Source organism: Flavobacterium ponti (assembly GCF_042652765.1).
GTDB classification, from domain to species: Bacteria; Bacteroidota; Bacteroidia; order Flavobacteriales; family Flavobacteriaceae; genus Flavobacterium; species Flavobacterium ponti.
Genome location: NZ_JBHSGW010000002.1, coordinates 315,395 through 373,065, shown reverse-complemented (window position 1 = coordinate 373,065; position 57,671 = coordinate 315,395). Strand labels below are relative to the sequence as shown.

Here is a 57,671-nt window from a genome sequence, read left to right as displayed (position 1 = left end):
TGAACAACAAAGCATTCGTAATAATATGCGAAAAATTACGAGCAAAAATATTCTCATTAGTTTGAATTCTTGTTGCGATACATTCTTCCAAATTAGGTTTGGATTTTAAAAACAACAAATTTCCTTTTTGGTGGAGAAATGTATAAAAATCAATCGCTTTTTCCACAAAATCTTTTTCATCATCAGACTTTGTAATAATCTTAAAAATAGAAAAAAGCGAATTCAATAAGGCTAATTTCGTAATCTCATCACTTGATAGATCTTTTGTATCTATTGGGTTGATAAGATTAATTCTAATAACGTGACCATAAATAAAACCAGAAGTTCTTACATCATGATAAAAAGCCAGCAAATCGTTATTATAATTGTTATAATTCGATTTGTTTTCTGAGAAAAACTTATTTATCCAACCGTTTGCTGATGGGTTAATCATGGTGTTTTTGTAAAATGCAAAGGTATGAAAAGTAGTTGTTACATATTAATTAAAGTTTGGACTATATTTTTCATATTTAAACTTTAAATTTTCTTTAATAAAGTTTATTGCTAATTCATTAAATTCTTCACTTTGTAATACGATTATTTTCTTTTTGTATGTGTGATTTTCATTTAATAAATTAATTTCAAAAGACTTATAAGAGTATCGCATTGATTGATCAATATTTCTTGTAGGAATAGGGTATATTCCAATGAAATATGCATAATTAGGACTTTTATTAAATTTTAAAGTTGAAAAAATAGTCAAGTTTTCTAAATTTATTTTCTTTTGAAAAACTTTAAATTTAAATAAGAAATAGCAATAAAATAAATCAGTATTTTTAACAGACAATCCTTTTCTTAAAAACAACAGTGAAAATAAAAATATTAAAATAAAACCAAATATTGATTGAAATAATATAAATATTGGACTAATTTCAAGATTAAAAAATCCGAAAAAAATAAGTAATAAGGAAATATTTAATATTAATAAATTTTTTCTTTGCCTGAATTCAAGTTGACTATCTAGAATTATTTCCATTTACAATTTTACTTTAATCCAAATATAATATTTTTTCAATATAGTTGAAGAAAACTTCGAGTAACAATATAGTACAAAAACGATAAATTTCCCTTATACCAAAATCGCAACAATCCATTTTATCGTATATGATTTTATGAAATGAATTTGTAAATTTGAATTCAATAAAATAAATCTATGAAAATCGTTATATCTCCAGCTAAGTCATTAAATTTTGAAAGAGAATTGCCAACTAAAAAGCATACTGAAGCACAGTTTCTAAAACAAGCCAATACCATTCAAAAAACCTTAAAAAAGAAGAAGCCAAAACAGTTAATGGATTTAATGTCTATTTCTGAAAAGTTGGCCGATTTAAATTGGGAACGCAACCAAGTTTGGGAAACTCCTTTTACTCCAGAAAATGCTCGACCAGCTATTTTTGCTTTTGATGGTGATGTTTATACTGGATTGGATGCTTATACAATTCCAACAGAAAAATTGGATGATTTACAAGATAAATTGCGAATTCTTTCAGGTTTGTATGGTTTGTTGAAACCTTTGGATTTGATGCAAGCTTATCGTTTGGAAATGGGAACTTCGATAAAAATAGGGACCAAAAAAAACTTATACGAATTTTGGAAAAAAACAATCACAAAAACCTTAAACGACGAACTAAAAAAAGATGAATTATTCCTGAATTTAGCGAGTAACGAATATTTTAGTGCTGTGGATACCAAAACCTTAAAAGTCCCTGTAATCACTCCAGAATTCAAAGATTACAAAGACGGAAAACTAAAAATGATTAGTTTCTTTGCCAAAAAAGCAAGAGGTTTAATGGTTCGTTACATCATTGACAACAATGCAGAAACCATTGAAGATTTAAAAGGGTTCAATTATGAAGGTTACGCTTTTGATGCAAATTTGAGTAAAGGAAATACTTTGGTTTTTACTAGGTAATTATTTTTTAATAGTATCAATAGTTATATTAATAAAAATTTAATAGATTTTCAAACTACTTCTCACCATTAAAAATCTCTTTCACAGCTTCTTGGTAGGCTTTAGGGCTTTGGGCTTTTTTAATCTTTTTAAACGTCTTTTGTGGGTTGGAAAACGAAGTTGAAAAGTACTCCCAAAAACCTAACATTTTCATTTTTATAGGAGTTGGTCCAGAAAGAGCAGCATCGTATTCTTGGTAAATGGTGTCGTGGAATTCGTTGAAAATTTTCCATCTGTCTTTTGGGTATTCTGTGGTGTTGCTTTTAATCATGCTTGGTAAAAAAGGATCAGCAATTAAACCACGACCAATCATAAAATGATCAATGCTAGGAAAACGTTCTTGCATTTCTTTGTACTTGGCTACAGAAGTAATATCACCGTTGTAATATAATTTATGCTTGGTGTTTTCGGTACAACGTTGAAAAGCTTCTAAATTGACACCACCTTTATACAATTGCTTGCCAATTCGAGCATGAATAGCAATATTCTTCAAAGGATAGTTGTCCAAAATCGGAAAAACATCTAAAATTTCTTCTGGATGTTCGTAACCCATTCGCATTTTCATGGAAACAATTACATCCGTTTCATTGTGTACACGATTTAAAATATGGTCAATTTTTGTAGGTTCACAAATTAAACCAGAACCCATTCCTTTTTTGGTCACCATAGGATATGGACAACCTAAATTCCAATTCAGTTCATTGTAACCCAATTCTTGAATGTATTTCACCACAAACAAAAATTCTTCAGCATCATTGGTCATCACTTGTGGAATCAACTCTAAAGTGTTGTTGTTTTCCAATTGCAAATCGCGTTGGTACGAATTTTTAATCACCAACTTTCCATCCAAACGAATATAAGGAGCATAAAAAGTATCAATACCACCAAAATACTTGTGAAATGCATTTCTAAATCGGAAATCGGTAAAACCTTGCAAAGGTGATGAAAGTAGGGTAGGACTCATGTTCAAAATTGAAAGGCAAAGATAAGGGAAAAGTCAATGACAATATCAAGTTCAAAAATCAATTTTAATCTTCTAAAATTTCTTCTTCATCGGTACAATAATCATTATAAAAATAGACGATATCTACTAAATGAATTTCTCTTAATTCATTATTTTTTATTTTTTTTATGAGATTAGGACAATCTTTAAAAAAGACTAAAGTTTTCTTTTTCCAACTTTCTAAAGGATAACAATTAATGCAAGTTGGGAATTCATCAGTTTTACGTTTTACATAGTTGTATATTTTATCTACGATTTGTGAACTTCCAGGATTGTTTGGTGAAGTAGTAACAAAATGTGAGAAACCTTCAAGATATAATGATACTTCACCATCAACTAAAAGTTCAAACAGACGCATTTTTTCATATTTGTTAGGTTTCATATAAACATACGTTTTTATGATATTGAAACCATAAAACTCAACTTTGGAAACACTTTCTTCGTCCCAAGTATCTGGTTTATCTTCTAATGAAAGTCTAAATTTTATTTTTTCATTTTTAATCATAGCAAAACCTTGAAGGGAATCACCATCTTTAAAAAAGATTGTTGCTTCTTGATCCTGCGAAAAACCTAAATAGAATAAAACCAGAAAGAAGATTGTAAATTTTGTTTTTATCATAAAAATTAAATAATCAATCTCACACCACCAAGTTCTTCTATTTTATAAGGAAATTTTTCAGTTGGAGAACCAATAAACATAAAGTTAATTGGAATTTCCCATTTTTGAGAAAGTTCTTGAATTAATTTTGGAGTAAATTTTCCTTCCAAGATTACTAATTCAATATCAATAGCTGGATATTCTCTATCTAAGAAGTCAATTTCTTGTTTCAAATTGGGTGGTCCAGGATTTCCTTTTTCTAAAACGGTAACAATTTTTATTTTCTTAGTATGCTCATTTCTTTCAATGTAAAGCATTACTTTGTTTAGGGTTGCAATGTTATCTCCTTTGGTGAAAAACACAAATTCTTGTTGGTTGATTTTTTGTAAAACACGATTGATTTTTCGGTCACTAACTACAGAAAATTTTCTAAGTGGATCAAAAACAGCATCTAATATTTTTAAAACAGCTTTCAAGAGAATAGTTCGGTTTAACATAACTGCAATAAATAATATTGTTGGAATAAAATAAATAGAAAAGACCAATAAATTACTTGGTAAACCTTCTTTTGGAGGCATAACAATGTTTCCCCAAAGCGCAATTAAAACAGCGAGAATAGCTATTATAACTGAAAGCCAACCTGCTTTTTCAGGTCTTGGTAAAGAATCTCTTTTAATTTTTAAAAGGATGTTACCTATGCCAAAAAGTGCCATAACGGATAAAAACGAAATCGTGTAAACTCCTGCTAACAGTTTTACATTTCCATTTGTTATCAAAAGCACTGAAATACACAATAATAAAAACATGATGACAATTCTATAAGAACTTCCTCTTTTGTTTTTCTTCAAGAAAAAAGGTGGTAAAATTCGGTCTAAAGTCATTCGTTCCAATAAACCAGTAACACCAACAAAACTTGTTAAAACTGCACCACTCAACACCAAAAAAGCATCAATTGCAATAAGAAAAGCGAGCCAGTCTCCACCAACATATTCACCCATTTGAATCAATAAAGTATTTTGATAAGCATCACTTTGTAACAAAGGAATCGCAAAAATAGCTAGTGCAAAAATAGCCATCAGAGGATTTATTATACTAACTATTGACCACATGTTTCGTAATGTTTTTGGAAAAACTCCTTTTTCTTGTTCTTCCACAAAATTGGCTGAACTTTCAAAACCAGAAACACCCAACATAGAAGCAGCAAATCCTAGAAAAATTGCATTAGTAATACTTCCACCAGTTATAGGGAAATGCCAGTTTTCAAATAGTGTTGTAATTCCGTTTTGCATTAAGAAATAAATAATAGATCCACTTAAAATAGCTAAAGACGATAAATGAAAAATAAAAATTCCAATAGCAACTTTTGCAGATTCGGTTATTCCGATAATGGCTAGTAAAGCAAAAATGGACAAAAGAACGATTGTTACAGGAATAATTGGCATCATTGGAATTAAATGATGTAAATAGTGAATTCCTTCATTGGCTGAAATCACAGCTGTTGCCATGTAAGACAATAAAGTTAAAGTAGCTGCTAAGGAAGCAGTTCCTTTGCTTGTTGTGTTCAAAAGAGCATTGTAAGCACCACCATTTAAAGGAAGAGCTCCAACCACTTCACCATAAATTTTTCGGAAAAGAAATAATACAAAAGATACAATTAATAAAGTTATCCAAGCATATTGTCCTGCAAAAGAAATGGCTAAAGCCGAAACATATAATACAGAAGAACTAATGTCATTACCACAAATAGCAGTTGAAGCTAATTGGTTTAATTTTTTGTGTGATTTACTCATTTATTTTTTTCTTTTTTCAATGCTTATCAAATTTACTGATTTTAAATTCAATATACCAAAAGGATTGAATATTTAGAATAAAAAAAATAAATAATTAATTAATATATAACTGATGAACTTTTTAATTATCCTTTAATTTTTTTTATAAAATCATTGATTTTATTTGTTTTATTTGTTTTCAAAAATTTAATAAAAGCACTTCCAATAATGGCTCCTTTTTGATGTTTTGTAGCTTGAGTGAAAGTCTCATGTTCTTTGATTCCAAAACCAACAATTTGAGGATTTTTTAGGTTTAAGTCTGAAATTCGTTTGAAATAATTCATCTGTTCGTCACCAAAACCAGATTGACTTCCAGTTACAGCAGCTGAACTAACCATATAAATAAAACTATCAGAAATAGCATCTATTTGTGCAATTCGTTCATTTGACGTTTGAGGTGTAATAAGAAATATGTTTTTCAAATGATATTTTTCAAAAGTTGCTTTGTATTCATTTTCATAAACGTATAAAGGTAAATCAGGAATTATCAAACCATCAACCCCAACTTCAGCACATTTTTGACAAAATTTTTCTATTCCAAATTGCATCATCGGATTGAAATAACCCATTATGATTAAAGGAATTTGAACGGTTTTGCGAATGTCTTTCAATTGTTCAAATAGAAGAGAAGTCGTCATTCCGTTTTCAATAGCAATAGTCGAACTTTCCTGAATGGTTGGTCCATCAGCCAAAGGATCAGAAAAAGGCAATCCAATTTCAATCATATCAACCCCATTTTTTTCTAATTCTTCAATTATGGAAACTGTATCGTTTATTTTGGGATAACCTGCTGTAAAATAGATTGAAAGCAGTTTTTTATCTTCTTGAAGTTTTTTATTTATTCTGTTCATTGTTTTTTGTTTTAAAATTTAAGTTATTTTTCACTAATCACTAATCACTAATCACTCAAATTAAAATATTCAATATACGTATTCAAATCTTTATCACCTCTTCCTGATAAATTGATTACCACAATATCTGTTGCTTTAAATTGTTTTTTATCCAAAACTGAAAAAGCATGAGCTGTTTCAATGGCAGGAATTATGCCTTCCATTTTTGAAATTTCTAAACCTGATTGCATGGCTTCTTTGTCTGTAATAGCGATAAATTCAGCACGTTTGGAATCATGTAAATGTGCGTGTAATGGTCCAACACCAGGATAGTCTAAACCCGCTGAAATAGAATAAGGTTCGATTATTTGTCCGTCTTCTGTTTGCATTAATAAGGTTTTACTTCCGTGAATAATTCCGATTTTTCCTAAAACAGATGTTGCAGCACTTTCACCAGAATCCACTCCATGACCAGCAGCTTCCACAGCAATTAATTTTACCGATTCATCTTCTAAAAATTCGTAAAAAGCTCCAGCAGCATTGCTTCCACCACCCACACAAGCAATTACATAATCTGGATTTTCTCTACCTTCTTGTTCTTGCAATTGAACTTTAATTTCCTTAGAAATCACACTTTGAAATTTTGCCACCATATCTGGATAAGGATGAGGTCCAACGACAGAACCAATGATGTAAAACGTGTCCACAGGATTGTTAATCCAATCACGAATCGCTTCATTAGTAGCATCTTTCAAGGTTTTTGAACCAGAAGTTGCTGGACGGACTGTTGCACCCAACATTTTCATACGAGCTACATTTGGTGCTTGTCGTTTGATATCTACTTCACCCATGTAAACGATGCATTCCAAACCCATTAAAGCACAAACAGTTGCAGTAGCTACACCATGTTGTCCAGCACCAGTTTCAGCAATGATTCGGGTTTTTCCTAATCGTTTTGCCATTAAAATTTGTCCAATAGTATTGTTTACTTTATGTGCTCCTGTGTGGCATAAATCTTCTCGTTTTAGATAGATTTTTGTATTGTATTTTTCGGATAAACGTTGGGCAAAATAGAGCGGAGTTGGTCTTCCAACATATTGTTTTAATAAATCATTGAATTCTTCTTGAAAAGAAGGTTCAGCCATTATTTTTAAATAATTTTCTTTTAGTTCTTCAACATTTGGATATAGCATTTCTGGAATGAAAGCACCTCCAAATTTGCCGTAAAAGCCGTTTTCGTCAACGTTATAATTTGTTTTCATCTAACAATTTTTTAAACTTTTCTAATTCATTTTTATTTTTTAATCCTGGTGCTGTTTCAAAACGACTGTTTACATCAATCGCATAACAGTACTTTGATAGATCAGAATCAAGGAATTCTTGTATTTTGTCTATTTCGGTTAAACCAATTCCTCCACTTAAAAAGAATGGTTTTTGTAAGTTGTAATTTTCTAAAACATGCCAATCAAAAGTAGTTCCGTTTCCACCAGGTAATTTTCCTTTGGTATCAAAAAGAAAGTGATCCACAACATTTTCGTAAGTTTTTAATCGACTGAAATCAAAATCATTATTTATTGAAAATGCTTTTATAATTTCGACATTTTCATTCTTTAAATTGGCACAATAATCAACCGATTCTTTTCCGTGTAATTGAATCAAATCTAATTGAAAGGTTTTGATTTTATTTTGAATTTCCTCTATACTTGCATCTACAAAAACACCTACTTTTTTGATATTTGAATCTAATTTTGGAAGTTCTTTTAAATCAAACTTTCGACTTGATTTTTCCCAAAAAATAAGTCCCAAATAATCAGGTTTTAATGCAGCAATCTCCTGAATGTTATCAGAATATTTCATGCCACATATTTTTAGTTTTATCTTATTCATTTCGAAGATACTTTTCGGATGAATTCTCTTGCTTCTTTTCCTGGATTTTCAGTTTTCATAAAATGTTCTCCCATTAAAAAACCTTGGTAACCATATTGTTGTAATTCTTTAACCGCTTCAACAGAACTAATACCACTTTCCGAAACTTTCACAAAATCATCTGGAATTTGAGTTGCCAATTCTTTACTATAATTCAAACTCACTTCAAATGTTTTTAGGTTTCTATTGTTCACGCCAATCATATCTAAACTTGGCATAATTGACTTTTCTAACTCTTCTGAATTGTGTACTTCTACTAAAACTTCTAAGGCTAAACTTTGAGCGAATTCAGATAATTTTTTGATTTCTTCACGCGTTAAAACAGCTGCTATTAATAGAATTACGTCAGCACCATTAGCTTTCGCTTCTAGTATTTGATATTCATCAATCACAAATTCTTTTCGTAATAAAGGAATATTAACTGTAGCTTTTGCTAAAAGTAAATCGTCTAAACTTCCCCCAAAATATTTTCCATCTGTTAAAACTGAAATGCCACAAGCACCGGCATTTTGATAGCCTAAAACAACATCTTCAACAGAAAGATTGTTGTTAATTACAGATCTTGAAGGTGAACGACGTTTGTGTTCGGCAATAATTCCAGACAAACTGTTTTTTAGCAATTTTGCCATAGAATTTGTGCTGCAATTAAATAAAACAGAAGTTTCTAATTGCGAAACAAGAATGATGCTTTTCTTTAAAGCAACTTCTCGTTTTTTGTCTGTTATGATTTTATCTAAGATATTCATTTTTTAGTAATTAGTAATTAGTAAAGAGTGATTAGTGATTAGCTGCTTATTTTGATTAAATGATTTAGTTTTTCAAATGCTTTACCAGTTTTCAAACTCTCTTGTGCTTTGGATAAAGCATCTTCATAATTTGATTTTTCAATAGTTTGAATAGCAACAGCAGCATTGGCACAAACCACATTGTTCTGTTCAACTGAACCTTTCCCAGAAATTACATTATAGAAAATTTTGTCTGCTTCATCAATTGTGGTTCCACCTTTAATACTTTCTAATTTGATGCTTGGAAAATTAAAATCAATGGGTTTTAAAATTTGCTCTGAATGATTTGAAATTATCTTTACATCATCAGTCAATGAAACTTCGTCAAAACCACTCAATCCATGTAAAATTGAGTAATTTGTTGTCGTATTTTGGTACAAATAAGCATACATTCGAGCCAATTCTAAACTAAAAACGCCAACCATTTGATTCTTTGGAAAGGACGGATTTACCATTGGACCTAACATATTGAAAAAGGTTTTTACGGCTAATTCTTTTCGAATTGGACCCACATTTTTCATGGCTGGATGAAATAAAGGAGCATGAAGAATAGTAATGTTTGTTTCCTCGATAGATTTGGTTAAAAAATCAATATCATTTGTGAATTTAACACCCATTTTTTCCATCACATTACTTGAACCCGAAATAGAAGAAACTCCGTAATTACCATGTTTTGCCACTTTTATTCCAGCTCCAGCAACAATGAATGAAGCTAAAGTTGAGATATTGAAGGTATCTTTTCCATCACCACCTGTTCCGCACAAATCAATAGTATTATAAGCAGAAAAATCTACAGGAATGCACAATTCCAATAAAGCCTCACGGAAACCTGATAATTCTTCAATGGTGATACTTCGCATCATGTAAACAGTCATGAATGCTGCAATTTGACTTGGATTATAGTTTCCAGAAGAAATATTTACCAAGACATCTTTAGCTTCTTCTTTGTTTAAAACTTCATGTTGGATTAAACGATTTAATATATTTTTCATGTCTTTTAAATTTTAAAATTGGATATAAGTTGAGCCATACTTCAATGATTTTGTATCTATGAAATAGTAAAATAAGTTTGTATGTTGTTGTTAATTAATGGCTAAGCCAATTTTCTAGAATTTTCTTTCCATTAGGAGTTAAAACACTTTCTGGATGATATTGTACACCACGAATATCATATTTTGCATGTTTCATTGACATAATTTGTCCGTTTTCATCAAGGCTAGTTACAATTAAATCTTTTGGAAGGTTTTCTTTAGCAACTACCCAAGAATGGTATCTTCCGACTTCTGTTTCTTTTGGTAAATCATTAAAAATGAAATCGTCTTCAGTTTGCATCACTTTGGTTGCTACACCATGATAGACTTTTTCAAGATTAGTTAGTTTGGCTCCAAAAACTTCTCCAATAGCTTGTAAACCTAAACAAACTCCAAATATACTTTTGGTTGACGCATATTTTTTTATCACATCTTTCAATAAACCAGCTTCATCCGGAATTCCTGGTCCAGGAGAAAGTAAAATTTTATCAAATTGTTCTAGTTCTTCTAATTCAAATTCATCGTTACGAAAAACAGTAACTTCTGCATTCAAATCTTCTAAATAATGAACTAAATTATAAGTAAAACTATCGTAATTATCTATGACTACTATTTTCATATTTTTTAAGTTCAATGTCAATATCAAAAATCAATATCAACTATGTTATTTTTTAATTTCTAATTTACAATCAAGTTCAATTTGATTCTTGTAATTGAACTTGCACTTGTACTTGTACTTGTTAAATTGTTTCAGCTAAATCTAAGGCTTTTTGCAAAGCTCCTAATTTGTTGTACACTTCTTGTGTTTCTTTTTCTTCTGATGAATCAGCTATAATTCCTGCTCCAGCTTGAAAGTGTAAGGTATGATTTATACTTAAAAAACTTCTTATCATAATCGCGTGATTAAAATTACCTTGAAAATCCATAAAACCAATGGCTCCACCATAAAAACTTCGGTTTGTTTTTTCAATAGCTTCAATTAATTCCATGGCTTTGTATTTGGGAGCACCAGCCAAAGTTCCTGCGGGAAAGGTTTTAGCAACCAATTCTATAAAAGGATGGTTAGGTTTTAATTTTCCTGTTACTTTAGAAACCAAATGAATTACGTGAGAAAAGAATTGAACCTCTTTATATTTCTCCACTTTCACTTCGTTACAACTTCTGCTCAAATCGTTTCTAGCCAAATCGACCAACATAACGTGTTCGCTGTTTTCTTTTTTGTCTTGGTTTAATTTTTTGGCTAAAAGAGCATCATCTTCATCATTTCCTGTACGTTTAAAAGTTCCTGCAATGGGATGAATTTCAGCATGATTATCTTTTATAACCAATTGAGCTTCTGGTGAAGATCCAAATATTTTAAAATTTCCATAATCAAAATAGAATAGGTAAGGAGAAGGATTTATACTTCTTAAAGCACGATAAACATTAAACTCATCACCTTTAAAATTTTGTGAAAAACGTCGAGATAAAACTAATTGAAATACATCTCCTCGTTGGAAATGTTTTTTGGCTAAAGCCACATAATTTTTAAATTCAGAATCGGTTAAGTTTGAAACAACTTCACCATTTTTTGCAAAGCTAAAAGAAGCAAAATTTTTTGCTTGTAACAATTGTTGGATTTCAGCAATATTGTTTTCATTTTCATAGGAATGACAAAAAATATATGCTTCATTTTTAAAATGGTTAATGGCAATAATATTTTGGTAAACAGCATAATAAATTTCAGGAATTTTATTTTCGGATGATTTTTGAGCAATTTTTATATTTTCAAAATGTTGAATGGCATCATAAGCAATGTAACCAAATAGTCCTTGTGTGATGAATTTAAATTGGTTTTCATCTGTGGTGAAATGCTTAGAAAATTGTTCGATTTCATTGGCAACATTAACATGATTATCAATTGGAATAATTTCAGAAAATCCATCAGGAAAATTAGTTTCAATTTTTTGATTTTCTACTTTGATAGAAGCAATTGGATTGAAACAGATGTAAGAGAAACTATTGTCATTGCCATGATAATCAGAGCTTTCAAGTAAAATGCTATTCGGAAATTTATCACGAATTTTCAAATAAATACTAACAGGTGTAATAGTATCTGCTAAAATTTGTTTGAAGGTTGTATTTAATTTATAGGTTTTCATTAATTATATTTTAAAATAGGCAATAAAAAAAGGCTTGTCGTGATTGACAAGCCTTTTCTATGTATTTGAATTTAATTTATACTATAGCAGGAATCGCTCACGAAGATTGACGTAAGTTATTCCACCACCAAGTATTATTTAAAAATGTGTTCATTATTCTTTAATTGTTTGACAAAGATATAGAAAGTAAATTGTAAAAAACAAATTTTATTTAATCTTTAATAATTAAATCATATTTTTCAAGCAGACCTTTTAAACCATCCGTTGAAAATTGAGCTTTTTTAAGTTTGTTGATTTCAGGATCCATTGCATAGTTGTAACTTGAATAAAAGTCAGCTTTATTTGCAATTGTATTGATGAAAACAGCTCTTCTTAAATCACAATTATTGAAAACACTTTCGGTTAAATCGGTTTCCATAAAATCTACGGCAACCATACTACAATTGTCAAAACGCATTTTTTTGAGTTTCAATTTGTAAAATTGAGCATAATCTAAAATACAATCTTGAAAATTAAAATGATATAAAACTTGGTCAGTCATGGCAAAATTGACACTGGTGAAATTGCATTTTATGAATAATACATCACGAAGTGAAACATAATTGATTTTAGTATTTTTGAAATTACATTCCGTAAAAGTACAATCTACAAAGGTTTCGTTTTGAAATGTACAACTTGTAAAATCACAATTGATAAATAGACAATCTTCAAATTCTTTGTATTTTATGTCAGTTTCTTCAAAAGTTTTACCTTCAAATTTTTCTCCAATACTATAATCACTCATTTTAATATTTTTGGTAAAAATAAGTAAAATAGAAAGAAGAAGTAACAATAAAGTTATGTTAAAATAGCAAATTTTAGGAATTGATTTGATTAAATTTGAGCATAAATAATTAAGTATGAAGTTTACGTTTTCAGTTGAGTTGTTACTGTTTTTAATGATTTTTGGGTTTAAAACTGTTGCTCAAGAAAATAAAGAAACTGAACCTTTGAAAATAATTAAAAGTGCTAATTATGAAGTAAAATCATTTGATTATGAAGGTTTGGAAACCTACATGAAAGTGGAAGGTGATACTACTTATGTGTACAATTTTTGGGCAACTTGGTGTGCACCTTGTGTGAAAGAATTACCAAGTTTTTTGAAGTTAAATGAAAAGTATAAAGACAAACCTTTTAAACTAGTTTTAGTTAGTTTAGACTTTCCAAAATCTGTAGAAAAAAGTTTGATGCCTTTTTTAGAAAAGAAAAAAATGAATGTTGAAGTGGTTTTGCTAAATGACCCAGATGCAAACAGTTGGATTGAAAAGATAGATAAAGATTGGTCTGGTGCTATTCCAGCAACATTGATTATTAATAAAAATAAACGAAAGTTTTACGAACAATCGTTTGAATATGAACAGTTAGAAAAAGAAGTTAAAACGTTTATAAATTAAATTTAAAAAAATGAAAAAATTTAGAATTGCTCTGTTAGGATTAATTGGTGTATTTATTTTTGCTTTCACCACAAAAGATACAGTTTCAGGTTATGAAATTGATGATATTGCCACAGATTTTTCTTTGAAAAACATCGATAACAAAATGGTTTCTTTAAAAGATTATAAAGATGCCAAAGGTTTTATTGTGATTTTTACTTGTAATCATTGTCCTTATGCAAAAGCTTATGAAGATAGAATTGTTGCTTTGGATAAAAAATATAAGAAATTAGGCTATCCAGTGATTGCTATCAATCCAAATAATCCAGAAAAAAATAAAGAGGATAGTTTTGAAAAAATGATTGTTAGAGCTAGAGAAAAAGGATTTACGTTCCCTTATTTATTTGATGAAGGTCAGAAAATATATCCTCAATATGGAGCTACAAAAACACCTCATGTTTACATTTTAGAGAAAACAGCTAAAGGAAATATTGTAAAATACATTGGATCAATTGATGATAATTACGAAGACGAAAAAGAAGTAAAAGTGAAATATGTAGAAGATGCTGTTAATTCACTTTTAAAAGGAAAAGAAGTAGAAGTTAAAACAACAAAAGCTATTGGTTGTTCCATCAAAGCTTAAATTTAATCAACATAAAAAATTGAATAAAGACCATGCTTTTTGCATGGTTTTTTATTTTAATAGTCAAACTTTTGCTTATTTTAGCACTATTAAAAATACAAGAATGATTTCAGAAACTCAATTTAAAGCCGAATTAGATATAATAATTTCAAATGCCATTAGAGAAGACGTTGGTGATGGTGATCATAGTTCTTTAGCATGTATTCCAAAAGAGGCTCAAGGAAAAGCCAAACTATTAGTAAAAGATGAAGGAATAATTGCTGGTGTTGAATTTGCCAAAATGATTTTCAATTACGTAGATTCAGATATGGAAGTGGAAACCTTTATCCAAGATGGAGAAAAAGTAAAATATGGAGATGTAGTTTTTCATGTTTCTGGTAGATCACAATCGATTTTAAAAGCTGAACGTTTGGTATTAAATTCTATGCAAAGAATGAGTGCAATTGCCACTAAAACTAGAATGTTCGTTGATTTAATTGGAGATGCCAAAGCTAAAATTTTAGACACCAGAAAAACAACTCCTGGAATTCGTGCTATTGAAAAATGGGCTGTAAAAATTGGAGGTGGAGAAAATCATCGTTTTGCTTTGTATGATATGATTATGTTAAAAGACAATCACATTGATTTTGCTGGTGGAATTCCGCAAGCTATTGAAAAAACGAAACAATATCTAAAAGATAACAACAAAGAGTTAAAAATCATCGTTGAAGCAAGAGATATGAATGAAGTCGAACAAATTGTCAATGCTGGTGGAGTTTATCGCATTTTATTAGATAACTTTGATTTTGAAACTACAAGAAAAGCAGTTGAATTTATTGGAGATAAATGTTTAACAGAATCTTCAGGAAACATCAATGAAAAAACCATTCGTAATTACGCTTTGTGTGGTGTGGATTACATTTCATCTGGAGCTTTAACGCATTCGGTTTACAATATGGATTTGAGTTTAAAGGCTTTATAATTTAGTAATAAATTCAGCAAGAATGTCAGAATTAATTGAAAAAAAGCTCGAAAAAATACCTGTAATTAGGCAATTAGCTCGTTTTACAAAAAACATAAAGGTCAAATCCCTAATTGAAGGAATGTCACTTTATGATGTTTTGGAGCTTTATGTTTTAGGTATTTTTAAGGGAGCATTTTCCTATAGAGCTAGTGCAATTGCATTTAGTTTTTTCATGGCATTGTTTCCTTTTGCCTTATTTATTCTGAATTTGATTCCTTATATTCCTATAAAAAATTTTCAGGTGGATTTCATCAATTTTATTGCTCAAAATGTTCCTCCTAATACGTTCGAAGCTATCAATAAAATTATCGTAGATATCTTGAACAACAGTTATCAAGGCTTATTGTCAACAGGTTTTATTTTGTCAATTTTCTTAATGACAAATGGAGTTAACGCTATTTTAGGAGGCTTTGAAATGAGTGAACATATAACTTTAACGCGTGGATATTTTAGGCAATATTTAATTTCTTTGGCCTTATCATTGATACTATCTTTTTTATTATTAATTACGGTTGCAGCAATAATTGTTTTTGAAGTTTTTATCCAAAAAATAAAAATTCAAGGCTTCTTTTCTGATGATATTTCATTGATAGAATGGGGAAGATATGCTTTTGTGATTTTGATGATTTTAATTACAACTTCAATTTTATATAAATATGGAACAAAAGAAACAGCCAAAATTAGGTTTATTAGTACTGGAGCTATTTTTACCACAATTTTAATTATAATTTCTTCTTATGTTTTTGGAATTTATGTAGAAAAATTTGCTCGTTATAATGAACTTTATGGTTCAATTGGTACACTTCTTGTATTAATGTTTTATATATGGATAAATTGCATGGTTCTTTTATTAGGATTCGAATTAAATGCAGCTATCAATAAATTGAAAAGAAAAAATTTATATATTTAACAAAAATTAAAAACAATTATTATGAAATCAAAGATTATAGCGTTATTTTTAGTAGCATTTACAACATTTGCTATGAATGCTCAAAAAACAGTATCAGGAGTAAAAGTTGATGATAAACTTTCTTTAGAAGGAAAGGATTTAACTCTAAATGGAGCAGGTTTAAGAGAAAAAATGTGGATTGATTTATATGTAGGATCATTATATGTAACCAAAAAATCTACAAATGCTCAGGACATTATTGATAGTAAAGATGCTGCAGCTATTAAATTAAACATTGTTTCAGGAATGATTACTTCTGACAAAATGATTAGTGCTGTGAATGAAGGTTTTGAAAATGCTACAAACAAAAATACAGCACCTTTAAAAACAAAAATTGATAAATTCAAAGGATTCTTCAAAGAAAAAATAAACAAAGGAGATTCATTTATTATTATGTATGATGGCAATGAAACTATTGTTTATAAAAACGGAGCTAAAAAAGGTTCTATTGAAGGACATGATTTCAAAAAAGCCTTATTCGGAATTTGGTTAGGAAAAAAACCAGCTGATGACGATTTAAAAGACGGTATGTTAGGAAAATAATTCTTCAACATTTAAATAAATAAAAGCACTTCCAATTTGGAGGTGTTTTTTTTTTAAGAATAATTTAGTCTTTTCTTTTGTTCCTATTTTCTATTCTCTTTTTTCAAACTATCTTTGCTTTATGCAGTTTTTTATTGAAGTCGTTTTACCCTTAGCCGTAAATAAAACCTTTACTTATCAGGTTTCTGAAGCCGAATTTTATTATGTTTCCATTGGAATGCGAGTAGCAGTTCCTTTTGGAAAAAGTAAAGTATATACTTCTTTAGTTATAGGAAAACACAATAATCCACCTCAATTATACACAGCCAAAGAAATTCATCAAATAATTGACGAAAAACCCATTGTAAATGAAATTCAATTGGCACATTGGAATTGGATTGCGAATTATTATATGTGTTCTTTAGGAGAAGTTTTTAAAAGTGCTTTGCCTTCTGGATACATGTTGGAAAGTGAAACCATAATTAGTTCTAAAAAAGATGTTGAAATTGATGAGAATGAATTAAAAGACGATGAATATTTGATTTTTGAAGCTTTAAAGTTACAATCATCCATTACAGTAAATGATGTAGTGAAGATTTTAGGCAAGAAAACTATTTTTCCTGTTCTAAATAAATTACTCGAAAAAGGAGCTTTGCAATTACAAGAAGAGATTTCGGAACAATATAAACCCAAACAAGTTCGCTATGTAAAACTACATGATGAATTTAGTAACCAAAATAATTTATCTTTATTACTAGAAAATTTATCAAGAGCCAAAAAACAACGCGAACTGGTTTTGTCTTTTTTTCAGTTACAAGTCAAAGAAAAGAAACCTATTTCGGTTAAACAATTAGTTGAATTTTCAGGAAGTACTTCAGCAACTATAAAATCATTAATTGATAAGGAAGTTTTTGTAGAATATTTCATCAATCAAGACAGAGTTGTTTTTGAAAAAGAAGATGACAGTCATTTCACGCTAAGTGAACCCCAACAAAAAGCTTTTGACCAAATAGAAGAAAGTTTTATTGAGAATGATATTACATTATTACATGGTGTAACAGCTTCCGGAAAAACAGAAATTTACATCAAACTTATAGAAGAACAAGTTAAAAAAGACAAACAAGTTTTGTTTTTATTACCAGAAATTGCATTAACAACTCAATTAGTACAACGGTTAGTTGCTTATTTTGGGAATCAAGTTGCAGTTTTTCATTCCAAATATTCAAACAACGAACGAATTGAGGTTTGGAATCAAGTTTTAGAAAATTCAGAGAAAGCTAAAGTCGTAATTGGTGTTCGAAGTGCTTTGTTTTTACCTTTTTCAAATTTAGGTTTAATTGTGGTTGATGAAGAACACGAACAAACCTACAAACAAGAAGCTCCAGCTCCAAGATATCATGCTCGTGATTGTGCAGTCGTTTTAGCTAAACAGCATCAAGCCAAAATTTTATTAGGAAGTGCAACACCAAGCTTAGAAACCTATTATAACGTAAAAACTAAAAAATACAATTTAGTCGAATTAACAGAACGCTTTGGAAACGTAGTTTTACCTGAAATAAAACTCATCGATTTAAAAGATAAGTATTTCAGAAAAAGAATGAACGGTCATTTTTCGGATGAATTGATAGAAGGAATTTCAACAGCATTAGAATTGGGAGAACAAGTCATTTTATTTCAAAATAGAAGAGGATTTTCACCTTATGTGGAATGTATTACTTGTGGTCACGTGCCTAATTGTCCAAGTTGCGATGTGAGTCTGACCTATTACAAACACAAAAATCAATTGCGTTGTCATTATTGTGGTTATTCCATTGCAAATCCAACCCATTGTCACGCTTGTCAATCGGTTGAGCTTACGACAAAAGGTTTTGGAACCGAACAAATAGAATTAGAATTAAAAACTATTTTTCCTGATAAAAATATTGGAAGAATGGACCAAGATACCACAAGAGGGAAATTTGGATACGAAAAAATCATCGATTCATTCAAAAATAGGGAAGTAGACATTCTTGTAGGAACACAAATGTTAGCCAAAGGATTACATTTTGACAATGTAACTTTAGTCGGAATTTTAAATGCAGACAATTTATTAAATCAACCTGATTTTAGAGCTTACGAAAGAGCTTTTCAAATGATGACACAAGTAGCAGGAAGGTCTGGTCGTTCAGAAAAGAAAGGTTTGGTTATGATACAGACTTATAATGTGTTTCACAATACTATTCAACAAGTTTTGAGTAATGATTATGCATCCATGTTTAAAGAACAAATTTACGAACGACAAAATTTCAAATATCCACCTTTCTATAAATTAATTAAGTTGACTTTAAAACACAGAGATTACGATAAATTAAAAGAAGGTTCTATGTGGTTATATAACGTTTTATCACAAAGTTTACCAATGCCAATTCTTGGACCAGAAGAACCAGCTATAAGTCGCATTAGAAATGAATATATCAGAACCATATTAATTAAAATTCCGAAAGAGAAGAATTTATCTATAACCAAAAAAACTATCCATAAAATAATGAATAGTTTTGAAGCGGTTGCGTTTTATAGAGCCATAAAAGTCACTATAAATGTGGATAATTATTAAGAAGATTTTTTAAGAGCTTCCATCAAGTCATCTTTTTTATTTCTACTTAAAGGTATTTTAAAAGTGTCAATTTCAGCAAATTTGCTATTGAATGTCTCAACTTTATTTACATTAATTATATAAGATTTGTGTACTCTAATAAATTTGTCACCAGGCAAATCTTTTTCAAAAGCCTTCATTGTAGATAGGACCAAATGATTATCGTCTTCCGTAATTACTTTTACATAATCACCAAAAGCTTCAATCCATCTTATTTTTGAAGTATATATTTTTAATTTTTTCAAATTGCTTTTAATGAATATAAATTCATCATCATCATCATTAGTCTCTTTCTTCAGATTAAATAAGTTATATGCTTTTGTAACAGCAAGATTAAAACGTTCTTTAGTAAGAGGTTTGTGAAGATAATCAGTAGCGTTATAGTCAAACGCTTTTAAAGCATATTCTGTTTTTACAGTAATAAAAATAATTTGAGGTTTAACTTTAAGACCATCTAAAAAGTCAAAACCATTAATTACAGGCATTTCAATGTCTAAAAAAACTAAATCAATATTTTTTGTTGAAATACAGTTTTTGGCATCTGTTGCATTAGAAAACTCACCGACAAGATGTAACAACTGATTCTCATTAATTAGTTTAGTCACAGTTATACGCTGCAAGGCACTATCGTCTACAACAATACAATTTAATTTCATCTATCAAATTCATGTGTTATTATGTTGTAAATATATTGCTAATCATTAGAATAAACAAGTTTATCTAAAAAAATAGGGTTTTATTTCAAAAGAGATATTTTTTTACGGAATGCTTGTTAGTTAAGCATAAAAGACTTACTTTTGCACCCAATTTATAACAAATTAAATTTTATAGTATGAATCATTATGAAACTGTTTTCATCTTGAATCCCGTTTTATCTGAACAACAGATAAAGGAAACAGTTAGTAAGTTTGAAGATTTTCTTACTTCTAAAGGGTCAAAGATGGTAGCCAAAGAAGACTGGGGCTTAAAAAAATTAGCTTACGAAATCCAACACAAAAAAAGTGGTTTTTATCACTTATTTCAATTTGAAGCTAATGCAGATATTATTGCTGCTTATGAAACAGAATTTAAACGTGACGAGAGAGTTATGCGTTTTTTAACTGTATCATTAGACAAACATGCAGTATCTTGGGCAGAAAGAAGAAGAGAAAAATTAAAAGCTAAATCAAACTAATTATGGCATCTTTAGAGCAATCAGCAAAAGGTAAAAAAGAGGGAGATATTAGATATCTTACTCCTTTAAATATAGATACAAACAAGCAAAAGAAATATTGTCGTTTCAAAAAATCTGGAATCAAATATATCGATTATAAAGATGCAGATTTCTTATTGAAATTTGTTAACGAGCAAGGTAAAATTTTACCTCGTAGATTAACAGGTACTTCATTAAAATACCAAAGAAAAGTTTCTGTTGCAGTTAAAAGAGCAAGACATATTGCAATTATGCCATATGTAGCAGATTTATTAAAATAATATTTAAAAATATAGTTGTTGCTCCGATTTTTCGGAGCTAACTTCTACTAATAAAGGACAACAACATGGAACTTATTTTAAAACAAGACGTTCAAAATTTAGGATTTAAAGATGATGTAGTAACGGTTAAAAACGGTTATGGTCGTAATTATTTAATACCTCAAGGATTTGCAGTTTTAGCAACTCCATCTGCTAAAAAAGTTTTAGCTGAAAATTTAAAACAAAAAGCACACAAAGAGCAAAAATTAGTGGATGATGCAAATAAAATTGCTGAAGCATTAAACGCTCTTGAAATTAAGATTTCTGCAAAAGCAGGTGGTGAAAAATTATTTGGATCTATCACAAATGCTAACATTTCAGAAGCATTAGCTTCAAACGGTCATTCAATTGATAAAAAATTCATTACAAGTGGAATTGTTAAACGTATAGGAAAATATAATGCAAGCGTTAGATTACACAGAAATGTAGTGGTAGAATTACCATATGAAATTATTGCTGAGAAAGCTTAATTTTTTAGAATAGATTGGTTACCTTAAAATAGGTTAACTAATTATTACTTCAAAAACAGATAAATCGGAATAGAATTAAATCTATTCCGATTTTTTATTTTTATTGAAGTAGAGTTTTGTTGTTTTGTTCCGTTTGCTTAGAATTTACTTCAGAGCATAAGTCATATGATAATACTCCTTTAATTATCCAAACCTCATTAATTTCAGCTTTTTTTATCTCAATATTACTAAAAAAAGAATTTTCATTATTTAAAATCAATACATCATTATTTATTTTATTCAATAAAATTCGGTTTATAAAAAAGCCTTTTGTTTTACTTGTTATAGCTACAAGAGAATTATTTTTAATTTCATCAATTTTTATAGATTCACAAACTACAAAAGAATTTGATTTAATTAAAGGATGCATATTATTGCTAGATACTTGAAAAAGAATAGTGTTATCACTTTTAATAAATGGAAAATGATAAACTGGCAAGATTTCAATTAGACTTTCTTTGTCTATACAATATTGGAATTGAAGCTCACTTGATACCAATGGTGTTTTAGAAAACAAATAATCTACTGTGTTTTTTGGTTTTTGATTAAAAAAAATGGAATTTAAATCAATTTCATACAATTCACAAATTGAAATTATTGTGTTGTAATCTACTGTATTCCTTTTTTTCCAAGAAGAAATAGTATTTGGTTTAACATTTAAAATTTTAGATAGCTCAATATCTGTAGCTATTTTCAGCGTTTTCTTTAATCTATTTAAAATTAAATTCGCGTTTTGAGAATTATTTTCTTGCATATTCGCAAAATGTGTTGTAGTTTTACTAATATAAAATAATAAAAAACTGTTTGGATAAATTCAATAACTATATATGCTTTATCCTTAAAAGGTTAAAGCATATCAAAAAAAATAATAACAATATAAAATTAATTGTTAAAATTTTAGGTAGCCTATTTTAATGAAAATTAGCCTTACAATAATTTATGTGTCTCTGAGAACCTGTCTAATTAATACTCAGATAATGTAAAGTTAAACTAAATATTGAATATGTAGTGTGAAACATATCATAAAATTTAACTAAAAAAGACAAAAAGCACAAAAAACAGACAAAAAGCGGATTAGCAAAAAATAAAAAACAAAAAACAAAAACAAAAAACAATAACTAAAACCTTACAAAACACTAATTGCGATTATTCGCATTAGTACAATTGATTATTAATTTAAATATAAATTTATGAGATTTACTATTACCCCAAAGCGTGCAAAATTTATTGCTTTTTTGTTTTTTGCCTTTACGCTCTTTGCAAATCAAAGTATTTTTGCACAGTCAATCCCAGTAAATGCTTCTGTTATTTCAAGTTCAAATGAAGTTGATTTTTCATCAAATGCAATTGATGGTAATTTAGCGACTAAGGCTGAAATTAGAGCTAGTACTGGAGTATTACTTGGTGTTGGAGCTTATTCTGGTTTTTTAGAATTAGAATTTCCAACGATTTTACCAGCTAATACGACTTCGTATGTTAAAATCGATACTGACGACAATTTACTTCCTGCTTTACTTGGAGGAAGTTTAGGAGGTTTACTCTCAGATGTCTTAGGTACAGTTTTGATAGGTAATCAAGAATTTACCTTGCAAGCTAAAAATGGTAGTACTGTTGTTCTTGAAGGAAATAGCCAAATAGCTAATGATTTTGCGACAAGTAATTTGAGAATTGTTATTAATTCTCAAAATGAGTATTTTGTCGCAATAACACCAACACAACCTTACAACAGAATCAGGATTCAGAACAGGGTTGGTTCACTATTAGGATTAAATAATACAAAACATTTAGGTGTTTATGGTGCTTTCTACATTCAAACTCAAGATAATTGTGGATCTGCTTCTTATACTTCTTTCAATGGATCAGGAATAAGTTTTGACTTATTAGATGTTGGTGGAGCAGGAGTTATTAATCCAAATCATGTAATAGATTCAGATCCAAATAGTTTCTCAAAATTAAGTTTAGGTATTTTAGGTGTTGCTGCTTCAATAAATCAAACTGTTTACTTTGATGGTTTATCTGATCCAACAGATCAATTTCTAATTAGATTAAAAGTTGATCCTTCTTTATTAGCTGTTGGAGTCGCAAATAATATTCAATTTTTAGGATACAATAATTCAAATTTAGTTCAAACAACTAATTTGAATTCACTTTTAAATCTAGAGTTGTTGACCTTGTTGCAAGGAAATCAAATTGCAACAATTCCTTTCGCTCCAAATGGAGCAGTAAATAGAATTGTTGTTAGGTATAATTCTCTTTTAAATGTTCAACTTACTCAAAGTGTAGATTTATATGATATAAAAAGAGTTACACCACCACCAGTTATCACTGATGCATTTACATTAAACCCTACAGTTTGTTCAGGTTCAACAGCAACATTGATTGCAGAAACTATAGCAGGTACAACTATTAATTGGTATTCACAGCCTACAGGAGGAACTGTTTTAGCCACTACGAACTCCGGAGATCCATTTGTAACAAATGTATTAACACAAAATACATCTTTTTATGTTGCAGCTGTTGATTTAAACTGTCCTGATGAATCAATAAGAGTGAAGATTGATGTTGAAGTAGTTGATATACCAACGGCAGCAGATATTTCAATAGGCTCACCATTAGATGCTTGTAATGGTTCAATAGTACTTACACCTTCTACAACAATTGGAGGAGCAACATTTAAATATTATAAAGATCAATTAAAAACACAAGAAGTTACAACAGGTTATTCTGGTGATGTAGGAGTTACCTATGTTTTAAATAACGCTACTGGTCAATTGAGTATAACAGGTTTAACTGCTGTTAATTCTCCATATACTTATTATGTTTCACTATCAATAAATGGATGTGAAAATGAGGTGAATACATTAAAAGAAGTTGTTGTTAATTATTCTACTGGATTAACCTTAAATCTTGCTTCATCCATAGAAGGTTGTGGAAGTGTAAATTTACTTGATGCGATTTTAAACTTAGATTTATCAGGAGACACTCAATATACTTTTTTTGATGCACTAAATAATGTTATTACTTTAGATGTTGCTACTAATATTGTAACAAGTGGAGTTTATTCAGTTCAAGCTATTAGTTTACTTGGAACTTGTGTTTCTTTAGCACAGCAAGTAAATGTTACCGTAAATGCAGAGCCAACATTAGTAATTCCAAATGATAATATTATAGCAAATATTGGAGATACAGTTACATTAGATGCAACTTCAGATGGGACATTAACATATTATGACTCAAATGGAATGCTTTTAGCATCAAATGTTGTAGGTCCTTTTACAACTGCAGGTGTTTATACGTATACGATTATTGCAAATAATACTTCTTGTTCTATATCAGGTACAATTGCTGTTACTGTTTTAGATAATTCTCCATGTCCAGGATTGGATGAAAGAGTTTATGCTGATTCACAAAGTTGGGGCTCTATTTTAACAGGTTCAGTTTCAAATACAGCTAATGCATTTGATCAAAATCCTCAAACATTTTCAACTATTACAACAGGAATTGGTCTTTTAGGAATAGGTACTACTTGGCAAATTTTAGAATGGGATAATGTGATTCAAGCAGGTACTCCAGTAACAGTGAAATTAGGTTCTGGTAATAGTGCTGTAGTTCTTTTGGGAGGATATTCTATTGTAGGAACTAAAAAGAATTCTTCAGGAGTACCAATAGATATAGGTTCACCTCAAATAGTTTCAAGCTCACTATTAAATTTATTAGCAGGAGAAAATTCTTTTGAGTTTACTTTTACACCAACTGATAATACAGGTCCAAAAGATTATGATGGAGTGAGAATTATTGTCAATTCTTTAGTTAGTGTTGCTCAAAACCTTAAAGTATATGAAGCATATTATCATGTTCCTGTAACACAAATTGATTGTGCTTTAGGAGATGTAGAAGATGTATTTAGTGGTGTTGTAGATTTAGGAGTTGGAGCCTTAACAACAACTGTTGGTGTTGATAATCCTTATAATGCTGTTGACAATAGTTTAACAACCTACGCAACTATGTTTAGTGGAGTTGGAGTTTTGGCTGCAGCTGATTTAACGGTTTCATTCAACACACCAACTTTAGAGAATGAATCAGTTCAAATATTACTATCAAAACCGAGTACTCTTTTAAGTTTAAATTTACTTACAGGCTTTACATTACAAATGTATATAGGAGAAACACCAGTAGGTTCAGTTTTAGATAATAATTCTACTTTGTTAAGTTTGGAATTATTAAGCGGTGGAGCTGAAGCACTAGTTACTATTGCTCCTCAAACAATGCATTTTGATAGAATTAAAATTAGATTTGGTGGGGTTGCAGGTGTTTTAGATGAACTAAGAGTTCATGATGTAAACAGAATATATAACACAAATGTTGTTGGTGCTGATGCAACAAACACAATTCAAGCATGTGCTGGAGATATTTTACAATTAGAGGTAACTCCTCAAAGTTGTGTGACTTTTATTTGGTATGATGCAGAAGTTGGAGGAAATGTTGTTTCAACAGGTACAACTTTTACAGTTCCTTCAGATTTAGTAAGTGGAACTTATGACTATTATATTCAACCAGTTCGATATGGATGTGAAACTTTTGATAGAGGAAAAGTTACGGTAATTATTGATAATGCACCTCAAAATGCAATTGTTCAAGTAGATATTAACGGTTCATCAGAAACAGAATTATGTTCAACAACAGGTATGGTTACTTTGAATGCACAATTGAATTCTAGTACAACAATAACTAATCCTATTTTTTATTGGTATAGTTTTGATGGTACTTCTCAACAACTTATTGCAAACCAAAACCAATCATCTTTAGTTCTTAACAATCTTGCACCTGGAACATATACTTATTATGTAGGAGTTGGTTCAGATGAGTATTGTCAAACTTTAGAAGGAGATAGAACGGAAGTTACTTTTACGATATTACCTTTTTCACAACCTTCAGATATTACAGCAAATGATGTTTTAATTTGTAATTTAGATAATGCAGTTATTGCACCAACAACTACACTTCAAAATCCACAATTTTCATGGTATTTTACAAATGATACTTCTCTGCCAATTGTTGATGGAAGTACAGTAGGTGGAGTTACATTTGCAATTGATGTAAATGGTGTTTTAACTGTTACTGGTTTAACTTTAGCAAATAGTCCATATACTTACTATGTAGGTTTAATTTCAGATGAAACTTGTATTAATGAATCAGGTAATTTCAAGCCAGTCGTAATTACAGTTGGAACAGGTACAACACCAACAACAAATTCAGCTACTCAAACTTTTTGTTTAACAGCAAACCCAACCGTTGGAGATATTCAAGTAAATGAATCTAATGTAAGTTGGTATACAACTCCAACAGGAGGAACTGCATTGGCTTCAACTGATGCATTAATTAATGGAACTATTTATTATGGTTCAATTACAGATGTTTCTGGATGTGAAAGTACAACAAGGTTAGAAATTACAGTAACAATTAGTAGCGGTACTACACCAACAACAAATTCATCAACACAAACATTTTGTTTGACTTCAAATCCAACAGTCGGAGATATTCAAGTAAACGAAACAAATGTAAGTTGGTATACAACTCCAACAGGAGGAACAGCTTTAGCTTCAACAGAGGCTTTAATTGATGGAGCAATCTATTACGGTTCAATGATTGATGCTTCTGGATGTGAAAGTTCAGTTCGATTAGAAGTAGCAGTTACAATAAGTAATGGAACAACTCCAACAACAAATTCATCAACACAAACATTTTGTTTAACTGAAAACCCAACGGTAGCAGATATTCAAGTAAATGAATCAAACGTAAGTTGGTACACAGCTCCAACAGGAGGAACTGCTTTAGCTTCAACAGATGCACTAATTGACAATACTATTTATTATGGTTCAATGGTTGATGCTTCTGGATGTGAAAGTTCGGTAAGATTAGAAGTAACAGTTTCTGTAAACGGAGGTACAACACCAACAACAAATTCAGTTACACAAACATTTTGTTTAAGTACTTCACCAACAGTAGGAGATATTCAAGTTAATGAACCTAATGTAAGTTGGTATCTAACTTCAACAGGTGGAACTGCTTTAGCTTCAACAGATGCATTAATTGATGGAACTATTTATTATGGTTCATTGGTTGACGCTTCAGGATGTGAAAGTTACGTTCGATTAGAAGTTACAGTTATATTAAGTAATGGTACAACTCCAACAACAAATTCAGCTACTCAAGCATTTTGTTTATTTACAAATCCAACTGTAGCAGATATTCAAGTTAATGAATCTAATGTGACTTGGTATTTAACTCCAACAGGAGGTACCGCTTTAGCATCAACAGATGCATTAATGGATGCAACAATTTATTACGGTTCGATGATTGATACTTCTGGATGTGAAAGTGGAATAAGACTTGAAGTCTCAATTTCATTAAGTAGTGGAGCAACACCAACAACAAATTCAACAACACAAGAATTTTGTCAAGGTTTAAATGCTATTGTTGCAGACCTTCAAGTAAATGAATCAAATGTAAGTTGGTACTTAACTCCAACAGGAGGAATAGCTTTGGCTTCAACAGAAATTTTAACTGATGGAACAATCTATTATGGTTCAATTATAGATGGTTCTGGATGTGAAAGTGAAACTCGTTTAGAAGTTACAGTTTCAATTACTAATGGAGAAGTTGCTGTTATTACAGGAGGATCTCAACAAGCTTGTATTTCAGATGTTGTAACTTATACTGCAAACTCTGGAATGTCAAATTATATTTGGGTAATTTCAAATGGAGTAGTAGTTTCAGGAGGACAACCATCTGATGATTTTGTGACTGTATCATGGAATACAATTGGAGCTTCTTCAGTAATGGTTACATTTGATAACAGTTGTGCATTGACTAGCTCAACAACTTTTGACTTAAATGTTTCTGTTTGTTCAGATTTAACAATTACAAAAACAGTCGATAATCCAAATCCTTTAATTGATGATAATGTAGTCTTTACGATTACAGTAAACAACGTTGGTTCAAGTCAAATAGCAGATGTAGTTGTTTCAGAGATTTTACCATCAGGATTCAGTTTTGTAAATGCAGTAACATCAACAGGAACTTATAATGATTTAAATGGAAGTTGGGAAATACCAGTATTGAATGCAAATCAAAGTGTAACTTTAGATGTAACTGCTACGGTTTTACCAACAGGAGATTATACAAATGTTGTAATAATTGAATCTTCAAATCCAACAGATGAAGACCCAGGAAACAATAATGCTCAGGTTACTGTTTTTCCACAATGTTTAATAGTTTATAATGAATTTAGTCCTAATAGTGATGGTTCTAACGACTTCTTTATTATTGATTGTATAGAAAACTATCCAAATAATAAATTGGAAGTATTTAATAGATATGGTGTTTTAGTTTATTCTAGAAATAGATATTTAAATGATTGGGATGGAACTGCAAATGTTTCAGGTACTATAAATAAAGGAGATAAATTACCTATGGGAACCTATTATTACATTCTTGATGTTGGAGAAAAAGACATTAAGAAAAATGGATGGTTATCTATAGTTAGATAGATTTATTTAAAAATTAACAATTACTCTAAAATTTATAAGTATGAAACTAAATATAAAAATAGTTTGTTTTTTAACCGTGAGCATATTTGCTACAACAAAAATGAACGCTCAGCAGAACCCAGAATATACACAATATATGTATAATACAATGACGGTAAATCCTGGTTATACAGGTTCAGCAGGAACATTAGAAGCTACTTTACTTCATCGTTCTCAATGGGTAGGTATTGATGGTGCTCCATCTACACAAACATTAACGATTCACTCACCTTTAGCTAATGAAAAAGTAGGATTAGGATTGAGTGTAGTAAATGACAAATTAGGTCCTTCTAGCGAGGCAAATATTGACGGAAACTTTTCATATACTCTTAAATTTTCTAATGAAAAGCGATTAGCCTTTGGTGTAAAAGCAGGTATAAGAAAACTTGATGTAGATTGGACTAAAGGAAGGTTTAATGATAATAATGATGTATTATTAAATTCAAATATATCAAATGAAATTAAACCATCGGTTGGTGCAGGAGTATATTATTATGCTAAAAAATGGTATGCAGGAGTTTCTGTTCCTAATTTCGTAAAAGGTAATTATTATGATGATGTTCAAGAGTCAATAGAAATTGACAGATTACATTATTACTTAATTACTGGATATGTATTTGATATATCAGATGGATTAAAGTTTAAACCAGCATTTTTAGGAAAATTAGTTAGTGGAGCACCATTATACTATAATTTATCTCTTAACTTTTTGATTCAAGAAAAACTAACTCTAGGAGCATCTTATCAGTTTGATGATTCAGCGAGTGCTTTGGCAGGATTTCAAATCACAAATAGTCTTTATATAGGATATGCTTACGATTATACAGTAACAGACCTTAACAAATATAATGATGGTACACATGAAATTATCCTTCGCTTTCAACTTCAAAAAAAATCAAGCCAAATTAAATCTCCTAGATTCTACTAAAAAATTACGACATGAAAAAAATATATATACTTAGTTTATTATTTTGTTTTTCTGCGGTTTTTTCGCAATCAAAACTAAAATTAAAGAATGCTGATAAACTCTATAAAGAATTAGCATTTGTAGATGCTGCAAAAGCATATGATGAATATCTAGAAGAAGAAAAAAAACCTTCTGTAGAAACACTTAAAAGAGCAGGAAATTCTTATTACAATATTAGTGATAATAGAAATGCTTTAAAATGGTACCAAAAATTATATGACATTCAAGGTGACGGCATGAGTGATGATTATTTCTTGAGATATATTCAGGCTTTAAAAGGAGTAATGGATTATGAAAAAGCGGATGAGTTAATTAAGCAATATCTTAAGAACAAAGGTGATAAAAAAGAGATTGAAAGATATATGTGGCAAAAAAACTATAACGACAGTCTTTCTAAAACTAAGCCTCTTTACACAATCAAAAACTTAGATGTTAATACTGAAAATTCAGATTTTGGAACCACTTTTTATGGTGATAAAATAGTTTTTACTTCAAGTAGAGATGCAGCTAAATTGACAACTAATCTTTATGCTTGGAACAATCAACCTTTTCTTAACTTGTATGTTGGTGATAGAAATATGAATAATGGAGATATATATGAACCAGTTCTTTTTCTCAAAGATGTAATGACAAAATACCATGAAGCAACTGCTACTTTTACTCCAGATTTAAAAACAGTTTATTACACAACAAACATTGTCAAAAAGAATAAATTGACTTTAGATGATAGTAGAACTAATAATTTTCAGATTATTAAAGGAGAAATCGTAGATGGACAATTAACTAATTCAGAAGGAGTTTTCTTTAATAGTAAAGATTATTCTGTAGGTCACCCTTCTCTAAGTGAAACAGGCAGATGGTTATTTTTTGCTTCAGATATGCCAGGTGGTTATGGAGAAACGGATTTATATGTAGTAAAAATTGCAGAAGATGGAACAATGAGTTCTCCTCAAAATTTAGGACCAAAAATCAACACTATTGGAAACGAATTGTTTCCTTATTTTAGAGATGGAATTTTATATTTTTCTTCTGATGGTCATTATGGTTGGGGAGATTTAGATGTTTACCAAAGTACCTTTTTAGATAATATGGATTTTACTACACCTCAAAATTTAGGTCAACCAATTAACAGCAACAAAGATGATTTTGCTTATATCTTTGACCCTAATACAAGTAATGGTTATTTTTCTTCTAACAGAGCAATGGGTAAAGGAGACGATGATATTTACTATTTCACTAAAGCAGAACCTGAGTGTAATCAAATGGTTTCAGGAAAAGTTACGGATAAAAAGTCTAAAAATAATCTTTCTGGAGTAACCATAAGTGTTTATGATAGTTTTGATGATTTATTCTCAACTACAAATACAAATGCTGAAGGAAAATATATTATTGAATTGCCTTGTGATAAAAAAATGAAAATTGTGGCTTCAAAAGAAAACTACAGTAAAGACGAAAAAGAGGTTACAACTTTAAAAGTTGATGGTGACGAAATCAAAGACATTGATTTTGAAATAGGAAAATATGAAGATTTAGTAGTTAAGAAAAACGGACAAGAACAAATTGATATTAATCCTATTTTCTTTAACTATGATAAATATGATATTACTCCTCAAGCAGCTATTGAGTTAGATAAAGTAGTTTTTGTAATGGAAAAATTCCCAAATGTGAAAATCAAAATAGAATCTCATACAGATTCAAGAGGTAATGATGCTTACAATATGACTTTGTCTGATAATAGAGCAAAATCAACACAAGCTTATATTATTTCTAAAGGAATTGACCCATTACGCATTCAAAGTGCAATAGGTTATGGTGAAAGTCGATTAATTAATAAATGTTCAAACGGTGTCAAATGTTCTGAAGAAGAACATTTTAAAAACAGAAGATCAGAATTTATTGTAATTGAAAAATAAGATTTTTTTATAAATATCTAGTAAAAGCCTTCTAATTCAGAAGGCTTTTTTTTTATCTTTACCCAACATTTACACGATTTAATGAAATACGCAAGACTTACAAAAGAACAATTAGAAGAATTACATCCTGAGTTTATTAATTTTTTGGCAACCCAATCTATTGATAAAAAAGAATGGGACGAAATCAAAGAAAATAAACCTCAAGTGGCTTTGCAAGAAGTGGATGTTTTTTCAGATTTAATTTGGGAAAGAGCCTTAACAAACGTCAATTTTATTGATCATTTTTCTACTAATTATATCTTTTTGTTCAAATGTGTTGGTACTATTGTATTTTCTTTTGTAATCAAAACAACGAATAGAAGAGTTGACTTTCTGACCAAAGACGGAATTAATTGGTTGAGCGAAAATATGTTTTCTGATGATGTAGAAATTCAAAAAGGAAAGAAAGATATTTCACAAGACAGAAATCAAGCTCTTTTTAAAATCATTAAAGAAGGAGGAATCATTAGCAAAGGTGAATTGTTTTCAAAATTAGAACATCTTATCAATAATTAGTTTTATGAACGTTTTAGAAACTATTACAAAGCTTCGTGCCGAATTAAATCAGCATAACTTCAATTATTATGTGTTAGATAATCCAATGATTTCTGACTATGAATTTGATATAAAACTTAAAGAACTTCAAGATTTAGAAAACAAACATCCTGAATTTTTTGATGAAAACTCTCCAACAGTCAGAGTTGGTGGAGCTATAACCAAAAATTTTGAAACGGTTCCGCACGAAAATAGAATGTATTCGTTAGATAATTCCTATTCAAAAGAAGATTTACTAGATTGGGAAACTCGTTGTAAAAAAATAGTCGGTGAAGTTGCTATAGAATACACTTGTGAATTAAAATATGATGGAGCATCAATTAGCATCACTTATGAAAATGGTTTGCTTAAAAGAGCTGTAACTCGTGGAGATGGTTTTCAAGGAGATGATGTGACCAACAATGTAAAAACCATAAAAGCTGTTCCCATAAAATTAAAAGGAGATTTTCCGGATAAATTTGATATTCGTGGTGAAATTATTTTACCATTTGCTGGATTTGAAAAAATGAATCAAGATTTAATTGAAATTGGTGAAACTCCTTATTCAAACCCAAGAAACACAGCTTCTGGAAGTTTAAAATTACAGAATAGTGCTGAGGTTGCTAAAAGACCTTTAGATTGTTTATTATATTCTATTGTAGGTAATAATTTAGATTTAACTACACAAAATGAAGCTCTACAAAAAGCAAGAGATTGGGGTTTTAAAGTACCAAATCAATCCAAACTAGCTAAAAATTTGGATGAAGTTTTTCAATTTATAGATTATTGGGATGTGCATCGTCATGAATTGCCTTATGAAACAGATGGAGTAGTGGTTAAAGTAAACTTAATTCAATACCAAGAAGAATTAGGCTACACAGCAAAATCTCCTCGCTGGGCAATGGCTTATAAATTCAAATCAGAGCAAGTTAGTACAGTTTTAAATTCTATATCTTACCAAGTTGGTCGAACAGGAGCAATTACACCAGTTGCCAATTTAGAACCTGTTCAGTTGGCAGGAACCATTGTAAAAAGAGCTTCTTTGCACAATGCAGACCAAATAGAAAAGTTAGACATTAGAATTGGAGATACTGTTTTTGTAGAAAAAGGAGGTGAAATTATTCCAAAAATTATAGCGGTTGATTTAGCTGCAAGAAATCCAAACGCAGAACCTACAAAATACATAACTAATTGTCCAGAATGTAACACAGAATTGGTCAGAATTGAAGGTGAAGCCAATCATTATTGTCCAAATTTTTATGGTTGTCCACCACAAATAATAGGTAGAATTCAGCATTTCATTTCGCGAAAAGCTATGGATATTGAAGGTCTTGGTGGAGAAACAGTTGCTTTGTTATTCAATGCAGGTTTGGTTTCAAATTATGCTGATTTATATGAATTGCAAAAAGAACAAATCATTCCGTTAGAGCGAATGGCTGAAAAATCAGCTGAAAACTTGGTAAAAGGAGTTGAAGATTCTAAAAATGTGCCTTTTGAACGAGTTTTGTATGCTTTAGGAATTCGATATGTAGGAGAAACAGTGGCTAAAAAGTTGGCCAAACATTACAAAAATATTGATGCTCTTGCTAATGCAAATATTTTGGAATTAGTTTTAGTAGATGAAATTGGAGAAAAAATTGCACAAAGTGTTGTTCAATTCTTTGATAACCAAGAAAATATCACTATTATTGAAAGATTGAAGCAGTATGGAGTGCAATTAGAAATAAATGCTTCAAATGACACAACTGTTTCAGATAAGCTAAAAGGTAAAATATTCGTCGTTTCTGGAGTTTTTGAAATTTACTCAAGAGATGATTTGAAAAAAGCCATTGAAAATAATGGTGGAAAAGTGGGAAGTTCTATATCTTCAAAAACGGATTACGTGATTGCTGGAGACAATATGGGACCATCAAAATTAGAAAAAGCCAATCAATTAAAAATTCCAATTATTACGGAAGTTGATTTTAACCAATTAATAAATGGATAACACAAGACTTTTGAATTTGTATTTCAGTCTGATAGCAATGGAGTTTATTTCTTTGCTTTTTGGATTGGAATTTTTACATATTCTTTCAAATGTTTTAACAGCTCCATTAATACTGTTTATTTATTTAAGAATCGCAAAACTTGATTATAAATGGTATTTCATTTTTCTGATAATAACTCTCTATTCAACAGATATTTATCATTTAATAGTAAAATTTGATCTTAATAATTTATTCTGCATTTATCTCAATTCAATTGCTTATTTTATTTTAACTGTATTCATTTTTAAGAATTTGGATTTCAAAAAACTCAAAGATCTAGACTTTATTTTCTATTTATCTTTTGTTATTGTTTTTAGCTTTTATTCTTATGTGCTTTATGTTGTTAATGAAATTTTATTAGACCAACAGCTCAATAACTATTTTGCTATTTTAATTTATGCTCTTTTCATGTTTGTAATGAGTATTCTTATAACAATCAAATACATACTTAAACCTAATATTAGTAACACAAGTTTGCAAATTGCAGTGGCTTGCTTCATTATTAGCGATGTGTTTTATTTAATTACTATAATTTATAATAACATAGATATTTTTAAATACTTATTTTTAATTCCACAATTAGCAGTTTATTATTTTCTTTTAAAATTTGAATTAAATAGAAATAAAATATTTGAAATTAAATAACAATGTTTTTAGATTGATTGATGTATTTTTTATCATCTGAGAAATAGAAATCTAAACGACCAAGATTAATACCATAACATCCCACTTGATTAATTAAAACTTCTTTTCCTTCTGTGTTTTTTTCAACAACTGGTTTGTCTAAAAAAGTGTGTGTGTGACCACCAATTATCAAATCAATGTCTTTGGTTTTTTGTGCTAAAAGAACATCGCAAATTTTTTCAGGCTCATTAGTATATTTAAATCCAAGATGAGAAAGACAAATAATTAAATCACATTTTTCAATTTCTTTTAATTGACGTACAACATCTTTTGTTATATCAATAGGATTGTTATAAACCGTTTCTTTATAAAGTTTTTTGTCAACCAAACCTTCTAATTCGACACCTAAACCAAAAACTCCAATTTTTAAACCCGCTTTTTTAAAGATTTTATAAGGTTTAACTATACCATCTAAAATTGTGTTTTTGAAATCATAATTAGCTGAAACAAAGTCAAATTTTGCATGAGGTAATTGTGCATAAAAACCATCAATTCCATTATCAAAATCATGATTTCCTAAAGTAGCCAAGTCATATTGCATCATGGACATTATTTTAAATTCCAGTTCACCACCATAATAGTTAAAATAAGGTGTTCCTTGAAAAATATCACCAGCATCTAATAACAATACATTTTCTTCTTCAGCTCTGATTTTTTCAATAATTGAAGCTCTTCTTGCAGCACCAGCTTGGTTAGGATTTTTAGGGTCATCTGCAGGAAATGGATCAATGTGACTATGTGTGTCATTTGTGTGAAGAATAGTCAGTTTTTTTATTTTTTCTACAGCATCAAAGCTAGTTAGAGACAACCCTCCAAAAGTCAATAAACTTGAAGTTGCAGCTGTGTTTTTTATAAAATCTCTTCTTTTCATCTTATTCTTCAATTACAATTTTTTCAGAAAACAACTCAATTGTGTCAACTTTTTTGAAATAATCAATTAGTAAATTTCTCAACTTATAATCTAAATCATATTTTTCCTGACTTTCCTTAAAAAAACTCATATTGTCACCACCATTAGCTAAATAATCAGATGTCGCAACATAATAAATTTTAGTATCATCAATAGGATTGTTATTGATTTCAAGCTTAGTGATTTCAAGTTTATTATTTACATATATTTTTAAACCATGTAAAGGATGTGGCTTTTTTTCAGAAATAACATAACTAGCTAATTCTCTTATTTTTAAACCAGATAAACCAATTACAATAACGCTATTTTCAAAAGGCATAACATTATAAGCTGTTCTAGAAGTTACATTTCCTTTCGGAATTATAGAACGAATTCCACCATGATTTAAAAGACAAACATCAATGGATTTATGTTCTCTTTTTTCAAAAATTGGATTGGCTAAAGCATAAGTAACGTTTGCCATAAATAAGCCAATATTCGTTTCCCACTTTCCTTTACTTTTATCTAAAGTTTCAGGACAATAAGCTAAAACGCTATCTAAATCTTTATTAATATAAGCTCTATAAGGAGCCACAAATTGCTCTATAGAACTGTCAGAATTATAATTTTCATTCACATTTATTCGAGAGCCTTTGACTTCGTAATTAGAGTAGCTTTTTGATTTACAGGAGACTAAACCGATAAATGTTAATAATATAACAAAATAGCACGAAAATGCGTTTATCTTTTTTACTTTTACCATCATAATATAAGATGAATAATTTAATTTTGTATTTGGTAAAAATACTATGTTTTATAGAACTATTAAAGATTTTCTGGTAAAAAAGCACATTAAGAAATCATTGGCTAAAGGTTTATCAGCAGTTAACAGCGAACCCATAAAAACTATTGGTGTCCTTATTGACGGAATTCACTTTTCTGATAAAGATAAATTGATTAATGAATTTAAAAAACATTCAAATGGTCAATTTAAAGTTAATTTATTGATTTTTAGAAAGAAAGTTAATAAGAAAGAAAGTATAGAATATCCCTATTTTACAAAAAAAGATATTGGTTTTTCTGGAAATTATTCAAAAGGAGAAATTGAGAATTTTGTGAATTTTCCATTTGATTTGTTAATCAATTTTTATGATGAAAGTAATGCTAACTTAGAATTGATAACAGCACAATCAAAAGCAAAATTTAAAGTGGGTTTTGCTTCAGTAAACAAAGATTTAAATCATTTTTTTGTAAATACTTTTGTAGAAAAATATGTTGATTTTACCCAAGTTTTGTTTGATTATTTAAGAATTTTAAAAAAAGTTTAATATGCAAATGTTTGTAGGAACCGGTGTTGCATTAGTCACACCATTCAAAAAAGATTTTTCAGTGGATACTGAAGCTTTAAAGCGAATTGTAAACTTCACAATTGAAGGTGGTGTTGAATATTTGGTTGTTTTAGGAACAACTGCAGAATCAGCAACTTTGACTAAAGAAGAAAAAGAAGTAGTTATTGAGACGATTAAAACGGCAAATGCAGGAAGATTACCTTTGGTTTTAGGAGTTGGTGGAAATAATACAATGGATGTTGTTGACGAGCTTCAAACTAGAGATTTTACAGGGTTTTCTGCAATTTTATCAGTTTCACCATATTATAATAAACCTACTCAAGAAGGAATTTACCAGCATTTCAAAAAAATTGCTGAGGCTTCACCACTTCCTATAATTCTTTATAATGTTCCAGGAAGAACAGCAAGTAATATGTTACCAGCAACAGTTGTTAGACTAGCAAAAGATTTTAAAAATGTAATTGCTATCAAAGAAGCAGCTGGTGATATTGTTCAGGCTATGAAATTAATTCAACACGCTCCAAAAGATTTCTTAGTGATTTCTGGAGATGACATGATAACTTTACCAATGGTTTTAGCTGGTGGAGCAGGAGTCATTTCAGTAATTGGTGAAGGTTTTCCAAAAGAATTTTCAGAAATGGTTCGCTTAGGATTGCAAAGAAAAGTAAATGAAGCTTATGAGTTGCATTACAAATTAGCCGATTCAATTGATATGATTTTTGAGCAAGGGAATCCAGCTGGAATTAAGGAAGTCTTCAAATCGAGAGGTTTGTCAGAAAACACAGTTAGATTACCCTTAGTAAATGTTGATGAAAATTTAGCCAAAAGGTTAGATGATTTCACAAAAAACATAAGCTAAAAAAGATTTTTATACTCCATAAATATTCCCTAAATTTGCCGACTGCTTTTTATGGTCTATCAATTTAGAACTTAATAAGTTAAAAAAACATTGATGAATAAAATAATTTACATAATACTTATCGCATTAGCTTTTGGCTCATGTAGTGAATATCAAAAGGCTTTAAAATCAGATGATTTAGCTGTTAAGACTAAATTAGCAGTGGATTATTATGAAAAAGGAAAGTATAAAAAAACGATTGGTTTGTTAGAGCAAGCAAGTCCAGCACTTAGAGGAAAACCTAGTGCTGAAAAGATTTTCTACATTCTTTCAAAATCATATTATGAAACTCAACAATATTATTTAGCAGGTTATGCTTTTGAAAGTTTTGCTTCAAATTATCCAAAAAGTGAAAAAAGAGAAGAAGCGACATTCTTAGGAGCTAAATGTTTTTACACCATGTCTCCAAGATATAGTCTTGATCAATCTGATACATACAAAGCACTAGAAAAATTACAAAGTTTTATTGATACATATCCTCAATCAGATTATTTACCAATGGCAAATGTTTTGGTTAAGGAACTAACAGATAAACTAGAGAAAAAAGCTTTTGAAAATGCGAAGCAATACAATACTATTGCTGAATACTATAGAGATTTTGTGGCTCCAATAAAAGTTTTAGATAATTTTTTAGCTGATTATCCAGGTACAAAATATAAAGAAGATGCTTTGTATTATAAATTTGACACTTTGTATCAATATGCACTAAACAGTGTAGAATCAAAGAAAGAAGAACGTTTAAACAATGCTAAAATGGCATACGAAACGTTAATCAAGTTTAAAACAGATACCAAATATAAAGAAACTGCTGATAAGCAATTAGCAGAAATTGAAAGAGAATTAACGCAATATTCAAATAATTAAGATGGATTTAAAGAAAACAACTGCTCCAATAAACACTATCACTTATAACAAAAGTGAAATTGAAGCTCCAACAGGAAATGTGTACGAAGCAATTACAATTATCTCAAAAAGAGCTAATCAAATCAATGCTGATATTAAAAAGGAGTTAATTGAAAAGTTAGAAGAATTTGCAACTTACAATGACAGTTTAGAAGAAATCTTCGAAAACAAAGAACAAATTGAAGTTTCTAAATTTTACGAAAAATTACCAAAAGCACATGCTTTAGCCGTTCAAGAATGGTTAGAAAATAAAATCTATTACAGAGATTCAAAAAATCAATAAAAATATGTCTGTTTTAAGCGGTAAAAAAATCTTACTAGGAGTTTCTGGTGGAATTGCTGCCTATAAAACAACGTTTTTAGTTAGACTTCTTATAAAAGCAGGTGCTCAAGTACAAGTTGTAATGACACCTGCTTCTAAAGATTTTGTTACTCCTTTAACATTATCTACTTTATCCAAAAATCCAGTTTACTCTAGCTTTTATAATGAAGAAGATGAAAATGCAATGTGGAACAACCATGTTGATTTAGGTCTTTGGGCAGATTATATGATTATTGCACCAGCTACTGCTAATACTTTATCAAAAATGGCAAATGGAACATGTGATAATTTATTATTAGCAACATATCTATCAGCAAAATGTCCCGTTTATTTTGCTCCAGCAATGGATTTAGATATGTACAAACATCCTTCTACATTAGCAAGTTTTGAAAAATTAGCTAGTTTTAACAACACTATAATTCCTGCTGAAAGTGGAGAATTAGCTAGTGGTTTGTCTGGAGAAGGACGAATGGCAGAACCTGAAAATATCATTTCATTTTTAGAAAAAGATATAGAAAGTAAATTACCTTTAAAAGGGAAAAAAATTCTGATTACAGCTGGTCCAACTTACGAAGCTATTGATCCTGTTCGTTTCATTGGAAATCATTCTACAGGTAAAATGGGATATGATATTGCTTATGAAGCTGCACAATTAGGAGCAAAAGTAATTCTAGTTTCTGGACCTTCTAATCAAAAAATGAATCATCATTTGGTAGAATTGGTAAAAATAACTTCTGCTCAAGAGATGTATGAAGCTTGTCAGCAAAATTTTTCAACTGTTGATGTAGCTATTGCTGCTGCTGCTGTTGCGGATTATCGTCCAAAAAATGTAGCTACTCAAAAAATAAAAAAGAACGATTCTACGTTAACTATAGAGTTAGAGAAGACAAAAGATGTTTTAGCTTCTTTAGGTGAAATAAAAACAAATCAATTTTTAATAGGTTTTGCTTTAGAAACTGAAAACGAAATTGAAAATGCAAAGTTGAAAATTCAGAAAAAAAACTTAGATTTGATTGTTCTAAATTCGTTAAATGATGAAGGAGCTGGTTTTGGAAAACCAACTAATAAAGTTACTTTTATCGATAAAAATTTTTCAATTGAACCAGCATCTTTAAAATCAAAAGAAGATGTAGCTAAAGATATCATTGAAAAGGTAGTAAAGCATTTTCAAAAATAAATATATAAAATGAAGAAATTAACATTCCTAGTTGCCTTTTTAGTAGTAATAAGTATTGGTAATGCTCAAGAATTAAAAGCAACCGTAACCATCAATTACGATAGAGTAACGAATGTTAATACACAAATATTTAAAACACTTCAAACTCAAATGACAGAGTTTTTAAATAATACAAAATTTACAAGTCAAGTTTATGAACAAAATGAAAAAATTGAATGTTCATTTTTTTTAAATATATCTTCATTTGATTCTAATAATTTTGGAGCAACACTACAACTTCAATCTTCTCGTCCAATTTATAATTCTAGTTACACTTCACCAATGGTTAACTTCAATGACAATGATGTAAACTTTAGGTATATTGAATATGAGAATTTTATTTATGACCCAAATAGTTATACTTCTAACTTGATTTCAATTTTAGCTTATTATGCAAATATTGTTATCGGGTTAGACAAAGATTCATTTGAAGAAATGGGTGGCACAAAACAGCTTGAAATAGCTTCAAACATTATGAACTTAGCACAATCTAGTGGTTATGGTGGTTGGAGCCAAACTGACGCAAAATACAACAACAGATACTATATTATTTCAGATATATTGTCTAATACTTATTCTCCTTACAGAAAATCACTTTACGAATATCATTTAAAAGGGTTAGATTTAATGGCTGATGACCAAAAAACAGCCAAACTAAATGTATTTGAAGCAATTAAAACCATTTCTCAAATTAATAAAGTTAGGCCAAATGCTTTATTAACAAGAACTTTTTTTGATGCCAAATCCGATGAAATTGTAAGTATATTTTCAGGAGGTCCAAGTATGCCAAATAATGAATTATTAGAAATACTAAACAAAATTTCACCACTTAATTCAAGTAAATGGAATAAAATTAGATAAGCGTTTTTAAGTCTTATCTTTTTGCTTAAATTTGAAGCTTATTTATAAACTACATGCTTCAATCATTATACATTAAAAACTACGCACTTATAGAATCACTAGAGATTAATTTCTCTACAAATTTCTCTATTATCACAGGTGAAACTGGTGCTGGAAAATCTATTCTTTTAGGTGCTTTAGGATTAGTATTAGGAAATAGAGCAGATTTATCTACATTGAAAGATAAAGAGCAAAAATGTATTATTGAAGCTCATTTTGCTATTGCAAATTACAATCTAAAGCAACTTTTTGAATCGTTAGATTTAGATTATGACGATAACACTATAATCAGAAGAGAAATTTTACCTTCAGGAAAATCTAGAGCTTTTGTAAATGATAGCCCAGTTAATTTGCAAGAATTACAAGAGTTAGGAAATTATTTGATTGATATTCATTCGCAATTTCAAACCAGAAATATTATTAATGAAGAATATCAAATTGACTTATTAGATAAAGTAGCAAACAATGAATCTACTATTCAAAAATTTCAATCTGAATTAAAGAATTATAAAGCTTTTCAATCTGAATTAAAGAAAATTGTTTCCGAAAAAGAAACTTTAGGAAAAGAGCAAGAATACAATTTGTTTTTGTATGAAGAATTAGAAAAAGCAAAATTAAAAGTTGGGGAACAAGAAGAACTTGAAACAGAATCTGAAAAGCTAAATAATGTTGAGTTTTTAAAAGAAAATATCAGCAAAGTTATTGCTATTTCAAACCAAGAAGAAATCGGACTTTTAGCTAATTTAAAAGAAGTAAAATCAAGTTTACAAAAGATTGCTTCCATTTCTCCAGAGTTTAATGAATTAAACGAGAGAATTACGGTTTCTTTAATAGAAATTGAAGATATTATTGCAGAAAACGAATCGTTGGCAGAAAAGTTAATTGATGATCCAAGCAGAACTGAATTGGTAAATAGTAAACTGCAAGTTATTTATGATTTACAGAAAAAACATCAAGTAAGTTCGATAGAAGAATTGCTTCAAATTCAAGAAAATTTAGAGCAAAAAGTCGTTAAATTTGATGATATTGATTCTTTAATTAAAAGGTTAGAAAATCAAATTTTATCTTCAAAAGAAATTTTGGATAAACAGGCTTTAATAATTACTGAAGCTAGACAAAAAGCAGCTAAGATATTTATTGTTCAAATTACTGAAATTATTACACAATTAGGAATGCCTGATGCACAATTTGAGTTTGAAATTACACCAACAGAAATCTATAATAAATTTGGAAAAGACCAAATAAACCTACTGTTTTCAGCCAATAAAGGGTCAAAATTAGAGCCAATAAAAAAAGTAGCTTCTGGTGGAGAAATGTCGAGAATAATGTTGTCAATCAAAGCTGTTTTAACCGATTATTCAAAATTACCAACTATAATTTTTGATGAAATTGACACTGGAGTTTCTGGTGAAATTGCTCTAAAAATGGCAGAAATAATGAAGAAAATGAGTGACAAAATGCAAGTATTTGCAATAACACATCTACCTCAAATTGCTTCAAAAGGAAACCAACATTATAAGGTGTTCAAAATCACACAAAACAATGATACAATTTCAGAAATAAAACTACTTACAGAACAAGAAAGAGTAGTGGAGATTGCTGAAATGCTTTCGGGTAAAAATATCTCTGAATCAGCCATCATTCATGCAAAAGCATTGTTGAATTAAAATATTCAAGTTATATTTGTCTAAACTAATTAAACTTTACAACAAACAAACTAATAAATAAAACATACAAGATGGTAATAGAACCAAGAATGAGAGGATTCATTTGTTTAACAGCACATCCAAAAGGCTGTGAACAAAATGTAAAAAATCAAATTGAATATGTAAAATCAAAAGGAAAAATTGATGGAGCAAAAAAAGTATTGGTAATTGGAGCTTCAACAGGTTTTGGATTAGCTTCTAGAATTGCAAGTGCTTTTGGTTCAGATGCTGCAACTATCGGAGTTTTCTTTGAAAAACCACCTCAAGAAGGAAAAACAGCTTCTCCAGGTTGGTATAATTCAGCTGCTTTTGAACAAGAAGCAACTAAAGCTGGTTTATATGCAAAAAGTATCAACGGTGATGCCTTTTCTGATGAAGTAAAAAGACAAACTTTAGATATGATTAAAGCTGATTTAGGTCAAGTTGATTTAGTCATTTATAGTTTAGCTTCACCAGTAAGATTACATCCAAAAACTGGAGTTTTACACCGCTCTACTTTAAAGCCAATTGGACAAACTTTTACAAACAAAACAGTTGATTTTCATACTGGAAATGTAACCAATGTTTCAATTGAACCAGCTAATCAAGAAGATATTGATAATACAGTAACCGTAATGGGTGGAGAAGATTGGGCAATGTGGATGGAAGCTTTAAAAAGCGAAAATTTATTAGCAGATGGAGCAACAACAATTGCTTATTCTTACATAGGTCCATCATTGACTGAACCAGTTTATAGAAAAGGAACAATTGGTCGTGCAAAAGATCATTTAGAAGCAACGGCTTTTGAAATAACTGATACTTTAAAAGACATTAATGGAAAAGCGTATGTTTCTGTTAATAAAGCATTAGTTACACAAGCAAGTTCGGCTATTCCAGTAATTCCTTTATACATTTCTTTATTATACAAATTAATGAAAGAAGAAGGGATTCATGAAGGTTGTATTGAACAAATTCAACGTTTGTATGCTGATAGAGTTTTCACTGGAAAAGATATCCCTTTAGATGAAAATGGAAGAATACGAATTGACGATTGGGAAATGCGTGATGATATTCAAGATAAAATTGCAGTTCTTTGGGAAAAAGCCACAACAGAAAACTTATCTGAAATAGGTGACTTAGCAGGCTACAAACAAGACTTCTTAAATCTATTTGGTTTTGGATTTGATGGAGTTGATTATTTAGCTGATGCTAATGAAATGGTACAAGTTCCAAGTATTTAAAAAAGATCTTAGAAATTTCTGAAAAAAAGCTCGTAGATATCCTTACGAGCTTTTTTTATAACTTTTTTAAAGTATTTTGTGATTATGTTAAAGTAGTTTTAGATGGTTATTTTTATATAAATTTCCAAAACACCATTAAATACTGTGTTTATTGATATGATTGAACTAAAAGGATATATTTTTGTTAATTGTCATTAACCCTTCATTAACTTAGATTTGTTATAAAACAACTTATTTTGTGCAAAATAAAATATTATCTAAGTTATGAAAAAAATTATCTTATGGATTTTTGCATTGTTTGCTTTTAGTCAAATGCATGCACAATTATGGACAATAAACTCCTGTTATAATGGAGGAAGTAACCTTTATGGTCCAATGTATAGTACTACTACTGCTAATGCAAACAGTAGATTTGCAGCAATTTATCCAGCAGCAGATTTGACAACCATAATAGGTCAAAATTTGAATGCTATGTATTTTGAAAGATTTACTGCTTCTGGAACAATGGCTGGAACTCCAAATTTTAAAATTTATTTAAAAGAGGTGTCAGCAACGGATTGGGGAAGTGGAGCTATAGATTGGTCTACAGAGATAACTGGAGCAACACTTGTGTATGATTCTAATCCTGCAACAATTGTAGGTAATAATGCAGGTTGGAAATTGTTTCCATTTTCAACTAATTTTGTTTATTCTGGAACACAAAATTTAGCAGTTTTTACAGAGTATTATAATTCTACAGCTAGTGCATCTATTTCATGGAAATATGAGTCTTTATCTCCATGTATAGATACAGGAAATAGTAATACTTCAAAATACAATAATAATACTACAGGAACTTTAGCTAGTTCTTTAACAACAAGCAATTATAGAAGACCATTAATTGGTTTTGATTTTGCTGTGACTTGTAATGCTCCAAGCGCATTAATGTCTTCTAACATTACAACATCTTCTGCTGATATTACTTGGACAGAAAATGCTACTCAACCTCAAAACGGTTATGAATATTATTATTCAACATCAAGTACAACACCAACACCATCACAAACACCAAGTGGATCAACAGCAACTGGGGTTGCATCAGTATCACTTTCTACGTTATCTACAGCTACAGTATACTACGTGTGGGTTAGAGGTAATTGTGGAACATCTGATAAAAGTGTTTGGTCAGGGCCAATTAGTTTTACTACATTATGTGTTGAAGTTGCAGAGTTTACTGAAGACTTTGAAACATCAGCTACAGGTTCAGGGAATTTAGCTGTATGTTGGAATAAATTTGGAACTTCTAATAATGTTTATACAAATACTGGTTCTACAGCACCTATGTCACCTACTAATAGATTGTACATGAATATTAGTACAACAACAACAGCATTTGCAATGATGCCTCCTGTTTCAAACTTACAAGCTAATACACATAGGTTAAAATTTAAGTCTTATGCAACTACAACTGGTAAAGAATTACGTTTGGGGTATTTTGCTATTCAAAATGATCCTACATCTTTTGTGTTATTAAATCAATTTCAAATTCCTGGAACCACAGTTGCAGAAACAGAAGAATTCACTTATTTACCAACAGGAGTTCCAACAGGTATAAGTCAGTTAGTTTTTAATTTAGTTGAGGGATTAACAACAACACTATACATCGATGATGTTATTTGGGAAGCAATACCTTCTTGTCCTGAGCCAAATTTATTAACTGCTAATGATTTAATGAGTACAAGTGCTCTTTTAGGATGGACTAATAATGGAACAGAAACTGCTTGGGAAATAGAGTATGGTTTAAGTGGTTTTGTTCAAGGAAGTGGTACGTTGATTTCTGCAAATACAAATCCATTCACAGTAAATAGTTTATTGTCTAATACAGATTATGATTTTTATGTACGAGCAGTATGTAGTTCATCTGAATCAAGTATATGGACAGGTCCATTTACATTTAAAACAAAATGTGCCGAAGTTACTGAATTTGTTGAAAATTTTGATACTACTCCAACCGGTAGTGGTAATTTACCTGATTGCTGGAGTAAACTAGGAACTACTACAACTGTTTACAATACTACAGGTTCGGTTGCACCTATGTCTCCTGCTAATAAACTTTACATGACAATAAATGCAACTAATACTGCTTTTGCTGTAATGCCTCCAGTTTCAAATTTACAAGCTAATTCACATAGATTGAAATTTAAAGCATATTGTACAACTCCAGATAAATATATTAATGTAGGATATTTGTCAACTCCTGGAGACGAGAGCAGTTTTATTTCAATTCAATCTTTTCAAATGCCAGGAACAACAGTTTCTTCAACACAAGAATATACGGTGATACCTACTAATATTCCAGTTGGAGTAAGTCAATTAGTATTTGGTTTAGAGCAGGGAGTAGCTGCAACAGTTTATATTGATGACGTAAAATGGGAAGTAAATTCATCTTGTACGGAGCCTTCTGCATTAACCGCTTCAGCTTTGACTAATAATAGTGCAACTTTAGGTTGGACTTTAGGAGGTTTAGAAACTCAATGGGATATAGAATATGGTCCTATAGGTTTCTCTTTAGGAAGTGGAGTTTTAGTTTCATCAATAACGTCTAACCCTTATGTTCTTGGAAGTTTAACAAGTAGTACAACTTATGATTATTATGTAAGAGCAGTTTGTACAGGTTCAGTTGTAAGTGCATGGGTAGGACCATTTTCTTTTACAACTCAATGTGATGATGCTACAGAGTTTACTGAAACTTTTGAGGGCTATCCAACAGGGACAACAAGTCTTTTACCAGACTGTTGGGGAGAATTAAACATTGGAACGGGTAATTCATATATTACAACAGGAGCAAATGCACCAATGTCTCCAGCAAATAGATTGTATATGACTGCAAGTGGAACAACACCAACAGAAACGTGTGCAATTTTACCATCTGTTTCAAATTTACAAGCCAACACACATAGATTAAGATTTAAAGCTTATTCATCATCAGGAACTGATAGATTTATAGCAGTAGGATATTTAACTGATCCCTCTGACACAAATAGTTTTATTCAAATACAAGAAGTGAATTTACCAGGAACTACTTTAGCATTAACTCAAGAGTTTACAATTGTTCCAGGATCTTTGCCAGCAGGTGTTAAATATTTAGCATTTAAAAACGCAGGTCATCCTTCAGGAACTACAGTTGCTTATATTGATGATGTTATTTGGGAAGCTATTCCTTCATGTGTTAATCCTGATATTAATTCAATAGCAGTAAATTCTGTAACAAATAATACAGCAACAATTCAATGGGTAGAATCAGGTACAGCTACACAATGGGAAATAGAATATGGTGTAACTGGATTTACTCCAGGAACAGGAACAATCATTTCAGTTGCAACAAATCCATTTACATTGAATAGTTTAACACAAGGTACAAATTATGAATTTTATATAAGATCTGTTTGTGGAGCTGCAGAGTTTAGTCCTTGGACTGGTCCTTCTGCATTTCTAACACAATGTGATGATGTAACTGAGTTTTCTGAAAACTTTGACACTTATGCAACTGGAACAGCAAATCCACTGCCAGATTGTTGGTCTAAATTGGGTAATGGTCTTACTTATTTAACAACTGGAGCAAACTCTCCAATGTCACCAGCAAATAGATTATACATGAGTGCTAGTGGAACAACACCAACTGTATCAATTGCAGTGATGCCATCAGTTTCAAATTTACAAGCCAATACACACAGATTAAGGTTTAGATCTCATGCTTCAACATTAAATAAAACAGTAGAAGTAGGATATTTGACAAATTCATTAGATCTTACTTCATTTGTGCAAATTCAGGAAGTTTCATTACCAGGAACAGCAGTGACCACTTCACAAGAGTTTACAATTGTTCCAGGAGCATTACCAGCGGGTGTTAAAAATTTATGTTTTAGAAATATAGGAACTTCAGCTGGTACAACTACTCTTTATATTGATGATGTTATTTGGGAAGCTATTCCTTCATGTGTTAATCCTGATATTAATTCAATAGCAGTAAATTCTATAACAAATAATACAGCAACAATTGAATGGGTAGAATCAGGTACAGCAACACAATGGGAAATAGAATATGGAGTAACAGGATTTACTCCGGGAACAGGAACAATTATTTCAGTTGCAACAAATCCATTTACATTAAACAGTTTAACTTCAGGTACAAATTATGAGTTTTATATAAGATCTGTTTGTGGAGCTGCAGAGTTTAGTCCTTGGACTGGTCCTTCTGCATTTCAAACAGAATGTGATGATGTAACAGAGTTTTCTGAAAATTTTGAGGGTTATTCAACAGGGTCAACTAACCCATTGCCAAATTGTTGGTCTAAGTTAGGTAATGGATTTACTTATATAACTACTGGGGCAAACTCTCCTATGTCACCAGCAAATAGATTATATATGAGTGCTAATGGAACAACACCAACTGTATCAATTGCAGTGATGCCATCAGTTTCAAATTTACAAGCCAATACACACAGATTAAGGTTTAAATCACATGCTTCAACATTAAATAAAACAGTAGAAGTAGGATATTTGACAAATTCATTAGATCTTACTTCATTTGTGCAAATTCAGGAAGTTTCATTACCAGGAACTGGAGTAGCAACTTCGCTAGAATTCACAATAGTTCCAGGAGCATTACCAGCAGGTGTTAAAAATTTATGTTTTAGAAATATAGGAACTTCAGCTGGTACGACTTCTCTCTATATTGATGATGTTATATGGGAGGCTATAAATGTATGCCCTCAACCTACAGCATTAACAGCTACTAATATTACCGCAAATTCTGCTGATTTAGGTTGGACAGAAAATGGTTCTGCAACTACATGGAATATTGAATATGGACCTGTAGGATTTACTCAAGGTACAGGTGGGACATTAGTTTCAAATGTTACTACAAATCCATATACATTGTCATCATTAAATTCAGCTTCCACTTACGATTATTATGTACAGTCTAGTTGTGGATCAGATGTTAGTTTATGGTCTGGACCATATACTTTTACTCCATTGTTAGCAAATGATAGTTTTGATATTAAAAACTTTATAGCTTATCCAAACCCTGTGAATGAAGTATTAAATTTATCATATTCATCAGAAATAACTTCTGTTAAAGTGATTAATTTATTAGGACAAGAATTAATTTCTAAAAAAGTATTTAATAATTCTGTGCAAATTGACATGAGTGATTTGTCTGCAGGAACTTATATTGTAAATGTTATGATTGATAACATTGTTAAATCAATAAAAATAAGTAAAAAATAAATTTTATAACTTTTTTAAATTATTATGTGAAAAACCGCTTTTGAGCGGTTTTTTTTTGTTTTTTACCTCAAAATTTATTAAATTGGCATATTATTAAGAATTTATTAACAAACACTAACAAACACAAAAAAATGAAAAAAATTACCATTTGGCTCTTTGCCTTATTTGCGTTCACTCAGGTGAACGCCCAATTATTCACAATTGATGAATGTTTAGCCACAGTTAGTTCAAGTACATACGGACCAATGTACAGTATAGCAACTGCTGGAGCTAATAACAGGTCAGCTGCTTTATATCCTTCTTCGCAGCTAACAGGGATAGCAGGACAAACATTAAATACACTTTATTATAAGAGATTGTCGGCCACAGGAACTATGTCAGGAACTCCTAATTTTAAAGTTTACATGAAAGAAGTTTCTGTTTCAGATTTTGGTTCTGGAGCTTTAGACTGGGCAACAGAAATTACAACTGCTACTTTAGTCTATGATTCAGATCCTTCCGCATCTGTTGGTTCAAATGATGGATGGAAAAACTTTCCAATGTCTACAAATTTTGTATATTCTGGGACGCAAAATTTAGCTGTTTTTACAGAATATATTAATACTACTGCTTCTTCAAGTATAGGTTGGGCATATGAATATCAAGCTCCCTGTATAACTACTTCAAATAATGATACAGGTAAATATTCAAATAATACTTCAGGAACATTTAGTGCAACACTTGGTTCATCTAATTACAGACGACCTTTAATTGGTTTTGATTTTGTAGTTTCTTGTAATGCTCCAAATAGTTTAGTTAATACTAATGTAGGGTCAACTACAGCTGACTTTTCTTGGGTTGAAAATGCTATTCAACCTCAAAATGGTTATGAATATTATAATACAACTTCAGCAACACCACCATCACCAACTGAAACACCTACTGGAACTACTGCAAATGGAGTTACAACCTTATCTTTATCATCATTAACTTCTGCAACTACTTATTATTTTTGGGTAAGAGGTAATTGTGGAGCTTCAGATAAAAGTATTTGGGTTGGGCCACTAATTTACACTACTACATGTGTTCCTTACTTAGCACCTTTTAATGAAAATTTTGACGGCCTTGCATTAGTTACCCCATATACAGATTTACCAAATTGTTGGGAACCCCAAACAGGTCCAGATTATTGGGATGTTACAAATGACATTTTAAATGCGGGCAATACTTATTCACCAGATGTAGGTGATCATACAACTGGATCTTCAAATTATATGTGGATTGATTCGTCTTCAGATATAACAGCCAATGAAATGGTTTCTCCATTGATTGATTTGAGTAATTTAACAGCACCTTATGTTGGATTTTGGTATTTATCACAAAATACAGATAATTCAATTCTTCATTCAATTGCTTTAGACGTTTGGGATGGAACTTCATGGTTAAATATTGTAACACAGTCAAGCAACTTTCCTACATGGGTTCAAGTGGCAGGAGCAGTACCTTCTACAGTTCCTACAATAACAAAATTTAGAATACATGCTATTGCAAATCCATCTGGAACTACTTCAGATTATTTTTACAATGATTTAGGTGTTGATGATTTCTTTGTAATTGAAACTCCTCCTTGTCCATTGCCTAATAATCAAACTGTTTCAAATGTAACAGCTACAGAAGCTGTTTTAGGGTGGACAGAAAATGGTAGTGCAACAACTTGGAATATTGAATATGGTCTACAAGGTTTTACACAAGGAACTGGTTCAACTATAGTTACTGGTGTAACTTCAAATCCTTACACTTTAACTTCATTAATGCCAGCTACTGCATATGAGTATTATGTTCAGTCAGATTGTGGTGCAACAAACGGAGTAAGTACATGGACTGGACCATTTGCTTTTATTACTGAATGTGTAGAAGTTGATAATTTTGTAGAAAACTTTGACACTACACCAACTGGTTCTGGTAACTTACCTATTTGTTGGAGTAAGGTTGGGACATCAAATAATGTTTATGTAAATACAGGATCAAATGCACCTATGTCTCCTGCAAATAGGTTGTATATGAATATTTCTACAACAACAACTGCTTTTGCAGTGATGCCACCAGTTTCTAATTTACAAGCAAATACACATAGATTGAGATTTAAAACTTATTGTACCTCAGCAAACAAAGTATTAAGTGTTGGTTATTTTACTACACCTGGAGATGAAACAACTTATGTAGAAATAGAACCGTTTCAACTACCTAGCACTGCTTTGTCATCAACTCAAGAGTTTACTGTAGTTCCTATGAATATTCCAGTAGGTGTTAATCAATTAGTATTTAATTTAGTTGCTGGTGCTACTACAACGGCTTATATTGATGATGTTAAATGGGAAGTAAATTCTTCATGTGTAGAACCTTCAGATTTAACAGCGTCTGCTATTACAAATAATGGAGCAACATTAGGTTGGACAAATGGTGGGCCTGAAACTATGTGGGATATTGAATATGGCTTAAGTGGTTTTGCATTAGGATCAGGAACAATGGTAAACGGTATCACTACAAATCCTCATATTTTATCAGGTTTAACATCTAATACTGAATATGAATTTTATGTAAGAGGAATTTGTACAGGTCCAGAAAACAGTTCTTGGTCAGGTCCTTTTCTTTTCAAAACACAATGTGATGAAGTAACAGAGTTTACAGAAGACTTTGAGGGTTATGCAACAGGAACTGCAAATCCACTTCCTGATTGTTGGGGAGAAGTAAATATAGGAACAGGTAATTCGTATATTACAACAGGTGCTAATGCACCAATGTCACCATCTAATAGGTTATATATGACTGCTAATGGAGCAACACCAACAGAAACTTGTGCAGTTTTACCTCCAGTTTCTAATTTACAAGCAAATACGCATAGATTAAAATTTAAAGCTTATTCTTCATCTGGAACTGATAGGTTCTTATCAGTTGGATATATGACCGACCCTTCAGATATAAATAGTTTTATACAAATTCAAGAAGTAAATATTCCAGGGACAACACTTGCAACCACTCTAGAATTTATAATTGTTCCAGGAATATTACCTGCAGGAGTAAAACATTTAGCTATAAAAAATCCTGGACATCCTTCAGGAACTACAATTGCTTATGTTGATGATGTAATTTGGGAAGCTATTCCTGCTTGTCCTGGACCAACATTTCTTTCAGCAACAAACGTTTTATCTACATCTGCTGAATTAAGTTGGACTGAAATGGGTTCTGCAACATTGTGGAATGTAGAGTATGGTCCAGTTGGGTATACACAAGGTACTGGTGGAACTTTGGTTTCTGGAGTAAATACTAATCCATATTCTTTAACAGGTTTAACACCTTCAACTAGTTATGATTATTATGTTCAAGCTGATTGTGGAGGTACTTCTGGATCAAGTATTTGGATAGGTCCTTTTACATTTACTACAGCTTGTACAGCATTTACTGCTCCTTACATCGAAAATTTTGATGGTTTGCCTTTGACATCTCCTTACACGGATTTACCAAATTGTTGGGAAACTCAAATAGGTCCTGATTATTGGGATGTTACAAATGATGTAACAAATACAGGTCATACATATTTGCCAAACATCGGAGATCATACAACTGGTACTTCAAATTATATGTGGATTGATTCGTCAACTGATATTACAGCAAATGAAATGGTTTCACCTTTAATTGATATGAGTACTTTAACTAATCCATCTGCAGGTTTTTGGTTTGCATCTAATAACGTAGATAATACAATTAATCATACTATTGCATTGGATGTTTGGGATGGTTCTGCATGGTTAAATATTGCAACAGGAACAGGAAACTTTACAGGTTGGGTAAAAGTTGTAGCAGTTGTTCCTTCAACAGTTCCAACTACAACTAAGTTTAGAATATATGCAATTGCTAATCCAAATGGAACAAGTTCAGATTATTATTTTAATGATTTAGGTGTTGATGACTTCTTTGTAGAAGAGACTCCAACTGCTGCACCATCATGTGCAACTAATATTGTGGCAACTCCAGATACTGCTTGTGGAAATGAGCCTACATTAATAACTTGGGACGCAACACCATTATCAGACGGTTATTATATTACGATTGGAACTACTGCTGGAGGTAATGATGTATTGGATAATGTTGATATAGGAAGTGCTGTGTCATATTCATTTAGTGGATCATTTAATACTACTTATTATTACACAATTACACCATATAATGCTTTAGGTTCTGCAACTGGATGTGTTGAGCAAAGTTTTGTAACTTTTGTAACAAGTTGTTATTGCTTCCCTTCAGGAACAAGTACTGCTAGTTATATTGATGATTTTTCTACAACTTCGGCATCAACAAATATTACAAATAGTAGTTCTGGATTATCTACAGATAACTATGGAGATTTCACTACTTTAAGTACAACTTTAGGTTCAACTCAAAGTTTTGATTTTAGTGTTAGTATTGTAGGTGGAACAGTAGGTTGTGCTGTCTGGGTTGATTGGGATAATGATTATAGCTTTGATCCATCAGATATGTTATATTCTACAACTAGTTATGGTAACGGACCTTTTACAGGAACTATTACTGTACCAGCAGCTACACCTGCAGGAAATTATAGAATGAGAGTTATGATAGATTGGAATGATTCTAATCCAGGAGATGATGATGCTTGTTCTTTTGGTTCAGGTAGAGGTGAAGTTGAAGATTATACAATAACTGTTGATAATACTTTATCTTCTCAAGAATTTGACAGCAACAGTTTTGTAGCTTATCCAAATCCAGTTAATGATGTTTTAAATTTATCTTACTCAACAGAAATTTCTTCTGTTAAAGTAATTAATTTATTAGGTCAAGAAGTAATATCTAAAATTGTTGGAAATTCTTCAACACAAATTGATATGTCAAACTTATCTGCTGGAGCCTATATTGTTAATATCTCTATGGGTGACATTATAAAAACTATAAAAGTTATTAAAAAATAACTTTCTTTAGTTAGTATTTTAAATAAATAAACTGCTTCTTTTAGGAGCAGTTTTTTTTTTGTTTTCTCTTTTTTTTGTTTAAAAGTTATGTATTTAAAAAAAAAATGTTAAATTGTCGCTCACTATTCACACATATTAACTTTAATAGCCAAATTTTATGAAAAAAATTACGATCAAAAATTTGAAGTTTTTACTTATCCTCTTAGGATATTTTTCAACTTCATTATTAACAATTAATGCTCAATGTATTAGACCAGATGCTTTCGGTACAGTAACCTCAAACAATTCTGGAACACAGCAAGGTATTACAACTTGTGCTTACAGTACTGCTGAATACTCAACAGTTAATGGGTTAATTGTTGGAGAAGATTATATGTTTTCTGCTCAAGTAGGAAGTACATATTTCGCAGGAAATCATATTTATGTAACATTAACAGATGCTTCAAATAATGTGATTCAACATGGTTTTTCTCCTCAAACTATAACAAATGTAACTGTTACTTCAGTAAGAATACACCTTTCTGATGACTCTACTTGTGCAGGAACAGCTAATTGTCACAATACTTCTGTTCAGTTTTTGCCAAGTTGTCCAATACCTTCTAGTTTAAGCGCTAGTAATTTAACCTTAAATTCTGCAGATATTTCTTGGACAGTTTTAACAAGTCCTTCAGGTGGTTACGAATATTATTATTCAACTACAAATACTGCACCAGATGGAACTACAACACCTAGTGGAACATCAACAACAACAACAGCAAACTTAACAGGGCTAACAGCTGGTACAACTTATTACTTCTGGGTAAGATCGAATTGTACTTCTGAATTTTCTATTTGGTCTGCAGCTGGAAGTTTTGATACAGTCTGCAATGATGTTACTGACTTTGTACAAAACTTTGATGCTTCTGCTACAGGTTCAACAAGTCCAATGCCTGTTTGTTGGAGTAGAGCTGGTACAGGAAGTACTTATGTAACCACAGGATCTACTTCTCCAATGTCTCCATCAAATAGACTTTATATGTTCGCAAGTGGTACTACACCTACTGAAGCATATGCTATTTTACCTTCAGTTTCAAATTTACAAGCAAATACACATAGATTAAAATTTAAAAGTTTTGCAACATTAGCTGGTAGGGTTGTTGAAATTGGTTATCTGACAGACTTGTCTGATGTAACAACATTTGTACAATTACAAGAAATTAATTTACCATCGACGAACGTAGCATCTACACAAGAATTTATTATTGCACCTACAGGAATTCCAGCAGGAATTAAAAATCTAGTAATTAAAAATCCTGGTTATCCTGGTTCTACAACTACAGCTTATTTTGATGATGTAATTTGGGAAGCAATACCAGCTTGTCCAGAACCACTTTATTTGACAGCTACAAATATTATTGCAACTTCTGCTGATTTAAGTTGGACAGAATTAGGTTCTGCTACTTTATATAATATAGAATATGGACCTGCAGGATTTACTCAGGGAACTGGTGGAATAGTTGTTTCAGGTGTTACAAATCCATATACTTTGTCAGGATTAGCTCCTCAAACAACTTATGATTATTATGTACAAGCAGATTGTGGAACAACAAATGGAACTAGTATTTGGGTTGGACCTTTTACTTTTACAACAGCTTGTGTTTCTTATACTGCTCCTTATACAGAGAATTTTGATTCATTACCATTAGTTTCACCTTATAGAGATTTACCAACATGTTGGGATACACAAGTTGGACCTGATTATTGGACTTTAACGAATGATGTAACAAATACAGGTCATACATATTTACCCAATATTGGAGATCATACAACGGGAACTTCTAATTATTTATGGATTGATGCATCATCTAATATAACTGCAAACGAAATGGTTTCTCCGCTTGTTGATATGAGTGCGTTAACTACTCCTTTAGCAGGTTTTTGGTTTGCATCAAACAATACAAATAATACTATTAACCATACAATTGCTTTGGATGTTTGGGATGGTGCTGCATGGTTAAACATTGCAACAGAAACAGGTAATTTTACTGGTTGGGTTAAAGTAGAAGCTACTGTGCCTTCTACAGTTCCAACAACTACTAAATTTAGAATTTATGCTATAGCTAATCCAGCTGGAACAACTGCAGATTACTTTTATAATGATTTAGGAGTAGATGATTTCTATGTAATAGAGACTCCGTTATCACCTCCTAGTTGCGTAACTAATCCTGTGAGTACTCCAAATGCTTCATGTGGAAACTTTCCAAATACTTTAAGTTGGGACGCTGATCCTATTGCAACAGGTTATTATATTACAGTAGGAACAACTTCAGGTGGTAATGATATTGCAGATAATGTCAATCTTACATCAAGTTCTTACACTTTTACTGGAGATATTAATGCTATGTATTATTGGACAGTTGTTCCTTATAATGCTAATGGTTCTGCTACAGGATGTGCTGAGCAAAGCTTCACTACAGCTGCTACAGGATGTTATTGTCCTTCTTTACCAACAAGTGTAGATGGATCTGGAATAACTAATGTTCAGTTAGGTTCAACAAATTACCCTATATCTGTTACGACAGCACCATTTTATTCTGATCAAAGTGTAGCTATTAACGATATGAGTCAAGGAATTTCTAATAATGTTCAAATTTCTTTTAATACTCTTACATATGATTATGATACTTATATTTATGTGGATTTAAATGATGATTTTATTTTAGATGCTAGTGAGTTACTTTTCAATGGAGTTTCATCATCTACAAGCCCTAATGTATTTAACGCTTCATTTGTTATGCCTTTAACAGCTCCATTAGGAAATCATAGAATGAGAATTGTAACTGCTGACTTTATGCCATTAGGAAATGAAGATCCTTGTTATAGTGGAACTTATGGTTTTGTTGTAGATTTTACAATAAATGTGATTCCTGCACCTTCATGTTTACCACCAACTGCTCTAACAGCAACAAACATTACAAATGCATCAGCT

The 57,671-nt window shown here is 30.6% G+C and carries 43 protein-coding genes (1 of these 43 cut by a window edge); 26 read left to right on the top strand and 17 right to left on the bottom strand.

Going from position 1 to position 57,671, the window contains the following annotated elements; translation table 11 throughout:
* Both ACFO3U_RS04255 and ACFO3U_RS04250 read right to left on the bottom strand, forming a co-directional pair.
* Positions 1–433, bottom strand: the 5' end (the start) of a protein-coding gene (locus ACFO3U_RS04255; RefSeq protein WP_379738489.1) for an LETM1-related biofilm-associated protein. It extends 746 nt beyond the left edge of the window; the window shows 433 of its 1,179 coding nt (coding positions 1–433); the start codon lies at positions 431–433; its stop codon lies beyond the left edge, outside the window.
* 45 nt (positions 434–478) lie between these two features.
* On the bottom strand, positions 479–742 hold the full coding sequence (locus ACFO3U_RS04250) for a hypothetical protein (RefSeq protein WP_379738488.1): 264 nt from the start codon (positions 740–742) through the stop codon (positions 479–481).
* Between the two features lie 450 nt (positions 743–1,192).
* Here ACFO3U_RS04250 and yaaA point away from each other — a divergent pair, with 450 nt between their 5' ends.
* Complete coding sequence (yaaA, locus tag ACFO3U_RS04245) at positions 1,193–1,951, top strand: peroxide stress protein YaaA (protein ID WP_379738487.1); 759 nt, start codon at positions 1,193–1,195, stop codon at positions 1,949–1,951.
* Between the two features lie 55 nt (positions 1,952–2,006).
* Here the strand turns inward: yaaA and ACFO3U_RS04240 are convergent, their stop codons facing one another.
* The 11 genes from ACFO3U_RS04240 to ACFO3U_RS04190 form a co-directional block, all read right to left on the bottom strand.
* The gene (locus ACFO3U_RS04240) at positions 2,007–2,954 is read right to left on the bottom strand and encodes a tRNA dihydrouridine synthase (RefSeq protein WP_379738486.1); all 948 of its coding nucleotides are present in this window, start codon (positions 2,952–2,954) and stop codon (positions 2,007–2,009) included.
* Positions 2,955–3,018: 64 nt separating this feature from the next.
* The gene (locus ACFO3U_RS04235; RefSeq protein ID WP_379738485.1) at positions 3,019–3,612 is read right to left on the bottom strand and encodes a hypothetical protein; all 594 of its coding nucleotides are present in this window, start codon (positions 3,610–3,612) and stop codon (positions 3,019–3,021) included.
* Between the two features lie 5 nt (positions 3,613–3,617).
* Positions 3,618–5,381 (bottom strand): APC family permease, encoded by a 1,764-nt coding sequence (locus ACFO3U_RS04230; RefSeq protein WP_379738484.1) that lies wholly within the window; start codon positions 5,379–5,381, stop codon positions 3,618–3,620.
* 125 nt (positions 5,382–5,506) lie between these two features.
* Entirely contained in the window at positions 5,507–6,271 is a 765-nt protein-coding gene (trpA, locus tag ACFO3U_RS04225) for a tryptophan synthase subunit alpha (protein ID WP_379738483.1), read from the bottom strand.
* A 47-nt stretch (positions 6,272–6,318) separates the two neighbouring features.
* The gene (gene trpB / locus ACFO3U_RS04220) at positions 6,319–7,512 is read right to left on the bottom strand and encodes a tryptophan synthase subunit beta (protein WP_379738482.1); all 1,194 of its coding nucleotides are present in this window, start codon (positions 7,510–7,512) and stop codon (positions 6,319–6,321) included.
* Positions 7,496–8,137, bottom strand: coding sequence for a phosphoribosylanthranilate isomerase (locus tag ACFO3U_RS04215; protein ID WP_379738481.1), 642 nt, complete (start codon positions 8,135–8,137; stop codon positions 7,496–7,498). Before ACFO3U_RS04215 ends, trpB begins: the two co-directional genes overlap by 17 nt.
* Positions 8,134–8,922 (bottom strand): indole-3-glycerol phosphate synthase TrpC, encoded by a 789-nt coding sequence (gene trpC / locus ACFO3U_RS04210; RefSeq protein ID WP_379738480.1) that lies wholly within the window; start codon positions 8,920–8,922, stop codon positions 8,134–8,136. The genes ACFO3U_RS04215 and trpC overlap by 4 nt, the downstream gene beginning before the upstream one ends.
* A 38-nt stretch (positions 8,923–8,960) precedes the next feature.
* Complete coding sequence (gene trpD / locus ACFO3U_RS04205; protein WP_379738479.1) at positions 8,961–9,953, bottom strand: anthranilate phosphoribosyltransferase; 993 nt, start codon at positions 9,951–9,953, stop codon at positions 8,961–8,963.
* A gap of 94 nt (positions 9,954–10,047) precedes the next feature.
* Positions 10,048–10,611, bottom strand: a complete 564-nt coding sequence (locus ACFO3U_RS04200) for an anthranilate synthase component II (RefSeq protein WP_379738478.1) — start codon at positions 10,609–10,611, stop codon at positions 10,048–10,050.
* Positions 10,612–10,732: 121 nt separating this feature from the next.
* On the bottom strand, positions 10,733–12,133 hold the full coding sequence (locus ACFO3U_RS04195; RefSeq protein WP_379738477.1) for an anthranilate synthase component I family protein: 1,401 nt from the start codon (positions 12,131–12,133) through the stop codon (positions 10,733–10,735).
* A gap of 211 nt (positions 12,134–12,344) precedes the next feature.
* A complete protein-coding gene (locus ACFO3U_RS04190) occupies positions 12,345–12,917 on the bottom strand; it encodes a pentapeptide repeat-containing protein (protein ID WP_379738476.1) in 573 nt (190 codons plus the stop codon).
* A gap of 115 nt (positions 12,918–13,032) precedes the next feature.
* Here ACFO3U_RS04190 and ACFO3U_RS04185 point away from each other — a divergent pair, with 115 nt between their 5' ends.
* The 6 genes from ACFO3U_RS04185 to priA all read left to right on the top strand — a co-directional run bounded on the left by ACFO3U_RS04185 (position 13,033) and on the right by priA (position 19,255).
* Entirely contained in the window at positions 13,033–13,566 is a 534-nt protein-coding gene (locus ACFO3U_RS04185) for a TlpA disulfide reductase family protein (protein WP_379738475.1), read from the top strand.
* A gap of 10 nt (positions 13,567–13,576) precedes the next feature.
* Positions 13,577–14,188, top strand: a complete 612-nt coding sequence (locus ACFO3U_RS04180) for a thioredoxin family protein (RefSeq protein WP_379738474.1) — start codon at positions 13,577–13,579, stop codon at positions 14,186–14,188.
* A gap of 103 nt (positions 14,189–14,291) precedes the next feature.
* Entirely contained in the window at positions 14,292–15,149 is an 858-nt protein-coding gene (gene nadC / locus ACFO3U_RS04175; RefSeq protein WP_379738473.1) for a carboxylating nicotinate-nucleotide diphosphorylase, read from the top strand.
* A 22-nt stretch (positions 15,150–15,171) separates the two neighbouring features.
* Positions 15,172–16,101 (top strand): YihY/virulence factor BrkB family protein, encoded by a 930-nt coding sequence (locus tag ACFO3U_RS04170; protein WP_379738472.1) that lies wholly within the window; start codon positions 15,172–15,174, stop codon positions 16,099–16,101.
* Positions 16,102–16,122: 21 nt separating this feature from the next.
* On the top strand, positions 16,123–16,683 hold the full coding sequence (locus tag ACFO3U_RS04165; RefSeq protein ID WP_379738471.1) for a chalcone isomerase family protein: 561 nt from the start codon (positions 16,123–16,125) through the stop codon (positions 16,681–16,683).
* A 121-nt stretch (positions 16,684–16,804) separates the two neighbouring features.
* Complete coding sequence (gene priA, locus ACFO3U_RS04160) at positions 16,805–19,255, top strand: replication restart helicase PriA (protein WP_379738470.1); 2,451 nt, start codon at positions 16,805–16,807, stop codon at positions 19,253–19,255.
* Here priA and ACFO3U_RS04155 read toward each other — a convergent pair.
* A complete protein-coding gene (locus ACFO3U_RS04155) occupies positions 19,252–19,950 on the bottom strand; it encodes a LytR/AlgR family response regulator transcription factor (protein WP_379738469.1) in 699 nt (232 codons plus the stop codon). The two genes, priA and ACFO3U_RS04155, sit on opposite strands and share 4 nt — an antisense overlap.
* Positions 19,951–20,126: 176 nt before the next feature.
* Between ACFO3U_RS04155 and rpsF the strand changes: the two genes are divergently transcribed.
* From rpsF to rplI, 3 genes are all read left to right on the top strand, one after another.
* Positions 20,127–20,468, top strand: coding sequence for a 30S ribosomal protein S6 (gene rpsF / locus ACFO3U_RS04150; RefSeq protein WP_379738468.1), 342 nt, complete (start codon positions 20,127–20,129; stop codon positions 20,466–20,468).
* Between the two features lie 2 nt (positions 20,469–20,470).
* Positions 20,471–20,767, top strand: a complete 297-nt coding sequence (gene rpsR / locus ACFO3U_RS04145; RefSeq protein WP_338378791.1) for a 30S ribosomal protein S18 — start codon at positions 20,471–20,473, stop codon at positions 20,765–20,767.
* A gap of 65 nt (positions 20,768–20,832) precedes the next feature.
* Positions 20,833–21,276, top strand: coding sequence for a 50S ribosomal protein L9 (gene rplI / locus ACFO3U_RS04140; protein ID WP_379738467.1), 444 nt, complete (start codon positions 20,833–20,835; stop codon positions 21,274–21,276).
* Positions 21,277–21,376: 100 nt separating this feature from the next.
* Here rplI and ACFO3U_RS04135 read toward each other — a convergent pair whose 3' ends face one another.
* Positions 21,377–22,069, bottom strand: a complete 693-nt coding sequence (locus ACFO3U_RS04135) for a LexA family transcriptional regulator (RefSeq protein WP_379738466.1) — start codon at positions 22,067–22,069, stop codon at positions 21,377–21,379.
* A gap of 436 nt (positions 22,070–22,505) precedes the next feature.
* Here ACFO3U_RS04135 and ACFO3U_RS04130 point away from each other — a divergent pair, with 436 nt between their 5' ends.
* The 5 genes from ACFO3U_RS04130 (at position 22,506) to ligA (ending at position 34,344) form a co-directional block, all read left to right on the top strand.
* A complete protein-coding gene (locus ACFO3U_RS04130; protein WP_379738465.1) occupies positions 22,506–28,865 on the top strand; it encodes an Ig-like domain-containing protein in 6,360 nt (2,119 codons plus the stop codon).
* Between the two features lie 40 nt (positions 28,866–28,905).
* Complete coding sequence (locus ACFO3U_RS04125) at positions 28,906–29,832, top strand: PorP/SprF family type IX secretion system membrane protein (protein WP_379738464.1); 927 nt, start codon at positions 28,906–28,908, stop codon at positions 29,830–29,832.
* 11 nt (positions 29,833–29,843) lie between these two features.
* Positions 29,844–31,784 (top strand): OmpA family protein, encoded by a 1,941-nt coding sequence (locus tag ACFO3U_RS04120; RefSeq protein ID WP_379738463.1) that lies wholly within the window; start codon positions 29,844–29,846, stop codon positions 31,782–31,784.
* An 81-nt stretch (positions 31,785–31,865) separates the two neighbouring features.
* Entirely contained in the window at positions 31,866–32,339 is a 474-nt protein-coding gene (locus ACFO3U_RS04115; protein ID WP_379738462.1) for a DUF6495 family protein, read from the top strand.
* Positions 32,340–32,343: 4 nt separating this feature from the next.
* Complete coding sequence (gene ligA / locus ACFO3U_RS04110) at positions 32,344–34,344, top strand: NAD-dependent DNA ligase LigA (protein WP_379738461.1); 2,001 nt, start codon at positions 32,344–32,346, stop codon at positions 34,342–34,344.
* A 677-nt stretch (positions 34,345–35,021) separates the two neighbouring features.
* Here ligA and ACFO3U_RS04105 read toward each other — a convergent pair.
* Entirely contained in the window at positions 35,022–35,939 is a 918-nt protein-coding gene (locus ACFO3U_RS04105) for a bifunctional metallophosphatase/5'-nucleotidase (RefSeq protein WP_379738460.1), read from the bottom strand.
* A gap of 1 nt (position 35,940) precedes the next feature.
* Positions 35,941–36,723, bottom strand: coding sequence for a 5'-nucleotidase C-terminal domain-containing protein (locus ACFO3U_RS04100; protein ID WP_379738459.1), 783 nt, complete (start codon positions 36,721–36,723; stop codon positions 35,941–35,943).
* A gap of 43 nt (positions 36,724–36,766) precedes the next feature.
* Here ACFO3U_RS04100 and ACFO3U_RS04095 point away from each other — a divergent pair, with 43 nt between their 5' ends.
* The 11 genes from ACFO3U_RS04095 to ACFO3U_RS04045 all read left to right on the top strand — a co-directional run.
* Positions 36,767–37,285, top strand: a complete 519-nt coding sequence (locus ACFO3U_RS04095) for a DUF6913 domain-containing protein (protein WP_379738458.1) — start codon at positions 36,767–36,769, stop codon at positions 37,283–37,285.
* Between the two features lies 1 nt (position 37,286).
* Positions 37,287–38,165, top strand: a complete 879-nt coding sequence (dapA, locus tag ACFO3U_RS04090; RefSeq protein WP_379738457.1) for a 4-hydroxy-tetrahydrodipicolinate synthase — start codon at positions 37,287–37,289, stop codon at positions 38,163–38,165.
* Between the two features lie 93 nt (positions 38,166–38,258).
* Positions 38,259–39,068, top strand: coding sequence for an outer membrane protein assembly factor BamD (locus ACFO3U_RS04085; RefSeq protein ID WP_379738456.1), 810 nt, complete (start codon positions 38,259–38,261; stop codon positions 39,066–39,068).
* A 1-nt stretch (position 39,069) separates the two neighbouring features.
* On the top strand, positions 39,070–39,390 hold the full coding sequence (locus tag ACFO3U_RS04080) for a DNA-directed RNA polymerase subunit omega (protein WP_338378471.1): 321 nt from the start codon (positions 39,070–39,072) through the stop codon (positions 39,388–39,390).
* Between the two features lie 4 nt (positions 39,391–39,394).
* Positions 39,395–40,606 (top strand): bifunctional phosphopantothenoylcysteine decarboxylase/phosphopantothenate--cysteine ligase CoaBC, encoded by a 1,212-nt coding sequence (coaBC, locus tag ACFO3U_RS04075; protein ID WP_379738455.1) that lies wholly within the window; start codon positions 39,395–39,397, stop codon positions 40,604–40,606.
* A 9-nt stretch (positions 40,607–40,615) separates the two neighbouring features.
* On the top strand, positions 40,616–41,506 hold the full coding sequence (gene porD / locus ACFO3U_RS04070; protein ID WP_379738454.1) for a type IX secretion system protein PorD: 891 nt from the start codon (positions 40,616–40,618) through the stop codon (positions 41,504–41,506).
* 53 nt (positions 41,507–41,559) lie between these two features.
* Positions 41,560–43,212 (top strand): DNA repair protein RecN, encoded by a 1,653-nt coding sequence (recN, locus tag ACFO3U_RS04065; RefSeq protein ID WP_379738453.1) that lies wholly within the window; start codon positions 41,560–41,562, stop codon positions 43,210–43,212.
* 71 nt (positions 43,213–43,283) lie between these two features.
* Entirely contained in the window at positions 43,284–44,471 is a 1,188-nt protein-coding gene (fabV, locus tag ACFO3U_RS04060) for an enoyl-ACP reductase FabV (protein WP_379738452.1), read from the top strand.
* Positions 44,472–44,735: 264 nt separating this feature from the next.
* On the top strand, positions 44,736–49,742 hold the full coding sequence (locus ACFO3U_RS04055) for a fibronectin type III domain-containing protein (protein ID WP_379738451.1): 5,007 nt from the start codon (positions 44,736–44,738) through the stop codon (positions 49,740–49,742).
* A 131-nt stretch (positions 49,743–49,873) separates the two neighbouring features.
* Positions 49,874–54,703, top strand: coding sequence for a fibronectin type III domain-containing protein (locus ACFO3U_RS04050; protein ID WP_379738450.1), 4,830 nt, complete (start codon positions 49,874–49,876; stop codon positions 54,701–54,703).
* Positions 54,704–54,860: 157 nt separating this feature from the next.
* Positions 54,861–57,671, top strand: a 2,811-nt coding sequence (locus ACFO3U_RS04045; protein WP_379738449.1) for a fibronectin type III domain-containing protein, incomplete at its 3' end; no start/stop codon positions are given.

Coding starts and splice junctions, on each gene's coding strand:
- trpA (WP_379738483.1), bottom strand. CDS start 6,271: ATGAACAGAATAAATAAAAAACTTCAAGAAGATAAAAAACTGCTTTCA.
- ACFO3U_RS04190 (WP_379738476.1), bottom strand. CDS start 12,917: ATGAGTGATTATAGTATTGGAGAAAAATTTGAAGGTAAAACTTTTGAA.
- trpC (WP_379738480.1), bottom strand. CDS start 8,922: ATGAATATCTTAGATAAAATCATAACAGACAAAAAACGAGAAGTTGCT.
- recN (WP_379738453.1), top strand. CDS start 41,560: ATGCTTCAATCATTATACATTAAAAACTACGCACTTATAGAATCACTA.
- ACFO3U_RS04115 (WP_379738462.1), top strand. CDS start 31,866: ATGAAATACGCAAGACTTACAAAAGAACAATTAGAAGAATTACATCCT.
- yaaA (WP_379738487.1), top strand. CDS start 1,193: ATGAAAATCGTTATATCTCCAGCTAAGTCATTAAATTTTGAAAGAGAA.
- ACFO3U_RS04120 (WP_379738463.1), top strand. CDS start 29,844: ATGAAAAAAATATATATACTTAGTTTATTATTTTGTTTTTCTGCGGTT.
- ACFO3U_RS04055 (WP_379738451.1), top strand. CDS start 44,736: ATGAAAAAAATTATCTTATGGATTTTTGCATTGTTTGCTTTTAGTCAA.
- fabV (WP_379738452.1), top strand. CDS start 43,284: ATGGTAATAGAACCAAGAATGAGAGGATTCATTTGTTTAACAGCACAT.
- priA (WP_379738470.1), top strand. CDS start 16,805: ATGCAGTTTTTTATTGAAGTCGTTTTACCCTTAGCCGTAAATAAAACC.
- coaBC (WP_379738455.1), top strand. CDS start 39,395: ATGTCTGTTTTAAGCGGTAAAAAAATCTTACTAGGAGTTTCTGGTGGA.
- rpsR (WP_338378791.1), top strand. CDS start 20,471: ATGGCATCTTTAGAGCAATCAGCAAAAGGTAAAAAAGAGGGAGATATT.
- dapA (WP_379738457.1), top strand. CDS start 37,287: ATGCAAATGTTTGTAGGAACCGGTGTTGCATTAGTCACACCATTCAAA.
- ACFO3U_RS04235 (WP_379738485.1), bottom strand. CDS start 3,612: ATGATAAAAACAAAATTTACAATCTTCTTTCTGGTTTTATTCTATTTA.
- ACFO3U_RS04105 (WP_379738460.1), bottom strand. CDS start 35,939: ATGAAAAGAAGAGATTTTATAAAAAACACAGCTGCAACTTCAAGTTTA.
- ACFO3U_RS04125 (WP_379738464.1), top strand. CDS start 28,906: ATGAAACTAAATATAAAAATAGTTTGTTTTTTAACCGTGAGCATATTT.
- ACFO3U_RS04180 (WP_379738474.1), top strand. CDS start 13,577: ATGAAAAAATTTAGAATTGCTCTGTTAGGATTAATTGGTGTATTTATT.
- ACFO3U_RS04195 (WP_379738477.1), bottom strand. CDS start 12,133: ATGAAAACCTATAAATTAAATACAACCTTCAAACAAATTTTAGCAGAT.
- trpB (WP_379738482.1), bottom strand. CDS start 7,512: ATGAAAACAAATTATAACGTTGACGAAAACGGCTTTTACGGCAAATTT.
- rplI (WP_379738467.1), top strand. CDS start 20,833: ATGGAACTTATTTTAAAACAAGACGTTCAAAATTTAGGATTTAAAGAT.
- ACFO3U_RS04095 (WP_379738458.1), top strand. CDS start 36,767: ATGTTTTATAGAACTATTAAAGATTTTCTGGTAAAAAAGCACATTAAG.
- ACFO3U_RS04240 (WP_379738486.1), bottom strand. CDS start 2,954: ATGAGTCCTACCCTACTTTCATCACCTTTGCAAGGTTTTACCGATTTC.
- ACFO3U_RS04230 (WP_379738484.1), bottom strand. CDS start 5,381: ATGAGTAAATCACACAAAAAATTAAACCAATTAGCTTCAACTGCTATT.
- ACFO3U_RS04200 (WP_379738478.1), bottom strand. CDS start 10,611: ATGAAAATAGTAGTCATAGATAATTACGATAGTTTTACTTATAATTTA.
- ACFO3U_RS04085 (WP_379738456.1), top strand. CDS start 38,259: ATGAATAAAATAATTTACATAATACTTATCGCATTAGCTTTTGGCTCA.
- ACFO3U_RS04155 (WP_379738469.1), bottom strand. CDS start 19,950: ATGAAATTAAATTGTATTGTTGTAGACGATAGTGCCTTGCAGCGTATA.
- trpD (WP_379738479.1), bottom strand. CDS start 9,953: ATGAAAAATATATTAAATCGTTTAATCCAACATGAAGTTTTAAACAAA.
- ACFO3U_RS04080 (WP_338378471.1), top strand. CDS start 39,070: ATGGATTTAAAGAAAACAACTGCTCCAATAAACACTATCACTTATAAC.
- ACFO3U_RS04185 (WP_379738475.1), top strand. CDS start 13,033: ATGAAGTTTACGTTTTCAGTTGAGTTGTTACTGTTTTTAATGATTTTT.
- ACFO3U_RS04100 (WP_379738459.1), bottom strand. CDS start 36,723: ATGATGGTAAAAGTAAAAAAGATAAACGCATTTTCGTGCTATTTTGTT.
- rpsF (WP_379738468.1), top strand. CDS start 20,127: ATGAATCATTATGAAACTGTTTTCATCTTGAATCCCGTTTTATCTGAA.
- nadC (WP_379738473.1), top strand. CDS start 14,292: ATGATTTCAGAAACTCAATTTAAAGCCGAATTAGATATAATAATTTCA.
- porD (WP_379738454.1), top strand. CDS start 40,616: ATGAAGAAATTAACATTCCTAGTTGCCTTTTTAGTAGTAATAAGTATT.
- ACFO3U_RS04170 (WP_379738472.1), top strand. CDS start 15,172: ATGTCAGAATTAATTGAAAAAAAGCTCGAAAAAATACCTGTAATTAGG.
- ligA (WP_379738461.1), top strand. CDS start 32,344: ATGAACGTTTTAGAAACTATTACAAAGCTTCGTGCCGAATTAAATCAG.
- ACFO3U_RS04215 (WP_379738481.1), bottom strand. CDS start 8,137: ATGAATAAGATAAAACTAAAAATATGTGGCATGAAATATTCTGATAAC.
- ACFO3U_RS04130 (WP_379738465.1), top strand. CDS start 22,506: ATGAGATTTACTATTACCCCAAAGCGTGCAAAATTTATTGCTTTTTTG.
- ACFO3U_RS04165 (WP_379738471.1), top strand. CDS start 16,123: ATGAAATCAAAGATTATAGCGTTATTTTTAGTAGCATTTACAACATTT.
- ACFO3U_RS04050 (WP_379738450.1), top strand. CDS start 49,874: ATGAAAAAAATTACCATTTGGCTCTTTGCCTTATTTGCGTTCACTCAG.
- ACFO3U_RS04135 (WP_379738466.1), bottom strand. CDS start 22,069: ATGCAAGAAAATAATTCTCAAAACGCGAATTTAATTTTAAATAGATTA.